This is a genomic window from Streptomyces sp. NPDC058525, assembly GCF_042719495.1.
Classification (GTDB): domain Bacteria; phylum Actinomycetota; class Actinomycetes; order Streptomycetales; family Streptomycetaceae; genus Streptomyces.
On sequence record NZ_JBHXNP010000055.1, the window covers coordinates 1 to 56040 of the forward strand.

61 protein-coding genes are annotated in these 56040 nt (G+C 68.0%); 3 read left to right on the forward strand and 58 right to left on the reverse strand.

Going from position 1 to position 56040, the window contains the following annotated elements; genetic code table 11:
* From ACFWP3_RS24275 to rfbB, 46 genes are all read right to left on the reverse strand, one after another.
* Positions 1–159: helix-turn-helix domain-containing protein (locus tag ACFWP3_RS24275; protein ID WP_384224791.1), on the reverse strand; the 159-nt coding region annotated here is incomplete at its 3' end.
* A gap of 130 nt (positions 160–289) precedes the next feature.
* A complete protein-coding gene (gene glmM / locus ACFWP3_RS24280) occupies positions 290–1648 on the reverse strand; it encodes a phosphoglucosamine mutase (RefSeq protein ID WP_384224705.1) in 1359 nt (452 codons plus the stop codon).
* Positions 1649–1784: 136 nt separating this feature from the next.
* Positions 1785–2306 (reverse strand): 30S ribosomal protein S9, encoded by a 522-nt coding sequence (rpsI, locus tag ACFWP3_RS24285; protein ID WP_361753958.1) that lies wholly within the window; start codon positions 2304–2306, stop codon positions 1785–1787.
* A gap of 42 nt (positions 2307–2348) precedes the next feature.
* Positions 2349–2792: a 50S ribosomal protein L13 gene (gene rplM / locus ACFWP3_RS24290; RefSeq protein WP_136213237.1), complete on the reverse strand. Its 444-nt coding sequence runs from the start codon at positions 2790–2792 to the stop codon at positions 2349–2351.
* A gap of 230 nt (positions 2793–3022) precedes the next feature.
* Positions 3023–4279 carry a glycosyltransferase family 87 protein gene (locus tag ACFWP3_RS24295; RefSeq protein ID WP_384224710.1) on the reverse strand — a complete coding sequence of 419 codons (1257 nt, stop codon included), beginning with the start codon at positions 4277–4279 and terminating at the stop codon, positions 3023–3025.
* Positions 4280–4346: 67 nt separating this feature from the next.
* Entirely contained in the window at positions 4347–5975 is a 1629-nt protein-coding gene (locus ACFWP3_RS24300; RefSeq protein ID WP_384224713.1) for an ABC-F family ATP-binding cassette domain-containing protein, read from the reverse strand.
* 33 nt (positions 5976–6008) lie between these two features.
* A complete protein-coding gene (gene truA / locus ACFWP3_RS24305) occupies positions 6009–6860 on the reverse strand; it encodes a tRNA pseudouridine(38-40) synthase TruA (RefSeq protein WP_384224716.1) in 852 nt (283 codons plus the stop codon).
* Between the two features lie 105 nt (positions 6861–6965).
* Positions 6966–7430: a 50S ribosomal protein L17 gene (gene rplQ, locus ACFWP3_RS24310; RefSeq protein ID WP_215023458.1), complete on the reverse strand. Its 465-nt coding sequence runs from the start codon at positions 7428–7430 to the stop codon at positions 6966–6968.
* Between the two features lie 106 nt (positions 7431–7536).
* Positions 7537–8559 (reverse strand): DNA-directed RNA polymerase subunit alpha, encoded by a 1023-nt coding sequence (locus tag ACFWP3_RS24315; RefSeq protein WP_008739666.1) that lies wholly within the window; start codon positions 8557–8559, stop codon positions 7537–7539.
* Between the two features lie 150 nt (positions 8560–8709).
* On the reverse strand, positions 8710–9114 hold the full coding sequence (gene rpsK / locus ACFWP3_RS24320; RefSeq protein WP_003956432.1) for a 30S ribosomal protein S11: 405 nt from the start codon (positions 9112–9114) through the stop codon (positions 8710–8712).
* Positions 9115–9168: 54 nt separating this feature from the next.
* A complete protein-coding gene (gene rpsM, locus ACFWP3_RS24325; protein WP_007265919.1) occupies positions 9169–9549 on the reverse strand; it encodes a 30S ribosomal protein S13 in 381 nt (126 codons plus the stop codon).
* Positions 9550–9747: 198 nt separating this feature from the next.
* Entirely contained in the window at positions 9748–9861 is a 114-nt protein-coding gene (gene rpmJ, locus ACFWP3_RS24330) for a 50S ribosomal protein L36 (RefSeq protein WP_003956441.1), read from the reverse strand.
* 73 nt (positions 9862–9934) lie between these two features.
* Positions 9935–10156: a translation initiation factor IF-1 gene (infA, locus tag ACFWP3_RS24335; protein ID WP_003956442.1), complete on the reverse strand. Its 222-nt coding sequence runs from the start codon at positions 10154–10156 to the stop codon at positions 9935–9937.
* 138 nt (positions 10157–10294) lie between these two features.
* Positions 10295–11146, reverse strand: coding sequence for a type I methionyl aminopeptidase (gene map / locus ACFWP3_RS24340; RefSeq protein WP_384224719.1), 852 nt, complete (start codon positions 11144–11146; stop codon positions 10295–10297).
* Between the two features lie 94 nt (positions 11147–11240).
* A complete protein-coding gene (locus tag ACFWP3_RS24345) occupies positions 11241–11888 on the reverse strand; it encodes an adenylate kinase (RefSeq protein WP_384224722.1) in 648 nt (215 codons plus the stop codon).
* The gene (gene secY, locus ACFWP3_RS24350; protein WP_384224725.1) at positions 11888–13201 is read right to left on the reverse strand and encodes a preprotein translocase subunit SecY; all 1314 of its coding nucleotides are present in this window, start codon (positions 13199–13201) and stop codon (positions 11888–11890) included. The genes ACFWP3_RS24345 and secY overlap by 1 nt, the downstream gene beginning before the upstream one ends.
* 187 nt (positions 13202–13388) lie before the next feature.
* Positions 13389–13844 carry a 50S ribosomal protein L15 gene (gene rplO / locus ACFWP3_RS24355; protein ID WP_069921525.1) on the reverse strand — a complete coding sequence of 152 codons (456 nt, stop codon included), beginning with the start codon at positions 13842–13844 and terminating at the stop codon, positions 13389–13391.
* A gap of 2 nt (positions 13845–13846) precedes the next feature.
* A complete protein-coding gene (rpmD, locus tag ACFWP3_RS24360; RefSeq protein WP_005313525.1) occupies positions 13847–14029 on the reverse strand; it encodes a 50S ribosomal protein L30 in 183 nt (60 codons plus the stop codon).
* A complete protein-coding gene (gene rpsE, locus ACFWP3_RS24365) occupies positions 14029–14631 on the reverse strand; it encodes a 30S ribosomal protein S5 (RefSeq protein WP_030864431.1) in 603 nt (200 codons plus the stop codon). Before rpsE ends, rpmD begins: the two co-directional genes overlap by 1 nt.
* A gap of 45 nt (positions 14632–14676) precedes the next feature.
* Entirely contained in the window at positions 14677–15060 is a 384-nt protein-coding gene (gene rplR / locus ACFWP3_RS24370; protein ID WP_030026334.1) for a 50S ribosomal protein L18, read from the reverse strand.
* A gap of 2 nt (positions 15061–15062) precedes the next feature.
* Positions 15063–15602 carry a 50S ribosomal protein L6 gene (rplF, locus tag ACFWP3_RS24375; protein ID WP_069921524.1) on the reverse strand — a complete coding sequence of 180 codons (540 nt, stop codon included), beginning with the start codon at positions 15600–15602 and terminating at the stop codon, positions 15063–15065.
* 20 nt (positions 15603–15622) lie between these two features.
* Positions 15623–16021, reverse strand: a complete 399-nt coding sequence (gene rpsH / locus ACFWP3_RS24380) for a 30S ribosomal protein S8 (RefSeq protein ID WP_007265911.1) — start codon at positions 16019–16021, stop codon at positions 15623–15625.
* Positions 16022–16241: 220 nt separating this feature from the next.
* Complete coding sequence (locus ACFWP3_RS24385) at positions 16242–16427, reverse strand: type Z 30S ribosomal protein S14 (protein WP_003956452.1); 186 nt, start codon at positions 16425–16427, stop codon at positions 16242–16244.
* 5 nt (positions 16428–16432) lie between these two features.
* Positions 16433–16984, reverse strand: coding sequence for a 50S ribosomal protein L5 (rplE, locus tag ACFWP3_RS24390; protein WP_030154702.1), 552 nt, complete (start codon positions 16982–16984; stop codon positions 16433–16435).
* Positions 16984–17295 carry a 50S ribosomal protein L24 gene (rplX, locus tag ACFWP3_RS24395; protein ID WP_150258782.1) on the reverse strand — a complete coding sequence of 104 codons (312 nt, stop codon included), beginning with the start codon at positions 17293–17295 and terminating at the stop codon, positions 16984–16986. Before rplX ends, rplE begins: the two co-directional genes overlap by 1 nt.
* Positions 17296–17297: 2 nt before the next feature.
* Entirely contained in the window at positions 17298–17666 is a 369-nt protein-coding gene (gene rplN / locus ACFWP3_RS24400) for a 50S ribosomal protein L14 (protein WP_003956455.1), read from the reverse strand.
* Between the two features lie 105 nt (positions 17667–17771).
* Positions 17772–18053: a 30S ribosomal protein S17 gene (gene rpsQ, locus ACFWP3_RS24405; RefSeq protein ID WP_030008467.1), complete on the reverse strand. Its 282-nt coding sequence runs from the start codon at positions 18051–18053 to the stop codon at positions 17772–17774.
* Entirely contained in the window at positions 18053–18277 is a 225-nt protein-coding gene (gene rpmC, locus ACFWP3_RS24410; RefSeq protein ID WP_008739703.1) for a 50S ribosomal protein L29, read from the reverse strand. Before rpmC ends, rpsQ begins: the two co-directional genes overlap by 1 nt.
* The gene (rplP, locus tag ACFWP3_RS24415) at positions 18277–18696 is read right to left on the reverse strand and encodes a 50S ribosomal protein L16 (protein ID WP_030026326.1); all 420 of its coding nucleotides are present in this window, start codon (positions 18694–18696) and stop codon (positions 18277–18279) included. The genes rpmC and rplP overlap by 1 nt, the downstream gene beginning before the upstream one ends.
* A 5-nt stretch (positions 18697–18701) precedes the next feature.
* A complete protein-coding gene (gene rpsC, locus ACFWP3_RS24420) occupies positions 18702–19541 on the reverse strand; it encodes a 30S ribosomal protein S3 (protein ID WP_007265905.1) in 840 nt (279 codons plus the stop codon).
* Entirely contained in the window at positions 19541–19888 is a 348-nt protein-coding gene (rplV, locus tag ACFWP3_RS24425) for a 50S ribosomal protein L22 (RefSeq protein WP_007265904.1), read from the reverse strand. Before rplV ends, rpsC begins: the two co-directional genes overlap by 1 nt.
* A 43-nt stretch (positions 19889–19931) precedes the next feature.
* Positions 19932–20213: a 30S ribosomal protein S19 gene (rpsS, locus tag ACFWP3_RS24430; protein ID WP_249767356.1), complete on the reverse strand. Its 282-nt coding sequence runs from the start codon at positions 20211–20213 to the stop codon at positions 19932–19934.
* A gap of 12 nt (positions 20214–20225) precedes the next feature.
* A complete protein-coding gene (gene rplB / locus ACFWP3_RS24435) occupies positions 20226–21062 on the reverse strand; it encodes a 50S ribosomal protein L2 (RefSeq protein WP_362583027.1) in 837 nt (278 codons plus the stop codon).
* Between the two features lie 39 nt (positions 21063–21101).
* On the reverse strand, positions 21102–21425 hold the full coding sequence (rplW, locus tag ACFWP3_RS24440; RefSeq protein ID WP_045945286.1) for a 50S ribosomal protein L23: 324 nt from the start codon (positions 21423–21425) through the stop codon (positions 21102–21104).
* On the reverse strand, positions 21425–22075 hold the full coding sequence (gene rplD / locus ACFWP3_RS24445) for a 50S ribosomal protein L4 (protein ID WP_030298210.1): 651 nt from the start codon (positions 22073–22075) through the stop codon (positions 21425–21427). The genes rplW and rplD overlap by 1 nt, the downstream gene beginning before the upstream one ends.
* A 4-nt stretch (positions 22076–22079) precedes the next feature.
* The gene (gene rplC / locus ACFWP3_RS24450) at positions 22080–22724 is read right to left on the reverse strand and encodes a 50S ribosomal protein L3 (protein ID WP_007265899.1); all 645 of its coding nucleotides are present in this window, start codon (positions 22722–22724) and stop codon (positions 22080–22082) included.
* A 14-nt stretch (positions 22725–22738) separates the two neighbouring features.
* Positions 22739–23047, reverse strand: coding sequence for a 30S ribosomal protein S10 (gene rpsJ / locus ACFWP3_RS24455; RefSeq protein WP_003948644.1), 309 nt, complete (start codon positions 23045–23047; stop codon positions 22739–22741).
* Positions 23048–23516: 469 nt separating this feature from the next.
* Complete coding sequence (locus tag ACFWP3_RS24460) at positions 23517–24644, reverse strand: hypothetical protein (RefSeq protein ID WP_384224735.1); 1128 nt, start codon at positions 24642–24644, stop codon at positions 23517–23519.
* A gap of 95 nt (positions 24645–24739) precedes the next feature.
* Positions 24740–27334, reverse strand: a complete 2595-nt coding sequence (locus ACFWP3_RS24465; protein WP_384224738.1) for an N-acetylmuramoyl-L-alanine amidase — start codon at positions 27332–27334, stop codon at positions 24740–24742.
* Between the two features lie 202 nt (positions 27335–27536).
* Positions 27537–29369, reverse strand: a complete 1833-nt coding sequence (locus tag ACFWP3_RS24470; protein ID WP_384224741.1) for a hypothetical protein — start codon at positions 29367–29369, stop codon at positions 27537–27539.
* 36 nt (positions 29370–29405) lie between these two features.
* A complete protein-coding gene (locus ACFWP3_RS24475) occupies positions 29406–30308 on the reverse strand; it encodes a glycosyltransferase family 2 protein (RefSeq protein WP_384224744.1) in 903 nt (300 codons plus the stop codon).
* A 6-nt stretch (positions 30309–30314) separates the two neighbouring features.
* The gene (locus tag ACFWP3_RS24480; protein ID WP_384224747.1) at positions 30315–30749 is read right to left on the reverse strand and encodes a DUF2304 domain-containing protein; all 435 of its coding nucleotides are present in this window, start codon (positions 30747–30749) and stop codon (positions 30315–30317) included.
* Positions 30746–31435, reverse strand: a complete 690-nt coding sequence (locus ACFWP3_RS24485) for a glycosyltransferase family 2 protein (protein WP_384224750.1) — start codon at positions 31433–31435, stop codon at positions 30746–30748. The genes ACFWP3_RS24480 and ACFWP3_RS24485 overlap by 4 nt, the downstream gene beginning before the upstream one ends.
* A gap of 68 nt (positions 31436–31503) precedes the next feature.
* Complete coding sequence (locus ACFWP3_RS24490; RefSeq protein ID WP_384224753.1) at positions 31504–32835, reverse strand: lipopolysaccharide biosynthesis protein; 1332 nt, start codon at positions 32833–32835, stop codon at positions 31504–31506.
* A complete protein-coding gene (gene rfbD, locus ACFWP3_RS24495; protein WP_384224794.1) occupies positions 32832–33701 on the reverse strand; it encodes a dTDP-4-dehydrorhamnose reductase in 870 nt (289 codons plus the stop codon). Before rfbD ends, ACFWP3_RS24490 begins: the two co-directional genes overlap by 4 nt.
* Positions 33702–33748: 47 nt before the next feature.
* Complete coding sequence (rfbB, locus tag ACFWP3_RS24500) at positions 33749–34726, reverse strand: dTDP-glucose 4,6-dehydratase (RefSeq protein WP_384224756.1); 978 nt, start codon at positions 34724–34726, stop codon at positions 33749–33751.
* Positions 34727–34808: 82 nt separating this feature from the next.
* On the opposite strand from rfbB, the gene rfbA reads away from it, so the two are divergent.
* Entirely contained in the window at positions 34809–35684 is an 876-nt protein-coding gene (gene rfbA / locus ACFWP3_RS24505; RefSeq protein WP_384224759.1) for a glucose-1-phosphate thymidylyltransferase RfbA, read from the forward strand.
* Positions 35681–36280 carry a dTDP-4-dehydrorhamnose 3,5-epimerase gene (rfbC, locus tag ACFWP3_RS24510; RefSeq protein ID WP_384224762.1) on the forward strand — a complete coding sequence of 200 codons (600 nt, stop codon included), beginning with the start codon at positions 35681–35683 and terminating at the stop codon, positions 36278–36280. Before rfbA ends, rfbC begins: the two co-directional genes overlap by 4 nt.
* Before the next feature lie 186 nt (positions 36281–36466).
* Here the strand turns inward: rfbC and tuf are convergent, their stop codons facing one another.
* From tuf to rpsL, 4 genes are all read right to left on the reverse strand, one after another.
* A complete protein-coding gene (gene tuf, locus ACFWP3_RS24515) occupies positions 36467–37660 on the reverse strand; it encodes an elongation factor Tu (RefSeq protein ID WP_384224765.1) in 1194 nt (397 codons plus the stop codon).
* A gap of 148 nt (positions 37661–37808) precedes the next feature.
* A complete protein-coding gene (fusA, locus tag ACFWP3_RS24520) occupies positions 37809–39941 on the reverse strand; it encodes an elongation factor G (RefSeq protein ID WP_384224767.1) in 2133 nt (710 codons plus the stop codon).
* 39 nt (positions 39942–39980) lie between these two features.
* Complete coding sequence (rpsG, locus tag ACFWP3_RS24525; protein WP_007265894.1) at positions 39981–40451, reverse strand: 30S ribosomal protein S7; 471 nt, start codon at positions 40449–40451, stop codon at positions 39981–39983.
* Positions 40452–40453: 2 nt separating this feature from the next.
* On the reverse strand, positions 40454–40825 hold the full coding sequence (gene rpsL / locus ACFWP3_RS24530) for a 30S ribosomal protein S12 (RefSeq protein WP_007265893.1): 372 nt from the start codon (positions 40823–40825) through the stop codon (positions 40454–40456).
* Positions 40826–41314: 489 nt separating this feature from the next.
* Between rpsL and ACFWP3_RS24535 the strand changes: the two genes are divergently transcribed.
* Positions 41315–43798, forward strand: coding sequence for a YfhO family protein (locus tag ACFWP3_RS24535; RefSeq protein ID WP_384224770.1), 2484 nt, complete (start codon positions 41315–41317; stop codon positions 43796–43798).
* 106 nt (positions 43799–43904) lie between these two features.
* On the opposite strand, the gene ACFWP3_RS24540 is transcribed toward ACFWP3_RS24535, so the two are convergent.
* From ACFWP3_RS24540 to rplA, 8 genes are all read right to left on the reverse strand, one after another.
* Positions 43905–47804 (reverse strand): DNA-directed RNA polymerase subunit beta', encoded by a 3900-nt coding sequence (locus tag ACFWP3_RS24540; protein ID WP_384224772.1) that lies wholly within the window; start codon positions 47802–47804, stop codon positions 43905–43907.
* Positions 47805–47901: 97 nt separating this feature from the next.
* Entirely contained in the window at positions 47902–51384 is a 3483-nt protein-coding gene (gene rpoB, locus ACFWP3_RS24545) for a DNA-directed RNA polymerase subunit beta (protein WP_384224774.1), read from the reverse strand.
* A 596-nt stretch (positions 51385–51980) separates the two neighbouring features.
* Positions 51981–52364 carry a 50S ribosomal protein L7/L12 gene (gene rplL, locus ACFWP3_RS24550; RefSeq protein WP_030154668.1) on the reverse strand — a complete coding sequence of 128 codons (384 nt, stop codon included), beginning with the start codon at positions 52362–52364 and terminating at the stop codon, positions 51981–51983.
* 110 nt (positions 52365–52474) lie between these two features.
* On the reverse strand, positions 52475–53005 hold the full coding sequence (gene rplJ / locus ACFWP3_RS24555) for a 50S ribosomal protein L10 (protein ID WP_215144029.1): 531 nt from the start codon (positions 53003–53005) through the stop codon (positions 52475–52477).
* A gap of 295 nt (positions 53006–53300) precedes the next feature.
* A complete protein-coding gene (locus ACFWP3_RS24560; RefSeq protein ID WP_384224778.1) occupies positions 53301–53423 on the reverse strand; it encodes a hypothetical protein in 123 nt (40 codons plus the stop codon).
* The gene (locus ACFWP3_RS24565) at positions 53399–54187 is read right to left on the reverse strand and encodes a hypothetical protein (RefSeq protein ID WP_384224780.1); all 789 of its coding nucleotides are present in this window, start codon (positions 54185–54187) and stop codon (positions 53399–53401) included. The genes ACFWP3_RS24560 and ACFWP3_RS24565 overlap by 25 nt, the downstream gene beginning before the upstream one ends.
* Positions 54188–54287: 100 nt before the next feature.
* Positions 54288–55145, reverse strand: coding sequence for an LppX_LprAFG lipoprotein (locus ACFWP3_RS24570; protein ID WP_384224783.1), 858 nt, complete (start codon positions 55143–55145; stop codon positions 54288–54290).
* Between the two features lie 156 nt (positions 55146–55301).
* A complete protein-coding gene (gene rplA / locus ACFWP3_RS24575) occupies positions 55302–56030 on the reverse strand; it encodes a 50S ribosomal protein L1 (RefSeq protein WP_030388881.1) in 729 nt (242 codons plus the stop codon).
* Positions 56031–56040: the final 10 nt, after the last annotated feature.

Below are 56040 nucleotides of genomic sequence, written 5' to 3' on the forward strand. Positions count from 1 at the left end.
TTCGCCATGAGCGCGATAGCGGTCGGCCCACCGCTGGGCCGTGGTCGGCGAGACCCGGAATCGCTCGGCGGCCCGCCGAAGCGGCCAGCCGTCCTCGACCACGCAGCGGGCCAGGCGCAGGCGGCCGGTCTCGGTCAGGGGTGCATTACGGTGGGGCATGAGGGCCTTCTGTCGTTCGGTGGTGATGTCGCAATCCACACCGAACCCGGAAGGCCCTCACCCGTTCAAGAAGCCTCAGCGGAGATCTCGGTCACCCGTCCACAACCTCCCGGGGCAATACATCTAGGCCCTAGCCGAGCGCCGACTTCACGGCGTCCGCGAGCCGGCCGGCGACCGAGCGGGCCTGCTCGATGTCGGCGGCCTCCACCATCACCCGTACGAGCGGCTCCGTACCCGACGGACGGAGCAGTACCCGTCCGGTGGCGCCCAGCTCGCGCTCGGCGTCGGCCACGGCCGCGGCCAGCTCGCCGGAGGTCGCGACGCGGGACTTGTCCACGTCGGGAACGTTGATCAGCACCTGCGGCAGCCGCTGCATGACTCCGGCCAGCTCGGCCAGGGACCGGCCGGTGGCCGCGACCCGCGCCGCCAGCAGCAGGCCGGTCAGCGTGCCGTCGCCGGTCGTCGCGTGGTCGAGGATGATCACGTGGCCGGACTGCTCGCCGCCCAGCGCGTAGCCGTGCTCCTTCATCGACTCCAGGACGTACCGGTCGCCGACGCCGGTCTGCACGACCTGGATGCCCTCGGCCTCCATGGCCAGCTTGAAGCCCAGGTTGGACATGACGGTGCCGACCACGGTGTTCCCGCGCAGCTGCCCGGCCTCGCGCATGGCCAGCGCCAGCACGGCGAGGATCTGGTCGCCGTCGACCTCCGCGCCGGTGCCGTCCACGGCCAGGCAGCGGTCGGCGTCACCGTCGTGCGCGATGCCGAAGTCGGCGCCGTGCTCGACGACGGCCGCCTTGAGCAGGCCGAGGTGGGTGGAGCCGCAGCCGTCGTTGATGTTCAGGCCGTCGGGCTCGGCGCCGATCGTGACGATCTCCGCGCCGGCCCGGGCGAAGGCCTCGGGCGATACGTACGCGGCCGCACCGTGCGCCTCGTCCAGGACGATCTTCAGGCCGTCGAGGCGGTTGGGGAGCACCCCGATCAGGTGGGCGACGTACTTCTCGAAGCCCTCGGTGTAGTCCGAGATGCGTCCGACGCCGGAGCCGGTGGGCCGGTCCCAGGGCGCGCCCGTGCGGTGCTCCTCGTAGACGGACTCGATGCGGTCCTCCAGCTCGTCGGCGAGCTTGTGGCCGCCGCGCGCGAAGAACTTGATGCCGTTGTCCGGCATGGCGTTGTGGCTGGCGGAGAGCATCACGCCGAGGTCGGCACCCAGCGCACCGGTGAGATACGCCACCGCCGGGGTGGGCAGCACACCGACGCGCAGGACGTCCACGCCCGCGCTCGCGAGGCCGGCCACGACGGCCGCCTCGAGGAATTCGCCCGAGGCCCGGGGATCCCGGCCGACCACGGCCGTCGGCCGGTGGCCCGCGAAGGTACCCGCCTCACCCAGTACGTGGGCAGCCGCCACGGAGAGGCCGAGCGCGAGCTCCGCCGTCAGATCCGCGTTGGCAACGCCGCGTACACCGTCCGTCCCGAAGAGTCGTCCCACTGTTGTCCTCCCGAGTTTCTGCATCGCTTTGTGACCGCATGTGACAGGTATTTGCCGCTTGTGGCGGTAAACGAACCGCCCCGACAGCACGGAGAGTGCTGCCGGGGCGGTTTCGTTGCAGAACAGCAGGCGCAGATTAACGCTTGCTGTACTGCGGAGCCTTACGGGCCTTCTTGAGACCGGCCTTCTTGCGCTCGACCGCACGGTCGTCGCGGGAAAGGAAGCCGGCCTTCTTCAGCGCCGGGCGGTTGTTGTCCACGTCCGCCTCGTTCAGCGCGCGGGCCACACCGAGGCGCAGGGCGCCGGCCTGGCCGGAGACGCCGCCACCCGCGATGCGGGCGATGATGTCGTAGCGGTTGTCCAGCTCGAGGAGCTTGAACGGCTCGTTGACTTCCTGCTGGTGCACCTTGTTGGGGAAGTAGTCCTCAAGGGTGCGACCGTTGATCTTCCACTTGCCGGTGCCCGGAACGATCCGGACGCGGGCGATGGCGTTCTTGCGACGGCCCAGGCCGGCGGCCGGCTGGGGGTCGCCGAAGCGACCGGCAAGGGACTCGGAGGTGTAGTCGCCCTCGACTACGGCCTCGGACTCGCTGGTGTACTCCTCGACGTTGCCCTCGAACTCGTCGACGGGGGTCGTCTCGGCGGTGGTCTCGGCCACGATGCTCCTCAGAATTTTCTACGTCTTAGGGGGTGGCCGGAACTACTGCGCGACCTGGGTGATCTCGAACGGCACCGGCTGCTGGGCAGCGTGGGGGTGCTGGTCGCCCGAGTAGACCTTCAGCTTCGAGAGCATCTGACGGCCCAGGGTGTTCTTGGGGAGCATGCCCTTGACGGCCTTCTCGACGGCCTTCTCCGGGTTGTTCGCCAGGAGGTCGTCGTAACGCACCGAACGCAGACCACCCGGGAAGCCGGAGTGGCGGTACGCCATCTTCTGGGACGCCTTGTTGCCGGACAGGTGAACCTTGTCGGCGTTGACGATGATGACGAAGTCGCCCATGTCCATGTGGGGGGCGTAGGTCGGCTTGTGCTTGCCCCGCAGGAGGGCAGCGGCCTGGGTCGCCAGACGGCCGAGGACAACGTCCTGGGCGTCGATGACGAGCCACTGGCGCGAGATGTCGCCGGGCTTGGGGCTGAACGTACGCACGCGTATGCCTTCGCTTCTTCAGTGGTGGTATCCCAAGGGCGCAAGCCCCACGGGAAGGTCCTGACAGGGTCACCACGGACGATCACGACAGCCCTCGTTCACAGCGGGGACGCACCCGCGTGAACTGCTGGTCATCGGTCCGGTGGACCGGCGTAAGGCCCTTTCACGTGAGAATGAGCAAGCCAATACGCATAACAAACCAGCAGGATACCCAAGCAGACCCGTACGGGTCAAAACGCGGTCCGCGATGCCGATTCTGCTGGCGTCGCGGCGCACTCCGGTTCGGTCCTGGGTGGGGACCCCGCAGTTGTTACAGGCCCCAGAGTAACCCGCCCGGAGCGCAGCGCACGACGCGCCAGCAGAATCGCGAGCCCGCACAGGGTGGCGCAGTCCTTGAAGGCGCGCCGCTTGGCGGCCAGCTCCGAGGGCCACGGGATGAGGGCCACCTGGGGCGTCAACGCCAGCCAGAACCAGGGCGAGCGGGGCATCGAGCCCGGCCGCACGGCCGACGCCAGCAGCAGCGGGAGCACCACCAGCAGGTAGTGGTCGAAGGACGGCCGGGAGACCAGGAATGCGGCGAGCATCACCATGCAGGCCGTCTCCACGAGCCGCAGCTCGCCCCCGTCCACCTCCTCCGCCGTGCGCCGCCACCGGGTCCAGGCCGCCCACAGCCCCGCACCGGCCCCCGCGAAGGCCACCAGCACCGCCACCGGCTCCGGCACCCCCAGCCGGGGCAGCACCGCGATCGGCGAGGCGTCCCACGGCAGGGCGTACGCGTCCTGCCCCTGGAGCAGGAACGGCAGGGTCTTGGTGAAGAACAGCGACGGGCTCGGCATCAGCAGCGCGCCCGCCAGCGAGAGCCCCAGCGGCACCAGCACGGCCACCGCCAGCCCCCGCCACCGCCGCGCGATCACGAACAGCAGCCCGACCGGCACCAGCATCGGCTTGCAGGCGATGGCCAGCCCGACCACCAGACCGGCCGCCCCCCAGTGCCGCCGGTGCGCGAGCAGCAGCGCCACCGGCAGCGCGGCCGCCGAGATCGCCGTCCAGTTCCCGATCAGCACGAGGTTCACGTACGGCTTGTAGGCCAGGGCCAGCACCGGGAAGCCGACGACCGCGAAGCGCGAGCGCAGCGGCACCGAGAACAGCCGCAGCGCCGCCAGCCAGCCGATGCCCAGCAGCCCGGACATCGCGACCGGCAGGCTCCACCGCAGCACCGTCGTCGGCAGCAGCGCCTCCGGAACGGCCATCAGGACCGCGCTGGGCAGGTACAGGAAGCGCTTGTCCTCGTACGGGGACCCGCCGGCCAGCAGCGTCTGCGCGGCCTTGACCACGAAGGCGTTGTCCGAGCCCCAGTTCTCCCGCAGGCTCGTGGAGACGCATATCCCCAGCACCACCGCGAGGGACAGGAGCTGCCAGGGCCGGGAGGCGGGCCGCAGCAGCCAGTCGAGCAGCCGGTTCCCGGAGCTGTGGTTCTCCCACTTCATGAGCCAGATGCCAGGCCGCAGGCCCACAACGCCTCCCCCTCACTCCGACCGAGGGGGCGGTCTCCCCCTAGCGCTTGCGTTCGACTCTACGTTCGTCCCAGACGGGTTCCTGAGTCTCCCGCACCACACCGTCCGAACCGAACACCAGGTACCGGTCGAATGTGCGGGCGAACCAGCGGTCGTGCGTGACGCACAGCACAGTGCCGTCGTAGGACTCCAGGCCGTCCTGCAGCGCCTCCGCGGACTCCAGGTCCAGGTTGTCCGTGGGCTCGTCCAGCAGCAGCGCCGTGGTGCCCGCCAGCTCCAGCAGCAGGATCTGGAAACGCGCCTGCTGGCCGCCCGAGAGCTTCTCGAAGGGCTGCTCGCCCTGCCGCTCCAGCTCGTAGCGGCGCAGGGCCCCCATCGCCTGGCCCAGCGGCTTGGCCGCCTCCGTCCACAGGATGTCGACGAGGGTGCGGCCGAAGAGCTCCGGGTGCGCGTGCGTCTGCGCGAAGTGGCCGGGAACCACCCGTGCGCCCAGCTTCCAGTCGCCCGTGTGCTTGACGTCCTCGCCGGCCAGCAGCCGCAGGAAGTGCGACTTGCCCGAGCCGTTCGAGCCGAGCACCGCGACCCGCTCCCCGTAGAAGACCTCCAGGGAGAAGGGCTTCATCAGCCCCGTGAGCTCCAGGTTCTCCACGGTCAGCGCCCGCACGCCGGTCCGGCCGCCCTTGAGCCGCATCTTGATGTCCTGCTCGCGCGGCGGCTCCGGCGGCGGGCCGGCCTCCTCGAACTTCTGGAAGCGGGTCTGCATCGCCCGGTAGCGCGAGGCCATGTCGGGGCTGGAGGCGGCCTGGTTGCGCAGCCGCAGCACCAGGGCCTTCAGCCGGGCGTGCTCCTCGTCCCAGCGCCGCTTGAGCTCCTCGAAGCGCGCGAAGCGCTCCTTGCGGGCCTCGTGGTACGTCGCGAAGCCGGAGCCGTGCACCCACACGTCGCTGCCCGTGGGGCTGGCCTCCAGGCTGATGATCCGCTCCGCGGCCTGGGTGAGCAGCTCCCGGTCGTGGCTGACGAACAGCACGGTCTTGCGGGTGGCCCGCAGCTGCTCCTCCAGCCACCGCTTGCCCGGGACGTCGAGGTAGTTGTCCGGCTCGTCGAGCAGCAGCACCTCGTCGGGCCCGCGCAGCAGCGCCTCCAGCACGAGCCGCTTCTGCTCACCGCCCGAGAGCGTGCGCACCTCGCGGAACTGCGCGGAGTCGTACGGGATGGCCAGCGCGGCCATGGTGCAGACGTCCCACAGGGTCTCCGCCTCGTAGCCCTGCACGTCGGCCCAGTCGCTGAGCGCCTGCGCGTACGCCATCTGCGCGGCCTCGTCGTCGACCGTGAGGATCAGCTGCTCGGCCCGGTCCACGGCCTTGGCGGCCTCACGGATCCGCGGCTGGGCCACGGAGACCAGCAGGTCCCGGACGGTCGTCTCGTCCCGTACGGAGCCCACGAACTGCGACATCACCCCGAGCCCGCCGCTGATGGTGACCCCGCCGCCGTGCGGCTGGAGCTCGCCGGAGATCAGCTTGAGCAGGGTGGTCTTGCCGGCGCCGTTCGCTCCCACCAGAGCCGCCACCGACCCCTCCCCCACCCGGAAGGAGACGTCGGGGAGCAGGACCCGCCCGTCGGGAAGGTAGTACTCCAGGTGGCTGGCTTCGAGATGTCCCATGCCGCGCATTGTCCCGGTCCGGCCGCGATCCGCCCAAACGGATTAGCAGCAGCCGGCGCCCGGCAGGGTCCGCATGTTCCGGGCCTCCTTGCTGCGGGCGGCCAGCAGCTCGTCGGCCGGATAGCCGACCTCCTCCAGGGTGAGCCCGTGCGGCTTGACCACGTGCACCGAGGAGTCCCGTACGGCCGCGGCGAGCACCTTGCCGGGCCAGTCGGTGGGCCGGTGCCCGTCGCCGACGTGCAGCAGGGCGCCCACCAGCGAGCGGACCATGTTGTGGCAGAAGGCGTCGGCGCGCACGGTCGCGGTGACGATGCCGTCCTCGCCCCGCTCCCAGCTGAGCTGCTGGAGCGTACGGATGGTCGTGGCGCCCTCGCGCTTCTTGCAGTACGCGGCGAAGTCGTGCTCGCCGAGCAGCGGGGCCGCGGCCTCGTTCATGGCGTCGACGTCGAGGGGCCACTGGTGCCACAGCACGTGCCCGCGGCGCAGCGGGTCGACCCCGCCCTGGTGGTCGCCCACCCGGTAGGCGTAGCGGCGCCAGATGGCCGAGAAGCGCGCGTTGAAGCCCTCGGGGGCCTCGGCGACCTTCCACACCCGTACGTCGTGCGGCAGCCGCCCGGCGAGGCGGCGCAGCAGCTTGTCGTGGTGCTCGGCCCACACCTCTTCGGCCAGGTCGAACTGCGCGACCTGCCCCCGGGCGTGCACACCGGCGTCGGTGCGCCCGGCGACGGTCAGCTCGACGGGCTCCTTCAGCCGCATCACGGTCTGCAGCGCGCTCTCCAGCTCGCCCTGCACGGTCCGCAGCACGCGCTGCTTCGCCCAGCCGGAGAAGTCCTTGCCGTCGTACGACAGGTCCAGCCGCACCCGGACCTGCCCGGGCTCCACCTCGTCACTCACGTGACCGATCCTCTCAGAAGCTCTCGTACGTCGAAAAAAGCAGAACGGGCCCGCCCCGGAGGGGGCGGGCCCGTTCAGAGCCGTTCAGCGTGATCCCGGAGGGGATCAGGCCTCCTTGGTCTCCTCGGCGGCGGGAGCCTCGGCGGCCTCCGCCTCCTTCACCGCGCGCTTGGTGGCGGCCTCGGCCTCACCAGTGGCCTGCTGGGCGACCGTCAGGGCCTCGACCAGCTCGATGACCGCCATCGGGGCGTTGTCGCCACGACGGTTGCCGATCTTGGTGATGCGCGTGTAACCACCGGGGCGGTTCTCGTAGCGCGGGGCGATCTCGGTGAACAGCGTGTGCACGATGCTCTTGTCCGTGATCGTCTGCAGCACCAGGCGACGGTTGTGGATGTCGCCCTTCTTGGCCTTGGTGACCAGACGCTCGGCGTAGGGACGCAGGCGACGGGCCTTGGCCTCGGTGGTGGTGATGCGGCCGTGCTCGAAGAGCGCCTTCGCGAGGTTCGCGAGGAGGTGCTTCTCGTGCGCGGCCGAGCCGCCCAGGCGGGCACCCTTTGCGGGACGCGGCATGGTGTTACTCCTTCATATCTGCACCGGCCGTGTCAGGTACCGGTGTCAGTTCCCTCAGGCGGTCGCGAGAGGGGGTGTGGGGGGCGCGAGCCCCCCACAAGCTTTCTCAGTACTGCTCGGTCTCGACGAAACCGGCGTCCGCGTCGTCGTCGGCGCCGAAGGCGTCGGCGGCGGCGGTCGGGTCGAATCCGGGCGGGCTGTCCTTGAGGGCCAGGCCCATGCCGGCCAGCTTCGCCTTGACCTCGTCGATCGACTTCGCACCGAAGTTGCGGATGTCGAGCAGGTCGGCCTCGGAGCGGGCGACGAGCTCACCCACGGAGTGGATGCCCTCGCGCTTGAGGCAGTTGTACGACCGAACGGTGAGCTCGAGCTCCTCGATCGGCAGCGCCAGGTCGGCGGCCAGGGCGGCGTCCGTCGGGGACGGGCCCATGTCGATGCCCTCGGCGTCGATGTTGAGCTCGCGCGCCAGACCGAACAGCTCGACCAGGGTCTTGCCGGCGGACGCCATGGCGTCGCGCGGGCGCATGGCCTGCTTGGTCTCGACGTCGACGATCAGCTTGTCGAAGTCGGTGCGCTGCTCGACTCGGGTCGCCTCGACCTTGTAGGTGACCTTGAGGACCGGGCTGTAGATGGAGTCGATCGGGATGCGGCCGATCTCCTGGCCCAGCTGCTTGTTCTGGACGGCGGAGACGTAGCCGCGGCCGCGCTCGACGGTCAGCTCCATCTCCAGCTTGCCCTTGCCGTTGAGCGTGGCGAGGACCAGGTCCGGGTTGTGCACCTCGACACCGGCCGGGGGCGCGATGTCAGCGGCGGTGACCAGGCCGGGGCCCTGCTTGCGCAGGTACATCACGACCGGCTCGTCGTGCTCCGAGGAGACGACCAGCTGCTTGATGTTGAGGATGATGTCGGTGACGTCTTCCTTGACGCCCGGCACGGTGGTGAACTCGTGCAGGACGCCGTCCACGCGGATGCTGGTGACAGCGGCACCCGGGATCGAGGACAGGAGCGTACGGCGCAGGGAGTTGCCGAGGGTGTAGCCGAAGCCCGGCTCCAGCGGCTCGATCACGAACCGCGAGCGGTACTCGTCGACGACCTCTTCGGTCAGCGAAGGACGCTGAGCGATAAGCATGTCTGTGTTCCTTCATTCGTGGACGCCCACTATTTGACGCCCGACGGGACGCCGTACCGGGGTACGGCTACTGCAAGGGTACGGGCGGCACGGCCCCCGAAGGGGTCGTACCGCCCGGACACTCAAGAACGCACAGGTGCGTCCGCTGCGTCAGACGCGGCGGCGCTTCGGCGGGCGGCAGCCGTTGTGCGGGGTGGGGGTGACGTCCTGGATCGAGCCGACCTCGAGGCCGGTGGCCTGGAGGGAGCGGATCGCGGTCTCACGGCCGGAGCCGGGACCCTTGACGAAGACGTCGACCTTGCGCATGCCGTGCTCCTGCGCGCGGCGGGCGGCCGACTCGGCGGCCATCTGCGCGGCGAAGGGGGTGGACTTGCGCGAGCCCTTGAAGCCGACGTGGCCGGCGGAGGCCCAGGAGATCACGTTGCCCGAGGGGTCCGTGATCGAGACGATGGTGTTGTTGAACGTGCTCTTGATGTGGGCGTGCCCGTGAGCGACGTTCTTCTTTTCCTTGCGGCGCACCTTCTTGGCAGCGCCCTGACGACCCTTGGGGGGCATCTAAATCTCCTACGGGAGGTGGTCGGTCCTACAGCGCAAGACCGCTGAACAGGACTACTTCTTGCCCGGCTTCTTCTTACCGGCGATCGCGCGACGCGGGCCCTTGCGGGTACGCGCGTTCGTGCTGGTGCGCTGACCGTGCACCGGCAGGCCACGACGGTGGCGGATGCCCTGGTAGCACTGGATCTCGATCTTGCGGCGAATGTCGCCCTGGATCTCGCGGCGGAGGTCACCCTCGGTACGGAGGTTGGCGTCCACGTACTCGCGGATCTTGACGAGGTCCTCTTCGGCCAGGTCACGAACGCGGGTGTTCGGGTTCACGCCGGTGGAGGCGAGGATCTCCTTGGACCGGGTGCGCCCGATACCGAAGACGTAGGTGAGTGCGATCTCCACACGCTTTTCGCGCGGGATGTCAACACCGGAAACGCGTGCCACAAATGGCTCCTGTGTGTTCGGGGGTCTTCCGCAGAACCACTCCCGACCGCCGACCACCCGAAATGGGTGATGGTACGTCCGGGTCCCCGGCCCCCGCCGGAGGTACCGCCGGCCCCTCTCAGGGCTGGGCGGGTTCTGCGTATGTACGTTTTCTTACGTCGCGCGAAGAACTGCGGAAGGCAGGTCGGTCGGCGTGCGTCAGCCCTGGCGCTGCTTGTGGCGCAGGTTGTCGCAGATGACCATGACCCGACCGTGACGGCGGATCACCTTGCACTTGTCGCAGATCTTCTTGACGCTCGGCTTGACCTTCATGTTGGTGAGGTTCTCCGGGTCAGTGCCACCACCCGCACCGGGACGGATGCCCAGGCAGGAGTGAGGACAAGATCTACTTGTATCGGTAGACGATCCGGCCACGCGTCAGGTCGTACGGAGACAGCTCCACGACGACCCGGTCATCCGGGAGGATGCGGATGTAGTGCATGCGCATCTTGCCGCTGATGTGCGCGAGGACCTTGTGACCGTTCTGCAGTTCCACCTTGAACATCGCGTTCGGGAGGGACTCGATCACGGTGCCCTCGATTTCGATGGCACCTTGCTTCTTGGCCACGCTTCGCCCTTCGAATCGGCTACCTTGATCAGCTCCGCGCGCCATGCAGGCATGGATATGCACGAGAGCCGACGAGTCAGTCTACGTCAGGGCTCCCAGAAAGACGAATCCGGAAAGTTTGCCCCAGAGTGTAGATCATTAACCGAGGGGGTCCGGGGCCGTGGTGACCCCGTACTCCGCCAGCTTGGCCTTGCCGCAGTCCGGGCTGGTCAGCACGATGGGGCCGGCCTCGGTCAGCGCGATGGAGTGCTCCCAGTGGGAGGACCACGTGCCGTCCGTGGTGATGACCGTCCAGTCGTCCGCCAGGACCTCGGTCTGGGCAGTGCCCAGGGAGACCATGGGCTCGATGGCCAGGCAGAGGCCCGGTACGAGCTTGATCCCCTTGCCCCGCTTGCGCGAGACGTAGTTCAGCAGGTGGGGGTCCATGTGCATCTCGGACCCGATGCCGTGGCCGCCGTAGTCCTCGATGATCCCGAACTTGCCGAGGCTGTGCTCACCGGTGGACGGACGCGGCTGGCGCTTGATGTAGGTCTCGATCGCCTTCGAGATGTCCACGAGCCTGTTGCCGAGCTTCATGGCGGCGATACCGGCCCACATGGACTCCTCGGTCACCCGGGAGAGCTCCACGAGCTCAGGGGCGTGCCCCGTGCCCACGAAGGCGGTGTACGCCGCGTCCCCGTGCCAGCCGTCGACGATCGCGCCGGCGTCGATCGAGATGATGTCCCCGTCCTTGAGGACCGTCTTGTCGTCCGGGATGCCGTGGACCACGACCTCGTTCACCGAGGTGCAGATGGTCGCGGGGAAGCCGCCGTAGCCGAGGAAGTTCGACTTGGCACCGGCATCCGCGATCACCTTGCGGGCCACCATGTCCAGATCCCGCGTCGTGGCGCCCGGCACGGCCGCCTCACGGGTCGCCGCATGGATCGCGGCGACGACCAGCCCTGCCTCGCGCATCTTCGCGATCTGCTCGGGGGTCTTGATCTGGACCATGAAAAACGCCTTCCAGCCTCGGTACGAGTCTTCTCAACAGTACGGCCGCGATGCCCAGGGGACACCGCGGCCGTACCCGCACAGCAAAGGGTGACTACTTGTTCAGTGCGTCCATCGCGCGCTTCGTCACGTCCGCGACCTCACCGAGGGCCGGGATGGTCACGAGCAGGCCCTGGCCCTTGTAGTAGTCGATGATCGGCTCGGTCTGCGTGTGGTAGACCTCCAGCCGGTTGCGGACCGTGGCCTCGGAGTCGTCCCCGCGCTGGTACAGCTCGCCGCCGCACTTGTCGCAGACGCCCTCGGTCTTCGGCTGGGCGTACGCCACGTGGAAGACGTGCGCCGAGTCGTTGCGGCAGATCCGGCGGCCGGCGATCCGCTTGACCACCTCGTCCTCCTCGACCTCCAGGTCGAGGACGGCGTCCAGCTTCATCCCGGCGGCCGTGAGCATCGTGTCGAGGGCCTCGGCCTGCGACACGTTGCGCGGGAATCCGTCGAGCAGGAAGCCGTTCAGCGCGTCCGGCTGCTCCATGCGGTCCTTGGCCATGGCGATGGTGACCTCGTCGGGCACCAGGTCGCCGGCGTCCATGAACGCCTTGGCCTGCTTGCCCAGCGCGGTGCCCTGGCTGATGTTGGCCCGGAACAGGTCGCCCGTGGAGATGTGCGGGATCGACAGGTTCTTGGCAAGGAACGCGGCCTGCGTTCCCTTGCCCGCACCGGGCGGTCCGACGAGGACGATACGCATCAGCGGAGGAACCCTTCGTAATTACGCTGCTGGAGCTGGCTCTCGATCTGCTTCACGGTTTCCAGACCCACACCCACGATGATCAGGATGCTCGTCCCGCCGAACGGGAAGTTCTGGTTCGCTCCGAAGCCCGCCAACGCCATCGTCGGCACAAGAGCGATGAGACCCAGGTACAGCGACCCCGGCCAAGTGATCCGGTTGAGCACGTAGCTCAGGTACTCGGCGGTGGGTCGACCGGCACGGATACCCGGGATGAACCCACCATACTTCTTCATGTTGTCTGCAACTTCCTCGGGGTTGAACGAGATCGCCACGTAGAAGAACGCGAAGAAGACGATCAGGAGGAAGTAGACGGCGATGTAGTACGGGTGGTCGCCCTTGACGAAGTGCTTCTGGATCCACGTCGCCCAGCCGGCGGTGGAACCGCTGAACTGCACGACCAGTGCCGGGATGTACAGCAGCGACGAGGCGAAGATGACGGGGATGATGCCCGCCTGGTTCACCTTGAGCGGGATGTAGGTCGAGGTACCGCCGTAGGCACGGCGGCCGATCATGCGCTTCGCGTACTGGACGGGGATCCGGCGCTGCGCCTGCTCGACGAAGACCACCAGGCCCACCATCGCGAGGCCGACCAGCATGACCACGCCGAACTCGACCCAGCCGTCGGCGATCTTGCCCTGGAGCTTGATCTGCCAGAGGGCGCCGATGAAGCCGGCGGCGATGGAGATGAACATCAGGATCGACATGCCGTTGCCGATGCCGCGGTCCGTGATGAGCTCACCGAGCCACATGACGACACAGGTACCGGCCGTCATGGTGACGACCATGACGACGGTGGTGAAGATCGAACGGTTGGGGACGATCTGGCTGGCGACCTGGCAGCCCTGGAAGAGGGCACCGGTGCGGGCGGTGGCGACGAGGCCCGTGCCCTGCAGGATCGCGAGCGCGACCGTCAGATAGCGCGTGTACTGAGTGATCTTCGCCGTGCCGGACTGGCCCTCTTTCTTGAGGGTCTCCAGCTTCGGGATGACCACGGTCAGCAGCTGCAGAATGATGCTCGCCGTGATGTACGGCATGATGCCGAGCGCAAAGATCGTGATCTGCAGCAGCGCACCGCCGCTGAACATGTTGACGAGACCGAACAGCCCGTTGCTGCTGCCTGCCTGGTCGACACAGATCTGAACGTTCTTGTAGCTCACGCCGGGTACCGGGATGTGGGACCCGAGCCGGAACAGCACGATGATGCCGAGCGTGAAGAGCAGCTTCTTGCGCAGGTCGGGCGTCTTGAACGCCCGGGCGAACGCGGTGAGCACGGTGCCTCCTGCGACCCCCGCGCTACTGCGTCAGAGGTGACGGTCTGAGGGATCGACGTATACGACAAAGCAAAGGTGCACGCCACCTTACCGGCGAGTGCGCCTCCCGTGGAACGACCAACCGGGGATGCCCCATATGTGAGGCATCCCCGGTCGGGTTTCGAGCTATTTAGCCACTGAATTCGTCTTAGACGAGCTCGGTGACAGTGCCACCGGCGGCGGCAATCTTCTCCTTGGCGGAGCCGGAGACGGCGTCAACCGAAACCTGCAGCGCCACGGAGATCTCGCCCTGGCCCAGGACCTTGACGAGGCTGTTCTTGCGCACCGCGCCCTTGGCGACCAGGTCGGCCACCGTGACCTCTCCACCCTCGGGGTAGAGAGCGCCGAGCTTGTCCAGGTTCACGACCTGGTACTCGGTGCGGAACGGGTTCTTGAAGCCCTTGAGCTTCGGGAGACGCATGTGGAGGGGCATCTGCCCACCCTCGAAGCGCTCCGGGATCTGGTAACGGGCCTTCTGGCCCTTCGTACCACGACCGGCCGTCTTACCCTTCGACGCCTCACCACGACCGACACGGGTCTTCGCGGTCTTGGCGCCGGGGGCGGGACGGAGGTTGTGGGCCTTCAGCGGGCTGTTCTCAGCCATGATTAGTCAACCTCCTCAACCGTCACGAGGTGGCGGACGGTGTGAACCATTCCGCGGAACTCGGGGCGGTCCTCCTTGACGACCACGTCGTTCAGGCGCTTGAGCCCGAGCGAACGCAGCGTGTCGCGGTGGTTCTGCTTGCTGCCGATGTACGACTTCGTCTGCGTGATCTTGAGGCGGGCCATTAGACACCCGCCCCAGCACGCGCACGAAGCAGGGCCGCGGGGGCGACGTCCTCGAGGGGCAGACCACGGCGAGCCGCGATCTCCTCGGGACGCTGCAGGCCCTTGAGGGCCGCCACGGTCGCGTGCACGATGTTGATCGCGTTGTCGGAGCCGAGCGACTTCGACAGGATGTCGTGAACGCCGGCGCACTCCAGAACGGCGCGCACCGGGCCACCGGCGATAACACCGGTACCGGGGGAAGCAGGCTTCAGCAGGACGACGCCCGCAGCCTTCTCGCCCTGGATCGGGTGAGGGATGGTGCCCTGGATGCGCGGAACCTTGAAGAAGTTCTTCTTGGCTTCCTCGACACCCTTGGCGATGGCCGCGGGAACTTCCTTGGCCTTGCCGTAACCGACACCTACAGTGCCGTCACCGTCGCCCACCACGACCAGCGCGGTGAAGCTGAAGCGGCGACCACCCTTGACAACCTTGGCGACGCGGTTGATCGCGACAACGCGCTCAACGTAAGCGGTCTTCTCGGCGGCAGGGCCACCGTCGCGACCCTTCCGGTCCCGCCGCTCGCCGCCACCGGCACCGCTTCCGCGGCGCTGGGGTCCAGCCATTGGATTACCTCTCTCTGTTACGTCCGTGAGTCCCGGAACCGGGGCTTAGAACTTCAGCCCGGCTTCGCGGGCGGCGTCAGCCAGAGCGGCAATGCGCCCGGCGTATCGGTTGCCACCGCGGTCGAACACGACGGTCTCGACACCCGCAGCCTTGGCACGCTCGGCGACGAGCGCGCCGACAGCCTGGGCCTGGGCGCTCTTGTCGCCTTCGCCACCGCGGATCGAAGCGTCCAGGGTCGACGCCGACGCCAGGGTGTGACCCTGGAGGTCGTCGATGACCTGAGCAACGATGTTGCGGTTGGAACGCGTCACGACGAGGCGCGGACGCTCCGCCGTACCCGAGACGTTCTTGCGGATGCGGATGTGGCGGCGAGCCTTGGCAGCGCGCTTGTACGCGTCGCCCTTGGCGATCTTCACACCGTATGCCATGGCTACTTACCAGCCTTTCCGACCTTGCGGCGGATGACTTCGCCGGCGTACTTGACACCCTTGGCCTTGTACGGGTCGGGCTTCCGCAGCTTGCGGATGTTGGCGGCGACCTCGCCGACCTTCTGCTTGTCGATGCCCTCGACCGAGAACTTGGTCGGCGACTCGACCTTGAAGGAGATGCCCTCGGGCGCCTCCACCAGGATCGGGTGGCTGTAGCCGAGCTGGAACTCCAGGTTGGAGCCCTTCGCGGCCACGCGGTAACCGACACCGCTGATCTCGAGAGCCTTGACGTACCCCGTGGTCACACCGGTGATCATGTTCGCCACCAGCGTGCGGGACAGGCCGTGCAGGGCCTTGTTCTGACGCTCGTCGTTCGGACGGGTGACGTTCAGAACGCCAGCCTCGTCCTTGACGACTGCGATGGGCGCCTTAACGGTGTGCGCGAGGGAACCCTTGGGGCCCTTCACGTTGACCGTCTGGCCATCGATGGTGACGTCCACACCGGCGGGAACCTGGATGGGGAGCTTGCCGATTCGCGACATTGCTTTTCCTCCGTTCCCGACTACCAGACGTAGGCGAGGACTTCCCCACCTACGCCCTTCTTGCCTGCCTGCTGGCCGGTCAGGAGACCGTGGGACGTGGAGATGATCGCCACGCCCAGGCCGCCGAGGACCTTCGGCAGGTTGGTGGACTTCGCGTACACGCGCAGACCGGGCTTCGAGATCCGCTTGATGCCCGCGATGGAGCGCTCACGGTTCGGCCCGAACTTCAGCTCGAGGACGAGGTTCTTGCCGACCTCGGCGTCCTCGACCTTCCAGCCGGTGATGAAACCCTCCTGCTTGAGGATCTCTGCGATGTGCGACTTGATCTTGCTGTGCGGCATCACGACGGTGTCGTGGTACGCCGAGTTAGCGTTACGCAGACGCGTGAGCATGTCTGCGATCGGGTCAGTCATGGTCATGAAGTGGCCTTCGGCCTCTCTCGCCGGGGTTTCCTGTATGCGCCATCCCTCTCCCCACTCAGTGGCGGGACGGGTGCGGTGCGGGGACCTACGGCGTAGTAAGTCGATAGGGCGGCGGACGCCCAACCCCACAAGCCTACGGCATGCGGGCAGGGCGGTCCGCCGACCTGATGCTTACCGAGAGCGTCTGGAAAACCTCAACACCCAAAGGGTGGGAGGGTTACCAGGAGCTCTTGGTCACGCCCGGCAGCTCGCCACGGTGAGCCATCTCACGAAGGCACACGCGGCACAGGCCGAACTTGCGGTACACGGAGTGGGGACGACCGCAGCGCTGGCAGCGGGTGTACGCACGCACACCGAACTTGGGCTTGCGGGCAGCCTTCGCGATGAGAGCCTTCTTCGCCATCTCGCTTACGCCTCCTTGAAGGGGAAGCCGAGGTGACGAAGGAGCGCGCGGCCCTCAGCGTCGTTGGTCGCCGTGGTGACCACGGTGATGTCCATACCCCGGGTACGGTCGATCTTGTCCTGGTCGATCTCGTGGAACATGACCTGCTCCGTGAGACCGAAGGTGTAGTTGCCACGGCCGTCGAACTGCTTCGGCGACAGACCACGGAAGTCACGGATACGCGGCAGCGCGAGCGACAGCGTACGGTCCAGGAACTCCCACATGCGGTCACCACGGAGGGTGACGTGGCAGCCGATCGGCTGACCCTCACGCAGCTTGAACTGCGCGATGGACTTGCGAGCCTTCGTGACGGCCGGCTTCTGACCGGTGATCGTCGTCAGGTCGCGGATGGCGCCGTCGATCAGCTTGGAGTCGCGGGCGGCGTCGCCCACACCCATGTTGACCACGATCTTCACGAGGCCGGGGATCTGCATGACGTTCTCGTACGAGAACTCCTCACGCAGCTTGCCCGCGATGTCCTCGCGGTACTTCGTCTTGAGACGCGGAGTGGTAGCCATCAGATGTCCTCACCCGTCCGCTTGGCAACGCGGATCTTGTTGCCCTCGTCGTCGAAGCGGTAGCCGACGCGGGTGACGACCTTCTTGCCGTCCTTCTCCACAACCAGCTGAACGTTGCTCACGTGGACCGGGGCCTCGGTGATCACGATGCCACCGGCCTGGTTCTGCGCGGCCTTGGTGTGCTTCTTGACCCGGTTGACACCCTCGACGAGGACACGGTTCTCAGCGGGGAAGGCAACAATGACCTTGCCCTGCTTGCCCTTGTCCTTACCGGTGATGACCTGGACCAGGTCGCCCTTCTTGATCTTCATGCTTACAGCACCTCCGGCGCGAGCGAGATGATCTTCATGAACTTCTTCTCGCGCAGCTCACGGCCGACGGGGCCGAAGATACGGGTGCCGCGAGGGTCGCCGTCGTTCTTCAGAATGACGGCGGCGTTCTCGTCGAAGCGGATGTACGAGCCGTCCTGGCGGCGGCGCTCCTTGACGGTGCGAACGATGACCGCCTTGACGACGTCACCCTTCTTCACGTTGCCACCGGGGATCGCGTCCTTGACGGTGGCGACGATGACGTCACCGATGCCCGCGTAGCGGCGACCGGAGCCACCGAGAACACGGATGCAAAGGATCTCCTTGGCACCAGTGTTGTCGGCGACACGCAGTCGCGACTCCTGCTGGATCACGTCTATCTCCTGTTTGTCTGCCGGTTCCCGGCGGGGGCTTCACTCCGAGGAGCTGGGCCCCCACCGAGCCTGGCGGAACGAATCCGAGGGAAACCCCTCAGATACTTACTTGGCCTTCTCGAGGATCTCGACGATGCGCCAGCGCTTGCTCGCCGACAGCGGACGCGTCTCCATGATGAGGACGCGGTCGCCGACGCCGGCAGCGTTCTGCTCGTCGTGCGCCTTGAGCTTGTTCGTACGGCGGATGACCTTGCCGTACAGGGCGTGCTTCACGCGGTCCTCGACGGCGACGACGACGGTCTTGTCCATCTTGTCGCTGACGACCAGACCCTCACGGGTCTTGCGGAAACCGCGCTCGGTCTTCTCAGTCACGTTGTTCTCGCTCATCAGGCGCTCTCCACCGTCTCGATACCGAGCTCACGCTCGTGCATCAGGGTGTAGATGCGAGCGATGTCCTTACGGACGGACTTGAGCCGGCCGTTGTTCTCCAGCTGACCCGTGGCCGCCTGGAAGCGGAGCTTGAACAGCTCCTCCTTGGCCTCGCGCAGCTTGCCAACGAGCTCCTCGTTGCCGAGCTCACGCAGCTCGGACGCCTTGGTTCCCGTCGCCATCACGACTCACCTGCCTCGCGCCGAACAATCCGGCACTTCATCGGAAGCTTGTGAGCAGCGCGGGTGAGCGCCTCACGAGCAATCTTCTCGTTCGGGTAGGACAGCTCGAACATGACCCGACCCGGGTGCACGTTGGCGATCCACCACTCGGGAGAACCCTTACCGGAACCCATGCGGGTCTCGGCAGGCTTCTTCGTGAGCGGACGGTCCGGGTAGATGTTGATCCAGACCTTGCCGCCACGCTTGATGTGGCGGGTCATCGCGATACGAGCCGCCTCGATCTGGCGGTTCGTGACGTAGGCGGGGGTGAGCGCCTGGATGCCGTACTCGCCGAACGAGACCTCAGTACCGCCCTTGGCCATACCGCGGCGCTTCGGGTGGTGCTGCTTACGGTGCTTGACCCTACGAGGGATCAGCATGTTGGTCAGGCCTCCGTTCCGGTGCTCTCAGCCGGAGCGGCGGCGGGGGCGTCGGCCTTGGGGGCCTCGGCACCAGCAGCCTGCTGCGGCTTGCGGCCACCACGGCCGCCGCGCTCGCCACCACGGCCACCACGGCCGGCGGGACGGTCGCCAGCGCCGGCACCACGGGCCGGGCGGTTACCCGCACGGGCCGCAGCGTTCTCGGCGCGAACCTCGGCGATGTTCTTGACGTCGCCCTTGTAGATCCAGACCTTCACGCCGATACGGCCGAAGGTGGTCTTGGCCTCGAAGAAGCCGTAGTCCACGTTCGCGCGCAGCGTGTGCAGCGGCACACGACCCTCGCGGTAGAACTCGGAGCGGGACATCTCGGCGCCGCCGAGGCGGCCACCGCACTGGATCTTGATGCCCTTGGCGCCGGCCTTCATCGTGCCCTGCATGCTCTTGCGCATGGCACGACGGAAGGAGACGCGGGAGGAGAGCTGCTCGGCAACGGCCTGGGCAACCAGCTGAGCGTCGAGCTCGGGGTTCTTGACCTCGAGGATGTTCAGCTGGACCTGCTTGCCCGTGAGCTTCTCGAGGTCACCGCGGATGCGGTCGGCCTCGGCGCCACGGCGGCCGATGACGATGCCCGGACGAGCGGTGTGGATGTCCACACGCACGCGGTCACGGGTGCGCTCGATCTCAACCTTCGAGATGCCGGCGCGCTCCATGCCGGACGTCATCATCCGACGGATGGCGACGTCTTCCTTGACGTAGTCCTTGTACAGCTTGTCGGCGTACCAACGCGACTTGAAGTCGGTGGTGATGCCGAGCCGGAACCCGTGCGGGTTTACCTTCTGGCCCATTACCGGGAACCTTCCTTGCTGCTGACGACCACGGTGATGTGGCTGGTCCGCTTGCGGATCCGGTAGGCACGGCCCTGGGCACGCGGACGGAACCGCTTCAGGGTCGGGCCCTCGTCCACGTACGCCTCGCTGATGACCAGCGTGGAGGCGTCCGGGTGGTTGTAGTTGTGTGCGGCGTTGGCAATGGCGCTGTCCAGCACCTTGCCGACCGGCACGCTCGCGGCCTGCGGGGCGAAACGCAGGACCGCCTGAGCCTCCGTGGCATCCATGCCACGGATAAGGTCCACCACGCGGCGGGCCTTCATGGGCGTGACGCGGATGTACCGCGCCTGGGCCCTGGCTTCCATGGTTGTCCCTTCGGTGTAAGTCATAGTCGTAACCACCCCGCGTTTAGCGGCGCTTCGACTTCCGGTCGTCCTTGACGTGGCCGCGGAAGGTGCGAGTCGGCGAGAACTCGCCGAGCTTGTGGCCGACCATCGACTCGGTGACGAACACCGGGACGTGGGTCTTGCCGTTGTGCACCGCGATGGTGTGACCCAGCATGGCCGGGATGATCATCGAGCGACGGGACCAGGTCTTGATGACGTTCTTGGTACCAGCTTCGTTCTGAGCGTCCACCTTCTTCACGAGGTGGTCGTCGACGAAGGGTCCCTTCTTGAGACTGCGCGGCATCTAAACCCGCTCCTAGCGCTTCTTGTTCGTCTTGCGGCGGCGGACGATGTACTTGCTCGAAGCCTTCTTCGGCGAGCGAGTACGACCCTCCTTCTGACCCCACGGGGAGACCGGGTGGCGACCACCACTGGTCTTGCCCTCACCACCACCGTGCGGGTGGTCAACCGGGTTCATCGCGACACCGCGGACGGACGGGCGAACGCCCTTCCAGCGCATGCGGCCGGCCTTGCCCCAGTTGATGTTCGACTGCTCGGCGTTGCCGACCTCGCCGACCGTGGCGCGGCAGCGCGCGTCGACGAGACGGATCTCGCCGGACGGCATGCGGAGGTGGGCCATGACGCCCTCCTTCGCGAGCAGCTGCACGGAGGCACCAGCGGAGCGCGCGAACTTGGCGCCGCCACCGGGGCGGAGCTCGATCGCGTGGATCGTGGTACCAACCGGGATGTTGCGGAGCGCCAGGTTGTTGCCGGGCTTGATGTCGGCCGTCGGGCCGTTCTCAATCCGGTCACCCTGCTGCAGACCGCGCGGCGCGATGATGTAGCGCTTCTCGCCGTCGGCGTAGTGCAGCAGCGCGATGCGCGCGGTGCGGTTGGGGTCGTACTCGATGTGCGCGACCTTGGCCGGCACGCCGTCCTTGTCGTGACGACGGAAGTCGATCACGCGGTAGGCGCGCTTGTGGCCACCGCCCTGGTGGCGAACGGTCACACGACCGGTGTTGTTACGGCCGCCCTTGCTGTGCAGGGGGCGGACCAGCGACTTCTCCGGCGTGGACCGCGTGATCTCGACAAAGTCGGCGACGCTGGAGCCACGACGGCCCGGGGTCGTCGGCTTGTACTTGCGGATACCCATTTCTCAGTCCTCGTCCGATTCCGGACGACTAGACCTCCGTTAGGAGGCCTGGCCGCCGAAGATGTCGATACGGTTGCCCTCGGCAAGGGTCACGATGGCGCGCTTGGTGTTGGCGCGCTTGCCGAAACCGGTCTTGGTGCGCTTGCGCTTACCCTGACGGTTGATCGTGTTGACCCCGGTGACCTTGACCGAGAAGACCGCTTCCACGGCCTGCTTGATCTGGGTCTTGTTGGCGCCGGGCGCGACGATGAACGTGTACTTGTTCTCGTCCAGCAGCGCGTAGCTCTTCTCCGAGACGACCGGCTTGATCAGCAGGTCGCGCGGGTCGGAGAAGGTCTTGCTGGTAACGGTCGCCTCAGACATCAGGCGTCGCTCCCTTCGGTCTCATCGGCCTTGGGGCCAGACACGAAGGACTCGAGCGCGGCCTGGGTGAAGACCACGTCGTCAGAGACGATCACGTCGTACGTGTTCAGCTGGCCCGGCTCCAGGATGTGAACCTGGGGCAGGTTGCGGGCGGACAGCCACGCGGCCTCGTCGGCGCGCTCGACGACCAGGAGCAGGTTCTTGCGCTCCGAGATCTTGCCGAACAGCGTCTTGGCGGCCTTCGTGGAGACGGCACCCTCGACCACGCCGGTGACGACGTGGATGCGGGAGTGACGCGCACGGTCCGAGAGGGCACCGCGGAGGGCGGCGACCTTCATCTTCTTGGGGGTCCGCTGCGAGTAGTCACGCGGCTGCGGGCCGTGGACGACGCCACCGCCTGCGAACTGCGGAGCGCGGGTCGAACCCTGACGGGCGCGGCCGGTGCCCTTCTGGCGGTACGGCTTGCGGCCACCACCACGGACTTCGCCACGGGTCTTGGTCTTGTGCGTGCCCTGACGGGCAGCAGCCAGCTGCGCGACAACGACCTGGTGGATCAGCGGAACGCTGGTCTTCGCGTCGAAGATCTCCGCGGGGAGCTCGACGGTACCGGCCTTGTCGCCTGCCGGCGAAAGGATGTCAATGGTGCTCATTACCTCAAGCCCCCTTGGCCGCGGTACGGACCAGGACGAGGCCGCCGTTCGGACCGGGGACCGCGCCCTTGATGAGGAGCAGACCCTTCTCCGCGTCAACCGCGTGGATGGTCAGGTTCTGGGTGGTGACGCGCTCGTTACCCATGCGACCGGCCATGCGCATGCCCTTGAAGACACGCCCAGGGGTGGCACAGCCACCGATCGAACCGGGGGAGCGGTGCTTGCGCTGCACACCGTGACCGGCGCCGAGGCCCCGGAAGTTGTGCCGCTTCATGACACCGGCGAAGCCCTTGCCCTTGCTGTTGCCCGTGACGTCAACCTTGACGCCGGACTCGAACACCTCAGCAGTGATCTCCTGGCCGAGCGTGTACTCGCTGGCGTCGGAGGTGCGGAGCTCCACCAGGTGGCGGCGGGGGGTCACGTCGGCCTTGGCGAAGTGGCCCTTGAGGGGCTTGTTCACCTTGCGCGGGTCGATCTCGCCGAAGGCGATCTGGACCGACTCGTAGCCGTCGATGTCGTTCGTACGGACCTGGGTAACGACGCAGGGCCCGGCCTTGACGACGGTCACCGGGACGACACGGTTGTTCTCGTCCCAGACCTGGGTCATGCCGAGCTTCTCGCCCAGGACGCCCTTGATCTGCTTTGCCATCTTCTCGACGCCTCTCAGAGCTTGATCTCGATGTCAACGCCGGCCGGAAGGTCCAGGCGCATCAGCGAGTCAACGGTCTTGGGCGTCGGGTCGAGGATGTCGATCAGGCGCTTGTGCGTGCGCATCTCGAAGTGCTCGCGCGAGTCCTTGTACTTGTGCGGCGACTTGATGACGCAGTACACGTTCTTCTCAGTGGGCAGCGGCACCGGGCCCGCGACCGACGCACCAGTGCGGGTCACCGTCTCGACGATCTTCTTCGCCGAGGAGTCGATGACCTCGTGGTCGTAGGCCTTGAGCCGGATGCGGATCTTCTGTCCCGCCATGGCTACTCCGTAGTCCTGTCTCTATGTGGAAACGCTCTGGCTCTCGGTCGGCTGCGGGACGGATCCTGCGGCTTCTCTCCGACCCACGCGGTCGGGCGTGTCGCACTCCCTCTACAGAAAATTCCCATACGGAAATTCCCTCGTCCAAGGGGGTGCGGTCCCTGTGACCGCGTTTCGGGGGAGAAACACCCACCGAGCGCCTGGTGTGCACCGTGCTGACACTTCCCAGAAGATTCCCGTACGTCCGTCCCCATTGCTGCCCCGGAAGGCAGATTAAGGACGACGAGTACTGTGGGACTCGCTTCCGGTCCTCCCGGCGGGAGGCGCGCAGCATCGGCACTCAGCCGAGCAACTTGAGTAGTCTGCCATACGAGGCACGTACCTGGCCAATCGGGCGGAAGAGAATACCCCGCGACGCTGCGTGGTCAAACCGCCGCACCCATCGCCGCGCGCGGGGCATCTCCCCCGGTCAGGACCTCGACACGGTGCCGCAGCCCTCCTGGCCGGTCTGGTCGATGCCCTTGCTCCGGTCGTACGGGTCCTGGGGCGTCCCGGAGGGGGTCACTCCGGCCACCGGGTCCGCGTCGAAGGCCGGGTGCACATAGCCGTCGTACACCTCGCAGGCGCTGTTCGCGAGGTCGACGCGGTAGCTCTCCAGCCAGAGGCGGCCGGGCGTGGACTCCCACTTGCGCCGGTCGGCGATCGAGAAGGTGATCTCGCGGCGCACGATGGTCCGCTCGACCTGCTCCGAGCCGGCGGCGGCCTTCACGAGCGGGTAGACGAAGGTGTAGTCGGCCAGCACCCGGGCCTGGCCGGGCTGCCCGCCGGGCTCGACCCACATCCGCCCGCGCACCTTGACCACCTCGCCCACCAGCGCCAGCTCGGCCGGGTTGTACCGGGTGAACAGGTTCAGCGGGTCCTGGTCCCGGCCCGGCTTCGCGAGGGAGCGGTCCAGGAGCGCCGTCGTCTCGCCGTCCTTCGGGTCCAGCAGGCCCAGCGCGGCCTTGGGCCGCTCCCCCCGCAGGGTCGCCGGGTCGAGGTTGGCCGCGATCAGGAACTGCTTGCCCTTCTCCAGCGCGTCCGCGACCTGCTCCTTGGTCATCCCGCCGACGGCCTCGGCCGCGGGCAGCTCGATGCCGGCGGCGCCGTCCGCCCACTGGAGGGCCGGGGAGCCGCGGAAAGGTTCCTGCAAGGTCGGGCGGTCCGGGTCCACCGTCGGCGGCGCGGCCGTCGGGGCCGCGGTCTCCGGAGCCGGCGGGGGCGCGTTCCGCGCGTCCTCGCGGGCCTGCGACGTGCCCGTGATGCGGTCGATGAGCAGCTCGGGCCGTACGGCGACCAGCGCGACCCCCGCGATGACGGCGACGGCCAGCACGGCCCCCAGCCGCCGCCCCCGCCTCCCCCGGCCCTCCCTCTCCTGCCAGGCCGGGCCGGTGCGCCACCCCGGCGGGTCCTGCTCGTGGCGCAGCCGCTCGGTCACCATCCGCTGCCGCGCCGAAGGCTCCCTGGGCGCGTCCTGCGCCCCCTCTGCGGCCTGCTGCGCGAACCGGTCCCACTCCGCGTCGGAGACGCCCGGTCTGTCGTCGTCGTTCTTCCCCATGCCCCTGTTCCCTGTTCCCCTGCCCCGGAATGCGGGAGAGGCCCCGCACCCTCTGGTGCGGAGCCTCTCACGTGCGGAATGACCAGTTCAGGCCACTAGCTGAAATAGCCCGTGATGTCCGCGATGAGATCCACGGACCCCGCGTTGTTGTAGAAGCTGACCTTCCCGTCGACGACCGGGACGACCACCAGGTTGGGGATCGTGAGACCGGCCGTGAAGTTCAGGTTCGAGGCGCTCGTACGGGTCGTGCCGCTGGGGAAGACCGACACGAAGCTCGCCTCGGTCGGGTTCGTGGCCGTCACGTTCAGCACCACGGCCTTGACGCCGGTGGCCGGGATGCCGCGCACGCCCGCCACCGGCAGGGTGACGACGCTGCCGCCGGCCACCGGGCCCTGCCGCACGCCGAGGCCCGCACGGGTGTCCATCAGGCGCTTCGGACCGAAGTTCGCCTGCATGGCGCCCGCGTCGCTGTCGGAGAAGTAGCCCGTGATGTCGGCGATCAGGTCGACGGTGCCCTGGTTGTTGTAGAAGCTGACCTTCCCGTCCACGACCGGCACGACCACCAGGTTGGGGATCGTCTGGCCCGGGGTGAAGTTCAGGTTCGAGGCGCTGGAGCGGGTCGTACCGCTCGGGTACACGGACACGAAGCTCGGCTGCGTCGGGTTCGTGGCCGTCACGTTCAGCACCACGGCCTTGACGCCGGTGGCCGGGACGCCGTCGACGCCCGCCACGGGCAGGGTGACCACGCCGCCGGTGCCGACCGGGCCCTTGGCGACGCCGAGGCCCTCACGGGTGTCCATCAGGCGCTTGGGACCGAAGTTGGTCTGCGTCGCGCCCTCACCGCTCGAGGTGAAGTAGCCGGTGATGTCGGCGATCAGGTCGACGTTGCCCTGGTTGTTGTAGAAGCTGACGGTCCCGTTGACGACCGGCACGACGACCAGGTTGGGGATGGTCTTGCCCGGGGTGAAGTTCAGGTTCGACGCGCTGGAGCGGGTCGTACCGCCCGGGTACACCGACACGAAGCTCGGCTCCGTCGGGTTCGTCGCCGTCACGTTCAGCACCACCGCGGTGGGCGTGCCACCGGTCGCGGCGGCCACCGGCAGGGTGACCACGCCGCCCGAGCCGACCGGGCCCTTGCGGACACCGAGACCCTCACGGGTGTCCATCAGGCGCTTCGGGGACAGCGGGACGAACTTGGCGCCCTTGACGTCGGCGTCGACGTTGACCGCGAGGCTCGTGGAGACCTTGCCGTTCGCGGCGGTCGCCTTGACCCGGACCTCGTGGCGGCCGTTGGTGACCGCCACCATCGCCTTGCGCTCGGACGCGCCGACGGTCGCCACGGACTCGCCGTCGACCAGCACGTCGAAGGTGCTCAGCTGGCCGCTCGCCGTGCTGGTGGTCCAGTCGACCGTGAGGGCCGCGCCGCTCGGGAAGGTGGCGCCGGGCGTGGCCGCCGCGCCGTTCACCGAGGCGATCTGCAACTGGGCCGCGGGGCCCGACTTCCGGAGCGAATCCAGCTGCGGGTAGAGCTGGTTGCCCGGGCACTGGGTGTTGAAGCCGTCGCGGTGGCCCGAGACGGTCTTGAAGGTGTACTGCTGCCCGGCGGTGAACTTGGTGCCGAAGAAGTTGGGCTGGGTGGCGCCGGCGGTCAGCGTCGTGGTGCCGTTCATGTCGCCGTCGTACTGGCCCAGCTTGTACGCCGCGACCTTGGAGATGCCTTCGAGCGCCGCGGCCGAGGCCCCGGCGTTCGTGTAGTCACCGAGGACGGCGACGCTCGTCGACTCCTGGTTCCAGCCGAAGGTGTGCGCGCCCATGACGGGCTGGTCCACACCGCCCTGACGGCCCTCGAAGAGGTTGCCGCACTTGTCGACGAGGAAGTTGTAGCCGAGGTCCCGCCAGCCGTTGGTCTTCACGTGGTAGACGTGCAGGCTGCGCACGATGGCCGCGGACTCGGAGCACTCGTACGACGCGTTGGACGCGGTGTGGTGGACGAAGAGCGCCTTGACCTTCGCTCCGGGGAGGTAGACCGGGCCCTCGTTGTTCAGGGACTCGTCGGCGCCCCACTGCACGCGCGAGGCCAGGTCCGGCCGCGGGGAGGTCGACTCCGGTCCCGGCGTCGTGGGGGCCGGGTCGGCGGCGGGAAGCGCGAAGGAGGCCGTCCCCATGCCGAGGGAGCCCTTCTTCTTGGCCTTCGCGGCCTTCGCCACGCCCGTGCCCGGGTCCACCATGTTCAGTTCCATGCCGGCGGGCAGCTCGGCGGCGCCGCCGCCCACCCGTACCTCGGCACCGTCCGAAGGACCGACCCAGACGGGCTCGGTCGCGCCGCGCAGGCCGGGGCGCTTGCCGTCGAGGCCGGACTCGGCCTGCTCCAGTTCCTTCCACTTCGACCACTTGCCGCTGGCGGCGTCCCGGGTGCGGGCCTCGATCTTGCCCTTCACCTCGGCCTCGGGGTCGGTCCAGGAGACACCGAGGAGCCCGAAGGGCGCGGTGTCCCGCTGGGAGAGGACGGCCTCGCCCTTGCCCTTGGGCTGCAGCGCGAGCTTGTGCAGCTCCCCCTCGACCGGGCCCTTCTCGCGGGCGGCCGCGCTGTACGGCGACACCTCACCCTCGCCGTCGACGCCGTTGGCGACTCCCTGGATGCCGAAGACGGCGACGACACCGAGCGCGGCGGCGAGAGCCGTACCGCGCACACGACCTAGTTTCAAGTTGTCCCCAACCCCTGTTGTGAGTCCGCCAGAAGACATGCCTGACCGGCCGGATGCTACTGGCAGCAGGTGACGGCTCGAACAGGGGGGTGGGCATAAGCGGAACGGACGCGCCCGGACGCACGAGGACCCCCGGTCCGCGGCGAACTGCGGTCCGGGGGTCCTCGGTTGGTACGGAGGGGGGAGGCTACTGCTTCGCCTTCTGCTCCTGCTCTTCCTTCTTCAGCTCCGAGGCCGGCGCCTTGCGCCCGCACACGGCCTTCCAGTTCAGCGGCCCGATGCCGCCGCACCACAGGGCGCCGTCGTCGGGGTTCTGCCGCCAGTCGTTGGTGACGATGTCCGCGCAGTTCTTCCTGTCCGGCGCGTAGCGCGGGCAGGTGCCGTCCGCCGTCTTGATGGTGTGGGCCCGCCAGGCGTCGATGCCCATCGACATGTTGTCGGACTGCGGCATGTACCGGTTGACCGACCAGGACGCGCCCATCGCGGCGAACAGCGCGATCGCGCACACCATGCCGGCCGCGAGCTGTGCGACCACCCGCCGCGGAACGACCCGGGCCGCCGGGGCGGCGCCGCTCGGCCGCAGGGTCCGCTCGGCCCAGCCCGAGCCCCGGTTGACCACGGCCATCATGCCGAGGACCGCCAGGATCAGCATGCAGTACATGATGATCCAGGTGGTGCGCGGGTAGAGCTGCACGGCCTTGTCCTGCGCCATGTTCCCGGCGAACCAGAAACGGGCCAGCCAGGCGCCGGCCAGCGTGGCCGCGGCGGTCAGGACCATGGTGTTGCGCAGCGCCAGGCCGATGCCCAGGCCCACGGCGAACAGCAGCAGCAGGGCGAATCCGCTCTGGCCCGCCATCTCGCCGGCCACCGGCCAGGTCTGGTACTCCAGCTTCCCGGACCGGTCGGACACCCAGCCCAGCACGTACGTCGGGTCGACGTACACGGCCAGGAAGGCGTAGCGGTCCGGGGTCTGGGAACCGAGCCGGGCCATCTGGTAGATCAGCGGAGCGCCGACGACACCGGCCGTCAGCAGGGTGACGCCGACGAACGCGCCGGCCCGCTTGACCGCCGTCTTCCCGGCGCGCCAGGGGAAGAGGAACAGCGCGAGCACGAACACCCCGGGCGCGGCCCAGACGTACCAGCCGGAATACCAGAGGAAGACCACGCCGAAGGCCAGGCCGAGGACCGCGCCGCGCAGCAGCGACCGGCGCAGCGGCCGCTCGGCGGAGCGGCGCATCTCGCGCAGGCAGTAGCCGAGCAGCGGCAGCAGGACGAGCATGCTGGCGTGGCTGTACGGGCGGATCGGGTCCATGAAGAGGATGGCCGAGGGCACGGCGATGAGCAGCGCCCAGAACGGCCGGAGCAGCAGCCGCCAGGCCAGGTACGCCATCGGGCCCGCGATCGCGGTGAAGAAGATCTGGAAGTCCTTCAGCGCGAACCCGGTGCCGCCGGGCATGTCGTAGCGGATCTTCGCCCAGACGGCCATCAGGCCGGGGAACAGCGGCGGGTAGATGCCCGACATGCTCTCGCCGTGAAGGAACGAGTTCGCCATGGCGATCAGCGCGCTCGGGTCGCCCTCCTGGCCGCCGAGGCCCCAGGGCGTACCGCGCAGGGCGACGACCACGCCGCCGGCCAGTACGCCGGTGGCGAGTCCGGCCAGCGCGGCGCAGACCAGGCGCTTGAGCGTCTGGTGGCGGCGCAGGTGCCCGCGGTACGCGGTGTACAGCAGGACGGCGAGCAGCGGCAGGGCGAGGACGGCCGCGTACTGCTGGAGCTTGGCGAGACCGCTGACCTGGCCGACCCGGATGAGCGGGTTCACGCTGATGTACGTGCTGAGCAGCGTGAACCCGAGGGCCGCCAGGAGGCTGACGACGGCCTCGGCCACCGGGAGCACCCAGCGCCGGGAGAGCCACGCCGGGCCCCGCGAGGAGGACAGGCGGTTCTTTCCTTCCGCTGTCGGGGCGGGGCGGGGCGCCGGAGCGCCGGCCTCACCGACCTCCTCGGGAGCCAGGTGCGTCATCTCAGTCCGTTTCGTGGTGTGCGGCGGCGTGCCGGCTCAGTTCTGGCCGGAGGTGAAGGCGTGTTTCGCCAGGGTGCGGGCGCCCTCCCGGTGCCCGCGGCGCAGGGCGCCGGGGAGCATGGTGAGCGCGTGCAGGCGGGAGGCGCTGTGGAAGCGGGCGGCGCGGGCGGCCTTGGGCCAGCCGCGGGCGTCCATGCGCGCGGCGACCGCGGTGAAGTACCGCTCGGCCTCGGCGAAGCGGGTCCCGGAGAAGGCCTGCACCGAGGACTCGCTGACCGCGTGGCGGCGGTACTGGAAGACGGTGGTCGAGTTGTCGATCACCATCTCCTCACCGGCCTCCAGCAGGTCGACGACCAGCGCGAGGTCCTGGATCACGGAGTAGTCGTCGCGGAAGTTGATCTTGCGCAGCGCCTCGCCGCGCCAGGAGATCGACGGGAAGTACAGCCAGTTGCCGCGCAGCACGCTGGCGGCCAGCTCCTCCCCGCCCATCAGGCGGCGGCCCTTCACCTGCGGCGCGTACAGCCGCTTCTTGGTGTTGTCGGCCAGGCCGCCCTGCATGACCCGGCCCGAGCCGTCGATGACCTCGACGCCCGGCTGGACCATGCCGACGCCCGGGTGGGCGCCGATGATCCCGCGAACGGTCTCCAGGTAGTGCGGGTGCAGGATGTCGTCGCAGCCCATGATGACGACGTAGTCGGCCTCGGAGAGCTCCACGCACTTCTGGAAGTTCTTGGTGATGCCGAGGTTCTGCTCGTTGCGGGTGTAGTGGACCCGCTCGTCGCCGAGCCGCTCGAACCAGCCGGGTACGTCCGGCTCCTTGCCGTCGTCGATGACGACGAGCCGGAAGTCCCGGTCGGTCTGCGCCAGGACGCTGCGGACGGCGTCCTGCATCAGCTGCACGTCCCCGTAGTAGGGGAGCATGAAGTCGAAGGTCACCATGGAGCGTCAGGCCTTCACGGAGTCGGAGTCGACGTCGGCACCCGCGGCCGCGCCGGAGCCCTCGACGGAGCCCGTGACCGGGTCCTGCCCGAGGCGCTCGTCGTTGTGCCGGACGCCCTCGTTGATGGCCACGGTCCGCGCCAGGTCGGTGATCTTCTTCTCCAGCGACCGGAAGCGCAGGAAGGTGTTGAGCGTGAGGAAGCCCATCGCGAGCACCATCACGTAGAGCACCAGGTCGGTGCCTCGGCCGACGCCGAGCTGCTGGGCGAGCCAGGTGACGTCCGTCGGGCGGAGCACCGCGTAGACGTTGACCACCACGAACACCGAGAACGCTATGCGCTTCCACGCCCGGTTCTTCGCCTGGCTCCAGGTCCGGATGAACATGAGTGCCATGGACACCGAGCCGAGGATCAGCAGCAGCTGGATCCAGAAGTACTTCATCGACGCCCACGCTCCCGCAGCGAAATGTCAAAAAGGATGTTGACGCCGTTGATCAGGGACTGACCCTTGGCGCGTGAGTAATCGGTGTAGAGGATGTCCACCGGGACCTCGGTGACCCGCAGGTCGGAGCCGGCCAGGAAGCCGACGAGCTCGGACGCGTGCGCCATGCCGTTCATGGTGATGTTCAGCTGCTCGGCGGCCACACGGCCCAGGACGCGCAGACCGTTGTGCGCGTCGGTGAGCTTGAGCTTGCGGGCGGTGGGGCTGACCGCGGCGGCCGTACGCAGCACCACCTGCTTGATCCACGGCACCTGGCCGTTCTGCTCGATGAAGCGGGAGCCGAGGACGACGTCCGCCTCGTCGCGGCGCAGCACCGCGACCATCGTCTCGACGTCCTTGGTCTGGTGCTGGCCGTCCGCGTCGAAGGTGGCGAAGTAGCGGGCGCCGGGCTGGGCGAGCGCGTAGGTGAGGCCGGTCTGCAGGGCCGCGCCCTGGCCGAGGTTGACGGGGTGGCGCACCAGGTGCGCACCGGTGGTGGCGATGTGCCGGGCCGAGTCGTCCGTGCTGCCGTCGTCGACGACGACGATGTTGGGGAACGTCTTGCGGGCCCCCTCGACCACGTCGGCGATCACCTGGCCCTCGTTATAGGCCGGTATGACCAGCCAGACATCGTCGTAATCGGACACGGTAGCTCCAGCGGAATGTGGCACAAACGAGTGCTCGGTGATCGGTGTGACGTCGTGGGCAGGCAGGGTCATTTTCCGACCGCGCCCACGCCCAGGCGGCCTGTGTCGGACATCTGCCCGGGCGCTTCGGTGGCTGCCGCAGCCGCTCCGGGGAAGCTCAGCCTCAGCGCTGCCAGCATAGCGAGCACGGTGGCGAGGGAGCCGACTGCGTAGGCAACGATCACGCGCACGGCCACGTCCCCCGGAATCAGCGTGATGCCCACCAGGACCGCGGTTCCGAGGGCCCAGCACAGCAGTTGCAGGTTGTGCCGCTTGAATACCATGAGCGCCTGTCCGAGGACCATCGCGAACATGTACGCCACGGTGCCCGCGGACATCAGGAAGAAGTCGAAGCAGCCCAGCCGCGGCTTGGCGCCGAAGAGCACCTCGATCAGCCACGGGCCGAGCGCGGTGGCGGGCACCCCGCCGAGCAGGCCGAGCCCGCCGACGACCAGCGCGATCCGGCGCAGCATCGCCCAGAACGCGGCCCGGTCCCCGGCGGTGAAGGCCGCGGTGAGGCCGCTCAGCAGCGAGGCCTGGAGCGAGCCGAAGACGAAGAGCGGCACCCGCGCCAGGACCAGCGCGCTCAGCAGCGCCGCGATCAGCACGCTGTCGGTCGGGGCCAGCAGTTTGGTGCTCAGGACCGCCGCGTTGACGACGGCCTGCGACAGCAGGGTCGCGCAGATCAGCAGGCCCAGGCCGTTGCACAGCTCGCGCCAGGCGATCGGCTCGCCGGGGCCGATGGCGCGCAGCAGCGCCGGCAGGGTGGCCAGCGTCGCGATGACCGGCGCGATGGCCAGGACCAGGCTGAAGGCGAGCGCGGAGTGCAGCCCGGCCAGCGCGCAGCCGAAGGCCAGCACGATCCGCAGGCCGCCGTCGATCGCGAGCTGCGTGCCGTACGCGGCGAAGCGGCCGAGGCCGGCCAGGACGCCGCGGGTCAGGTAGCAGACGGCCATGCCGGCGAAGGCACCGCCGAGCGCCGCCACCAGGGAGCGGTCGCCCTGGAAGAGCAGGTCGGCGATCGGGCCCGCGCCCAGGCCCAGGACGAGCAGGGTCGCGCCGAGCATCCCCGCGGTCAGCAGGGTGGCCCGGCGCAGCACCGGGGTGGTGCCCTGGCCGAGGACCACGCGGGCGGAGACGATCCGGGTGAGCTCCTGCTCGATGGGGAAGAACACGCCGATGCCGATGGACATCACGATCGTCCACAGCACCGAGACGTTCGCCATGTCCTGTGCGGACAGGCTGTGGCCGGCCACGCCCAGGTGGACGTAGGAGGCCGCGCCGAGCACGACGGTGCCGCCGGCCACCGCGACGGTGCCCGGCGGCAGCGCCGCGGTCAGCTTGTTCAGCAGGGTTCTCATCCCGCCCGGCCGTCCCGGGCCTGCGTGGCCAGTGCGGCGAAGACCGGGGTGCCGAGGGCTTCGGCGAGCTGCTCCCGCCAGTCGGCGAGGGGCGCCAGGCCCGCTTCGGCCCAGCGGTCGTGTCCGAGCACGCTGAAGGAGGGCCGGACGGCGGGGCGCACGAACGCGGCCGAGGTGGTCGGGCGGATCCGCTCCGGGTCCAGGCCGCCCAGCCGGTAGGCCTCGCGGGCCAGGCCGAGCCAGGTCGTGCGGCCGCTCGCGGTGCCGTGGTAGACGCCGCCGGGGGCACGGCCCGCCAGCGCGGCCTGCCCCAGCTCGACCAGCCGGCGGGCCAGCGCGTACGACCAGGTGGGCTGGCCGTGCTGGTCGTCGACGACGTCCAGGGTGTCCCGCTGGGCGGCCAGCTTCAGCATGGTGGCGACGAAGTTCGGCCCGTGCTCGCCGTACAGCCAGGCGGTGCGGACGACGTAGCCGTCCTGCGGCAGCAGCTCGGCGACGGCCTGCTCGCCGACCAGCTTGGTCCGCCCGTAGGCGTTGACCGGGCCGGTCTCGGCGTCCTCGGCGTACGGCTGCGAGGCGTCGCCGGGCAGCACGTAGTCGGTGGAGACGTGCAGCAGGCGGGCACCGGCCGCGGCGCAGGCCCCGGCGAGGACCCGTACGCCGGTGCCGTTGACGGCGGTGGCGGCCTCCTCGGCCGTCTCCGCTCCGTCCACGTCGGTCCAGGCGGCACAGTTGACGACCACGGCGACGCCCTCGACGGCGGCCCGGACGGCCGCCGGGTCGGTGATGTCGAGGTCGGCCCGGCCGAGGCCGACGGCCTCGATGCCGGAGTCCTTCAGGACGGCCAGGAGGTCCTGGCCGAGCATCCCGGCGGCGCCGGTGACGAGCCAGCGCGTGGCCGTGGTTCGGGAGGTCACTTCTGCAGCGCTGCCTTCACCTTGAGGGGCTCCCACCAGGCACGGTTCTCGCGGTACCACTCGATCGTGGCCTTGATGCCGTCCTCGAAGGTGACCTGCGGGGCGTAGCCGAGCTCGGCGCCGATCTTGCTGATGTCGATGGAGTAGCGGAGGTCGTGGCCCTTGCGGTCCTCGACCTGCTCGACCATCTCCCAGCCGAGGCCCGCGGCCTCGAGCAGCACGCCGGTGAGCTCCTTGTTGGTGAGCTCGGTGCCGCCGCCGATGTTGTAGACCTCGCCGGCCCGGCCCTTGCGCATGGCCAGGTCGATGCCGCGGCAGTGGTCGGAGACGTGCAGCCAGTCGCGGACGTTGCCGCCGTTGCCGTACAGCGGGACCTTCTTGCCGTCCATCAGGTTGGAGACGAACAGCGGGATGACCTTCTCCGGGAACTGGTAGTGCCCGTAGTTGTTGGAGCAGCGGGTGACCACCACGTCCATGCCGTGCGTGCGGTGGTAGGCCAGCGCCAGCAGGTCGGACGACGCCTTGGAGGCGGAGTAAGGGGAGTTCGGCACCAGCGGCCACTCCTCCGTCCAGGAGCCCTCGCTGATCGAGCCGTAGACCTCGTCCGTGGAGATGTGGACGAAGCGGCCGACGCCGTGCTTGCGGGCCGAGTCCAGCAGGACCTGGGTACCCACCACGTTGGTCATCACGAAGGGGCCCGCGCCCGCGATGGAGCGGTCCACGTGGGACTCGGCGGCGAAGTGCACGACGACGTCGTGACCGGGCATGACCTGGTCGACGGCTTCCGCGTCGCAGATGTCGCCCTTGACGAAGGTGTATCCGGGGTGGTCCGCGACCGGCGCCAGATTCTCTTCGACTCCGGAGTAGGTCAGCTTGTCGAAGACCGTGATCCGGGCCGAGGCATCTGCACCGAGCTGCTGGCGGACGAATTCTGAACCGATGAAGCCGGCGCCGCCGGTCACGAGGATGCGCATAATACGAAGAGTCTAGCCGCCCGCCGAACGTCACACGCCCTGGGCTCGGCTCCCCCACGCCCTCTCGCATAGGGTTCTCCCCATGCGTGGAATCCTCTTGGCCGGTGGTACCGGATCCCGACTCTGGCCGCTGACCCGGGCAGTCTCGAAGCAGTTGCTGCCCGTCTTCGACAAGCCGATGATCTACTACCCCCTCTCCACCCTGGTGATGGCGGGGATCAGCGAGATCCTGATCATCACCACTCCGGAAGACCGCGACCAGTTCGAGCGCCTGCTCGGCGATGGTTCGCAGTTCGGCCTGCGGCTGGAGTACGCGGTCCAGGAGCGTCCGGAGGGCATCGCCCAGGCCTTCGTCCTCGGCGCCGACTTCATCGGTGACGAGTCCGTCGCGCTCATCCTCGGCGACAACATCTTCCACGGCAGCGGCCTCGGCACGCGCCTGGCCCAGCACACCGACGCCAAGGGCGGCCGGGTGTTCGCGTACCCGGTGGCGGACCCGACGGCGTACGGCGTCGTGGAGTTCGACGAGAAGGGCCAGGCCATCTCCATCGAGGAGAAGCCGGTCAAGCCCAAGTCCCGCTACGCGGTGCCGGGCCTGTACTTCTACGACAACCAGGTCGTCGAGATCGCCCGCGGCCTGAAGCCCAGCGCCCGCGGCGAGCTGGAGATCACCGCCGTCAACGACGCGTACCTCCAGGCCGGTGAGCTGAACGTCACCATCCTCGACCGCGGTACCGCCTGGCTGGACACCGGCACGTTCGTCTCGATGGTCCAGGCCTCCGAGTTCGTCCGCGTCATCGAGGAGCGCCAGGGCTTCAAGATCGGCTGCATCGAGGAGGCGGCCTGGCGGGCCGGCCTGATCGATTCCGCGCAGCTGCGCGCGCTCGCCGAGCCCCTCACCAAGAGCGGTTACGGCAACTACCTGCTGACCCTGCTCGACGAGGAGGCCGCGCGATGAAGTTCCGCGAGCTCTCCATCGAGGGCGCCTTCGAGGTCACCCCGCAGCTGCACGGCGACCCCCGCGGCCTGTTCACCGAGTGGTACCGCTTCGACCGGCTCGCCGAGGTCGTCGGCCACCCGCTGAACCTGGCGCAGGCGAACCTCTCGGTCTCCTCCGCCGGCGTGGTCCGCGGCATCCACTTCGCCGACGTGCCGCGCGGCCAGGCCAAGTACGTGACCTGCGTGCGCGGCGCCGTGCTCGACGTCATCGTCGACCTCCGGGTGGGCTCCCCCACCTTCGGCCGGTGGGAGGGCGTCCGCCTCGACGACGTGGACCGCCGCGCGGTCTACATCCCCGAGGGCCTGGGCCACGGCTTCTGCGCGCTGAGCGACGACGCGACGCTTTCGTACCTCTGCTCGGAGACGTACAACCCGACCGGCGAGCACTCGGTTCACCCGCTCGACGCCGATCTCGGCATCGAGTGGCCGGCCGACGTCCCGCAGCTGTCCGCCCGCGACGAGGCCGCGCCGTCGCTGGCCGAGGCCATCGCGTCCGGGCTGCTGCCCGACTATGCGGCCTGCAAGGAGTTCACCGAGTCGCTCCGCGTGAGCTGACCGGCCTACGCCGTACGAGAGAGGGCCGCACCCCGAGGAGGGGGTGCGGCCCTCTTCCGTATCCGGGTCACGTCGTGCGGGCCGCCGGGAACGCCGAAGGGCCCCGTCCCTCCGCCGGAGCGGTGGGACGGGGCCCTTCAGTGCAACTTGGTGCCCGGTGACCGGGCTACCAGGTCAGAGCACGAATTACTTCGTGATCTTGGTGACCTGGCCGGCGCCCACGGTACGACCACCCTCACGGATGGCGAACTTCAGGCCCTCCTCCATGGCGACCGGCTGGATCAGCGCGACCGTCATCTCGGTGTTGTCGCCCGGCATGACCATCTCCGTGCCCTGCGGCAGGGTGACGACACCCGTGACGTCGGTGGTACGGAAGTAGAACTGCGGGCGGTAGTTGTTGAAGAAGGGGGTGTGACGACCACCCTCGTCCTTCGACAGGATGTAGGCCTGGGCCTCGAACTCGGTGTGCGGGGTGACCGAACCGGGCTTGATGATGACCTGGCCGCGCTCGACGTCCTCGCGCTTGATGCCACGGAGGAGCAGACCGACGTTCTCGCCCGCCTGGCCCTCGTCGAGGAGCTTGCGGAACATCTCGATACCGGTGACCGTGGTGGTGGTCTTCTCTTCCTTGATACCGATGATGTCGACGGTCTCGTTGACCTTCAGGACACCACGCTCGATACGGCCGGTGACGACCGTACCGCGACCGGTGATCGTGAAGACGTCCTCGACGGGCATGAGGAACGGCATCTCGGTGTCACGCGGCGGGGTCGGGATGGCCTCGTCGACAGCGTCCATGAGGCCGATGAGCTTCTCGCCCCACTCGGCGTCGCCCTCGAGGGCCTTCAGCGCGGAGACGCGGACGACCGGCAGGTCGTCGCCCGGGAAGTCGTACTCGGAGAGCAGCTCACGGACCTCGAGCTCGACGAGCTCCAGGATCTCCTCGTCGTCCACCATGTCGGCCTTGTTCAGGGCGACAACGATGTACGGAACGCCGACCTGGCGGGCCAGGAGCACGTGCTCCTTGGTCTGCGGCATCGGGCCGTCGGTGGCGGCGACCACGAGGATCGCGCCGTCCATCTGCGCGGCACCGGTGATCATGTTCTTGATGTAGTCAGCGTGACCCGGGCAGTCGACGTGGGCGTAGTGACGCGCCTCGGTCTGGTACTCGACGTGCGCGATGGAGATGGTGATACCGCGCTGGCGCTCCTCAGGAGCCTTGTCGATCTGGTCGAACGCCGAGGCCGCGTTCAGGTCCGGGTACTTGTCGTGCAGCACCTTGGTAATGGCGGCCGTGAGGGTCGTCTTACCGTGGTCAATGTGACCGATGGTGCCGATGTTGACGTGCGGCTTAGTCCGCTCGAACTTCGCCTTCGCCACGGGGTCCTCCTGAGAGTGGTTCTGTACGCCTTAACTCGTCGGCGCCAGGTGATCTTTGCTGGATAGCCGGTTCCCCCGGGGCAACGGGAGATTACTCCTGTTGCCCCAGAGGCTCCGGTGGCAAGCCTAAAACGTGAACTCGGAAGAGTTACTCGCCCTTGGCCTTCGCGATGATCTCCTCGGCGACGTTCCGGGGAACCTCGGCGTAGGAGTCGAACTGCATCGAGTAGCTGGCGCGACCCGAGGTCTTGCTGCGGAGGTCGCCGACGTAGCCGAACATCTCCGAAAGCGGCACGAGGCCCTTGACGACGCGAGCGCCGTGACGCTCCTCCATGGCCTGGATCTGGCCACGGCGGGAGTTGATGTCGCCGATGACGTCACCCATGTAGTCCTCGGGCGTGGTGACCTCGACGGCCATCATCGGCTCAAGGAGCACGGGAGAAGCCTTGCGCGCGGCCTCCTTGAAGGCCTGCGAACCGGCGATCTTGAACGCGAGCTCGGAGGAGTCGACCTCGTGGTAGCCACCGTCGAGAAGCGTGACGCGAACGCCCGTCATCTCGTAGCCGGCCAGGATGCCGAACTGCATGGCCTCCTGCGCACCGGCGTCGACCGAAGGGATGTACTCCTTCGGGACGCGTCCACCGGTGACCTTGTTCACGAACTCGTACGCCGGACCGTCGGTCTCGGTGATGGGCTCGATCGCGATCTGCACCTTGGCGAACTGACCGGTACCACCGGTCTGCTTCTTGTGGGTGTAGTCGTGACGCTCGACGGCCTTGCGGATCGTCTCGCGGTACGCGACCTGCGGCTTGCCGACGTTGGCCTCGACCTTGAACTCGCGCTTCATACGGTCGACCAGCACCTCGAGGTGCAGCTCGCCCATACCGCCGAGGATGGTCTGGCCCGTCTCCTCGTCCGAGTGAACGTGGAAGGAGGGGTCCTCCTCCGCGAGACGCTGGATGGCGACACCCAGCTTCTCCTGGTCACCCTTGGACTTGGGCTCGATGGCGACCTGGATGACCGGAGCCGGGAAGTCCATGGACTCCAGGATCACGGGCTGCTTGTCGTCGCACAGCGTCTCACCGGTGGTGGTCTGCTTCAGGCCCATGACGGCGACGATGTCGCCGGCGCCCACCGAGTCGATCTCCTCACGCTTGTTCGCGTGCATGCGGTAGATCTTGCCGATGCGCTCCTTCTTGCCCTTGACGGAGTTCAGCACCGCAGTGCCGGCCTCCAGGCGGCCCGAGTAAACCCGGACGAAGGTGAGCTTGCCGAGGTGCGGGTCGCTCATGATCTTGAACGCGAGCGCGGCGAGGGGCTCCTCGTCGGACGGCTTGCGCTTCACGACCACCTCGGCGTCGCGGACGTCGTGGCCCTCGATGGCCTCGATGTCCAGCGGCGACGGCAGGTAGCGGACGACGGCGTCGAGCAGGGGCTGAACGCCCTTGTTCTTGAACGCCGTGCCACAGAACACCGCGGTGATCGTGGGCTCGCCCTTGCCCTTGCCGGAGTTCAGGATGATGCGACGCACGGCGGCGTGCAGCTGCTCGACGGAGGGCTCGTTGCCCTCGAGGAACAGCTCCATGATCTCGTCGTCGTTCTCGGCGACGGTCTCGACCAGCTTGCCGCGCCACTCTTCAGCGGCCTCGGTGTGCGTGGCCGGGATGTCGACGATGTCGTACATCTCGCCCTTGGTCGCCTCGGCGGACCAGACGAACGCCTTCATCGTGACGAGGTCGACGACACCCTGGAAGTCGGCCTCGGCACCGATGGGGAGCTGCATGACGATCGGAACCGCGCCAAGGCGGTCCTTGATCATGTCGACGCAGCGGTGGAACTCGGCGCCGGTGCGGTCGAGCTTGTTGACGAAGCAGATGCGCGGGACGCCGTAGCGGTCCGCCTGACGCCAAACGGTCTCGGACTGCGGCTCCACACCCGCGACACCGTCGAACACGGTGACGGCACCGTCGAGGACGCGGAGCGAACGCTCCACCTCGACCGTGAAGTCAACGTGACCCGGGGTGTCGATGATGTTGATGGTGTGGTCGACGTCCTCGAGCGGCCAGTGGCAGGTCGTCGCGGCGGACGTGATCGTGATGCCGCGCTCCTGCTCCTGCTCCATCCAGTCCATCGTGGCAGCGCCGTCGTGGACTTCACCGATCTTGTAAGACACACCGGTGTAGAACAGGATGCGCTCGGTGGTGGTCGTCTTGCCCGCGTCGATGTGAGCCATGATGCCGATGTTGCGCACCTTGGCCAGGTCAAGCGAAGTGGTAGCCATATCGGCTCAGTCTTCTCTCGGTCTCGATGTGGGTTGGGACTACCAGCGGTAGTGCGCGAAGGCCTTGTTGGACTCGGCCATCTTGTGCGTGTCCTCGCGCTTCTTGACGGCAGCGCCAAGACCGTTGGAGGCGTCGAGCAGCTCGTTCATGAGGCGCTCGGTCATGGTCTTCTCACGACGGGCGCGGGAGTAACCCACGAGCCAGCGGAGGGCCAGGGTCGACTGGCGACCCGGCTTGACCTCGACGGGGACCTGGTAGGTCGCGCCACCGACACGGCGGGACTTGACCTCGAGGGACGGCTTGACGTTCTCCAGCGCGCGCTTCAGCGTGATGACCGGGTCGTTGCCGGTCTTCTCGCGGAGGCCTTCCATGGCGCCGTAGACGATGCGCTCGGCGGTGGAGCGCTTGCCGTTCAGGAGGATCTTGTTGATGAGCGACGTCACCAGAGGAGATGCGTAGACCGGGTCGATGATGACCGGGCGCTTCGGGGCGGGGCCCTTACGAGGCATTCTTACTTCTCCTTCTTGGCGCCGTAGCGGCTGCGGGCCTGCTTGCGGTTCTTGACAGCCTGGGTGTCAAGCGCACCGCGGATGATCTTGTAACGAACACCCGGCAGGTCCTTCACACGGCCACCACGCACGAGCACGATCGAGTGCTCCTGCAGGTTGTGTCCCTCACCCGGAATGTAAGCGGTGACCTCGATGCCAGAGGTCAGACGCACACGCGCGACCTTACGCAGCGCCGAGTTCGGCTTCTTCGGGGTGGTCGTGAACACACGCGTGCAGACGCCGCGACGCTGGGGCGAAGCCTCAAGCGCGGGAGTCTTTGTCTTCTCGACCTTGTCCTGCCGGCCCTTACGGACCAGCTGCTGGATCGTAGGCACTACTTCTCCGGTTTCTGTGTGCCGTGTAGTGAAGCTAACCTGGAACTTTGCCGACCCACGCGGTCGGGTGTGTCGGATCCGGCGGACCTCCGCGCAAGCACGGAAACGCATGGATCGCGGTGGCCGATACGGGCTCTCCTGCGGTTGATGGACACGCACGGGAGCCCAGGCACACCCCAGGCACAAGGTCTGAGCGTACCTACCGCATCCACTCCGGTCAAAACAAAAGCCCGGGCGTGCGGGCCCGCGGACCCCCACGACCCGTGCGCCGCACGGGCGACACCCCCGCGCGACCCTGCCGACTCGCGGATGTGGTAGTGGCGTGATACGGACGGCCAGGTCAGCACCCGTACGAGCGTACGCGCGGACCCCGGCACCCCACCCGGCCCGGCCCCGCGCCAGGGGGCGGGCAGAGATCACGCCCCCGCCCGGCGAACTAAACTGCCGAGCGATTCAGCCCAAACGGCACGACCACCAGGGAGCGGGACATTGGGGACGGTCACCTCGGAGCCGGCGACGGCGGACAGCCCGCCCCCCGAAGGCGGCCGGGACCCCTCCGCGCCGCGCCGCCGCAGGCACCCGCGCCTCGTACGCCTGTACGGACCGCTGCTCGCCTTCCTGATCACCTCGGGAGCCTTCTGCGCCGCCTGGGCGGCCCGCGGCACCTTCCCCTTCGGCAACACCGGCCGGGCCATCAACGACCAGGCCAACCAGTACGTGCCCTTCCACCGCGCCCTGTGGGACCTGGCCCACGGACAGGCCGCCGGCGACCTGCTCTTCACCTGGCGCGGCGGCTTCGGACAGCAGTTCCTGTCCGACTACCACACCTACCTCGGCAACCCCTTCTCGTGGCTGGCCGTCCTGGTCTCGCGCGCCCACGTCGACCTCGCCGTCTTCGCGATCACCCCGATCACGATGGGCACCGCCGCCGCCCTGATGACGGTGTACCTCGGCAAGCTGCAACCCGGCCCCTGGTGGCAGCGCGGCGTCCTCGGCGCCTGCTACGGCCTGTGCGGCTGGGCCCTCAGCGACGCCTCGTACATCCCCATGTGGCTGTGGGGCCTGGTCGCCCTCCCGATGCTCGGCATCGCCGTGGAGTGGTGCCTGGAGGGGCGCCGCTGGCCGGGCGCGGCCCTGCTGGTCGCGCTCGCCTGGTACGGGAACTTCTACACGGCGATGATGGCCACGATGGCCGCCTGCGTACTGCTCGCCATCCGCCTGGTCACCCGCGACATGACCGGCGCCGAACGGCTGCGCGCGCTGTGGCGCGCCGCGACGGCCGCCGCGACCGGGATCCTGCTGACCCTCCCCCTGCTCCTGCCGTCCTTCCTGTCCAGCGGCTCGGCGCAGCCCACCCAGGCGGCCGCCTTCGACCCGGTCCGGATCGAGATCTTCCTGGCCGGCATGCTCCCGGCCACCCACCTGTGGGGCGGCCGGCCGCGCCTCTACGTGGCCTCGCTGGGCCTGATCCTCGCCGCCACCTTCCTGTTCAACACCGCCATCGCGAAGAAGACCCGGCTGGTGTGGGCGGCCGCGACCCTGCTCGTCGTCGTCTCGTTCCAGTTCCCGCCCACGCAGTACGTGTGGCACGGGCTCGCGGTGCCGAACGGCAACCCGTACCGCGAGGCCTTCGTGTTCAGCGGGATGGTGGTCGTCCTGGCCTGGCTGGCACTGGCCCACCGGCCGCGCCCGCTGCACCTGGCCCTCGCGGCCGCGCTGCTGGTCGCGGCAACCTTCGTGCTCCGGCACACCAACGACTTCGGCGGCTGGACCTGGCCGGCCGTGCTCGGCGGCGGGGCCGTGTCGCTGCTGGCCCTGGTCCTGCTCGCGCTGAGCGGGAAGCGCCGCGCACTGCTCCCCGTGGCGGCCGCGCTGATGGTCGGCGTCGTCCTCGCCGAGTCCACGGCGGCCGCGGCCAACGCGGACGCCCGCCGGGCCCGCGAACGCTGGGCGAAGCCGACCGCGACCTCCAGCAAGTCGATCAACGAGCACTTCGACGCCGTCCGGGACGTGGACGGCTGGCCCGCCTGGCGGACCGACTCCGGCGCGCCGCAGACCTCGTACAACGACGCCCTCGCGCTCCGCTCGGAGGGCCCGCAGTACTACAGCAGCTACCTCCCGGAGGCGACGTACCGGGCACTGGAGCCGCTCGGCTACGGCTACAAGAACGACGGCCGGACCTTCTTCGGCGCCGACAACCCGGTGCTCGACGCGATCTTCTCCATCGGCGCGCGGGTCCGCCCGGGCGCCGCCCCGGGCGGCTGGACCGGCTCGACGTTCCCGGCGCCGCCCCTCGTCACCGTGCGCAGCGCCCCGTACACCTCCCCCAACCCGGCGGACAGCGTCTACTCCCGCCAGGAGAACGTCCTGGGCGCCACCGTCTACCAGGTCCCCCCGGTCACCCGCGGGGGCAGCGCCACCGAGCAGACGTACGCGGCCACCTGCACGCCCGGCTCCGAGGCCTACTGGTTCTCCCCCGCCCTCTACGGCACCCTCGCCTCCGGCGGCACGCAGAGGCCCCTCGAGGACCTGATGACGGGTGTCGTCCCCCTCGGCGAGGTGCCCGCCTCCGGCCGGGTCGACGTCACGGTCGACACCCGCACCCAGGGCGCGACGGCCGGCGAGCACCCCCTCGGCTGCCTGGACCGCGCGGCCCTGGACCGGCAGGTCGCCCACCTGAAGGCCACCGGCGCCACCGAGGTGACCACGGGCGGCCACACCATCGAGGCCACCCTCCCCCAGGGCGCCACCGGCACCGCGGTCCTCGCGATGACGGCCGTCCCCGGCTGGCAGTGCTCGGCCCCGGTCCAGAACTTCCACGGCCTGGTCGCCCTGCCCCTCACCCCCGGCAAGAACAAGCTCTCCTGCACCTTCACCCCCAAGGGCCTCACCCCGGGCCTCGCAGGCGCCACCCTGGCCCTACTGCTCCTGGCAGCCACCACGGCCACCTCCCTGCGCCGCCGCCGCACCTGAGACCCCGACCGCGTCCCGGTCCCCCGGGAGCCGCCGGGACCCCCCGGGAACGAGGAAACCCCCCGCCGCTCCTCTCGGAGCTGCGGGGGGTTTCCCTTACGAACCTTTAGCCGTTGTACGGGCCGTAGTCGTAGTCCTCCAGCGGGACAGCCTGGCCGGAGCCGGTGCCGAAGGGCGAGTAGTCGATGTCGTCGTAGCCGACGGCCGAGTACATCGCTGCCTTGGCCTCTTCGGTGGGCTCGACCCGGATGTTGCGGTAGCGGGCGAGGCCCGTACCGGCCGGGATGAGCTTACCGATGATGACGTTCTCCTTGAGGCCGATGAGGCTGTCGGACTTGGCGTTGATCGCCGCATCCGTCAGGACTCGGGTCGTCTCCTGGAAGGAGGCGGCCGACAGCCAGGATTCCGTCGCCAGCGAGGCCTTGGTGATACCCATCAGCTGCGGACGGCCGGAGGCGGGGTGACCGCCCTCGGTGACCACACGACGGTTCTCGGTCTCGAACTTCGACCGCTCGACCAGCTCGCCCGGCAGGAGCTCCGCGTCGCCGGACTCGATGATCGTCACGCGGCGCAGCATCTGCCGGATGATGATCTCGATGTGCTTGTCGTGGATCGACACGCCCTGCGAGTTGTAGACCTTCTGGACTTCGCCGACCAGGTGGACCTGGACGGCACGCTGACCGAGGATGCGCAGCACGTCGTGCGGGTTGGTGGCACCCATGGTGAGCTTCTGGCCCACCTCGACGTGCTCGCCCTCGCTCACGATGACCTTGGCGCGCTTCGAGATCGGGAACGCCGTCTCGTCGCTGCCGTCGTCCGGCGTGATGACGATCTTCTTCGTCTTCTCGGTCTCCTCGATCCGCACGCGGCCGGCGGCCTCGGAGATCGGGGCGACACCCTTCGGCGTACGGGCCTCGAAGAGCTCGACGACACGCGGCAGACCCTGCGTGATGTCGTCACCGGCCACACCACCGGTGTGGAAGGTACGCATCGTCAGCTGGGTACCGGGCTCACCGATGGACTGGGCGGCGATGATGCCGACCGCCTCACCGATGTCGACCAGCTTGCCGGTGGCGAGCGAGCGTCCGTAGCAGAAGGCACAGGTGCCGACCGCGGACTCACAGGTCAGGACCGAGCGGGTCTTGACCTCCTCGACGCCGTTGGCGACCAGGGCGTCGATGAGGACGTCACCGAGGTCGACGTTGGCCGGCGCGATGACCTTGCCGTCGATGACGACGTCCTCGGCCAGCATGCGGGCGTAGATCGAGGTCTCGACGTCGTCGGCCTTGCGCAGCACGCCGTCCTCGCCGCGGACGGCGATCTTCAGCTTCAGGCCGCGCTCGGTGCCGCAGTCCTCCTCGCGGATGATCACGTCCTGCGAGACGTCCACCAGACGACGGGTCAGGTAACCCGAGTCGGCGGTACGCAGGGCGGTGTCCGCCAGACCCTTACGGGCACCGTGCGTGGAGATGAAGTACTCCAGAACGGTGAGGCCCTCACGGAAGGACGCCTTGATCGGACGCGGGATGGTCTCGTTCTTCGCGTTCGACACCAGACCACGCATACCGGCGATCTGTCGCATCTGCATCATGTTTCCTCGGGCACCCGAGTCAACCATCATGAAGATGGGGTTCGTCTTGGGGAAGTTCGCGTTCATCGCCTCGGCAACCTCGTTGGTCGCCTTGGTCCAGATCGCGATGAGCTCCTGCGTGCGCTCGTCCTTGGTGATCAGACCGCGCTCGTACTGCTTCTGGACCTTCTCGTCCATCGCCTCGTAGCCCGCGACGATGGCCTTCTTGGCCTCGGGCACGACGACGTCGGAGATGGCCACGGTGACGCCCGAACGGGTCGCCCAGTGGAAGCCGGCCGCCTTCAGGTTGTCGAGCGTCGCCGCCACGATGACCTTGGGGTAGCGCTCCGCCAGGTCGTTGACGATCTCGGAGAGCTGCTTCTTGCCCACCGAGTAGTCGACGAACGGGTAGTCCTCGGGCAGCAGCTCGTTGAAGAGCGCGCGGCCCAGCGAGGTGCGCAGACGGAAGCTGTCGCCCGGCTGGAACTCCTGCTCGCCCTCTTCGGCAACCGGCGCCACCCAGCCGCGCGGCGGGATGGTGCCCACCGGGAAGCGGATGTCGACGGAGGACTGCAGCGCGAGCTCGCCGGCGTCGAACGCCATGATCGCCTCGGCCGTGGAGCCGAACGCGCGGCCCTCGCCCTTGGTGTCACGGAGCTCACCGTCGGTGGTCAGGAAGAACAGACCGAGGACCATGTCCTGGGTCGGCATCGTGACCGGACGGCCGTCGGCCGGCTTGAGGATGTTGTTCGAGGACAGCATCAGGATGCGGGCCTCGGCCTGCGCCTCCGCGGAGAGCGGCAGGTGCACGGCCATCTGGTCACCGTCGAAGTCCGCGTTGAACGCGGTGCAGACGAGCGGGTGGATCTGGATGGCCTTGCCTTCGACCAGCTGGGGCTCGAAGGCCTGGATGCCGAGGCGGTGCAGCGTGGGCGCACGGTTCAGGAGGACCGGGTGCTCGGCGATGACCTCTTCGAGGACGTCGTACACGACCGTGCGGCCGCGCTCGACCATCCGCTTGGCGCTCTTGATGTTCTGCGCGTGGTTCAGGTCGACCAGGCGCTTCATCACGAACGGCTTGAAGAGCTCCAGCGCCATGGCCTTGGGCAGGCCGCACTGGTGCAGCTTCAGCTGCGGACCGACGACGATCACGGAACGCGCGGAGTAGTCCACGCGCTTGCCGAGGAGGTTCTGGCGGAATCGACCCTGCTTGCCCTTCAGCATGTCGCTGAGGGACTTCAGGGGACGGTTGCCGGGACCGGTCACCGGACGACCACGACGACCGTTGTCGAAGAGGGCGTCCACGGCCTCCTGGAGCATGCGCTTCTCGTTGTTCACGATGATCTCGGGGGCACCGAGGTCGAGAAGGCGCTTCAGGCGGTTGTTGCGGTTGATCACGCGGCGGTACAGGTCGTTCAGGTCGGAGGTCGCGAAGCGGCCACCGTCCAGCTGCACCATCGGACGCAGGTCCGGCGGGATCACCGGCACGCAGTCCAGAACCATGCCCTTGGGGCTGTTGCTGGTCTGCAGGAACGCGGAGACGACCTTGAGGCGCTTGAGCGCACGGGTCTTCTTCTGGCCCTTGCCGGTACGGATGATCTCGCGGAGGCGCTCGGCCTCCTCCTCGAGGTCGAAGGACTCCAGACGCTTCTGCAGCGCCGCGGCACCCATCGAACCGTCGAAGTACGTGCCGAAGCGGTCGCGCAGCTCGCGGTAGAGCAGCTCGTCGCCCTCGAGGTCCTGGACCTTGAGGTTCTTGAAGCGGGTCCACACCTCGTCGAGGCGGTCGATCTCGCGCTGGGCGCGGTCACGGAGCTGCTTCATCTCGCGCTCGGCGCCTTCGCGCACCTTGCGGCGCACGTCGGCCTTGGCGCCCTCGGCCTCGAGCTCGGCCAGGTCGGTCTCGAGCTTCTTGGCACGGCCTTCGAGGTCCGCGTCACGGCGGTTCTCGATCTGCTGGCGCTCGACGGAGACGTGGGCCTCCAGCGACGGGAGGTCGCGGGTGCGGCGCTCGTCGTCCACGAACGTGATCATGTACGCGGCGAAGTAGATGACCTTCTCGAGGTCCTTCGGCGCGAGGTCCAGCAGGTAGCCCAGGCGCGACGGGACGCCCTTGAAGTACCAGATGTGGGTGACGGGAGCGGCAAGCTCGATGTGGCCCATCCGCTCACGGCGCACCTTGGCGCGCGTGACCTCGACGCCACAGCGCTCACAGATGATGCCCTTGAAGCGGACACGCTTGTACTTGCCGCAGTAGCACTCCCAGTCCCGGGTAGGACCGAAGATCTTCTCGCAGAAGAGTCCGTCCTTCTCGGGCTTGAGGGTGCGGTAGTTGATGGTCTCCGGCTTCTTGACCTCGCCGTGCGACCAGGTTCGGATGTCGTCCGCGGTGGCAAGGCCGATCCGCAGCTCGTCGAAGAAGTTGACGTCGAGCACTGTGCGTCAATCCCTCTTTCGGGGTCGAGTCTCAATCATGGTCTGAACGGTCCCGGGGATGACGGGGGGCTCTTGAGCGAGCCCCCCGTCAGGCCCGTCAGACCTCTTCGACGCTGCTCGGCTCGCGCCGGGACAGGTCGATACCGAGCTCCTCCGCCGCGCGGAAGACGTCCTCGTCGGTGTCGCGCATCTCGATGGACATGCCGTCCGAGGACAGCACCTCCACGTTGAGGCAGAGCGACTGCATTTCCTTGATGAGCACCTTGAAGGACTCGGGAATGCCCGGCTCGGGGATGTTCTCGCCCTTGACGATGGCCTCGTAGACCTTCACGCGGCCGGTGACGTCGTCGGACTTGATGGTCAGCAGCTCCTGGAGGGCGTAAGCGGCGCCATAAGCCTCGAGCGCCCACACCTCCATCTCACCGAAGCGCTGGCCACCGAACTGCGCCTTACCACCCAGCGGCTGCTGCGTGATCATCGAGTACGGACCGGTCGACCGGGCGTGGAGCTTGTCGTCGACCAGGTGGTGGAGCTTGAGGATGTACATGTACCCGACCGAGATCGGGTCCGGGAACGGCTCGCCGGAGCGGCCGTCGAACAGACGCGCCTTACCGGTCGGGAGCACCATGCGCTCGCCGTCGCGGTTCGGGATGGTGTGCTGGAGCAGGCCGGCCAGCTCGTCCTCGCGGGCACCGTCGAACACCGGGGTGGCGACGTTGGTACCGGGAGCGACCTGGTCGGCGCCGATCGCCTGGAGGCGCTGCGCCCACTCGTCCGCCAGACCGGAGACGTCCCAGCCGCGGCTGGCGAGCCAGCCGAGGTGGATCTCCAGGACCTGTCCCGGGTTCATTCGGGACGGGACACCCAGCGGGTTCAGGATGATGTCGACCGGGGTGCCGTCCTCGAGGAAGGGCATGTCCTCGATCGGAAGGATCTTGGAGATGACACCCTTGTTGCCGTGGCGGCCGGCGAGCTTGTCACCGTCGGTGATCTTGCGCTTCTGGGCGACGTAGACGCGGACCAGCTGGTTCACGCCCGGAGGAAGCTCGTCGCCCTCCTCGCGGTCGAAGACGCGGACACCGATGACCTTGCCGATCTCACCGTGAGGGACCTTGAGCGAGGTGTCGCGCACCTCGCGGGCCTTCTCACCGAAGATCGCGCGGAGCAGGCGCTCCTCCGGCGTCAGCTCGGTCTCACCCTTGGGCGTGACCTTGCCGACCAGGATGTCGCCGGCGACGACGTCCGCACCGATGCGGATGATGCCGCGCTCGTCGAGGTCCGCGAGGACCTCCTCGGAGACGTTCGGGATGTCCCGGGTGATCTCCTCGGGGCCCAGCTTGGTGTCACGGGCGTCGACCTCGTGCTCCTCGATGTGGATCGAGGAGAGGACGTCGTCCTGCACGAGGCGCTGCGACAGGATGATCGCGTCCTCGTAGTTGTGACCTTCCCACGGCATGAACGCGACGAGCAGGTTCTTGCCGAGGGCCATTTCGCCCTCTTCGGTCGCAGGACCGTCGGCGAGGACCTGGGCCTCGATGATCCGGTCACCCTCGTTGACGATGACCTTCTGGTTGACCGAGGTGCCCTGGTTCGAGCGGGAGAACTTGGAGACGCGGTACGTGGTGTACGTGCCGTCGTCGTTGGCGACGGTGATGTAGTCGGCCGAGACCTCCTGGACGACACCGTCCTTCTCCGCCTTGATCGAGTCGCCGGCGTCGACCGCACAGCGGTACTCCATGCCGGTACCGACGAGCGGCGCCTCCGCCTTGATGAGCGGAACGGCCTGGCGCATCATGTTCGCGCCCATGAGGGCGCGGTTGGCGTCGTCGTGCTCGAGGAACGGGATCATCGCGGTCGCGACGGACACCATCTGGCGCGGCGAGACGTCCATGTAGTCGACGTCGTCACCGGCGATGTAGTCGATCTCGCCACCACGACGGCGGACCAGTACGCGGTTCTCGGTGAAGCGCATCTCGTCGTTCAGGCGGGCGTTCGCCTGGGCGATGACGAAGCGGTCTTCCTCGTCGGCCGTGAGGTAGTCGACCTCGTCGGTGACGACACCCTCGACGACCTTGCGGTACGGGGTCTCGATGAAACCGAACGGGTTGATCCGGCCGTAGGAGGCGAGCGAGCCGATCAGACCGATGTTCGGGCCTTCAGGGGTCTCGATCGGGCACATGCGGCCGTAGTGCGACGGGTGAACGTCACGGACCTCGAAGCCGGCCCGCTCACGGGACAGACCACCCGGGCCGAGGGCGTTGAGACGACGCTTGTGCGTCAGGCCCGACAGCGGGTTGTTCTGGTCCATGAACTGCGACAGCTGGCTGGTGCCGAAGAACTCCTTGATGGAGGCGACGACCGGCCGGATGTTGATCAGGGTCTGCGGCGTGATCGCCTCGACGTCCTGGGTCGTCATGCGCTCGCGCACGACGCGCTCCATACGGGCGAGACCCGTACGGACCTGGTTCTGGATGAGCTCGCCGACGTTGCGGATACGACGGTTGCCGAAGTGGTCGATGTCGTCGGTCTCGACGACGATCTCCCGGCCCGACTCGCCGACCGTCTCGGTCTCCCCGGCGTGCAGCTTCACCAGGTACTTGATCGTCGCGATGACGTCGTCGGTGGTGAGCACACCGGCGTCGAGCGGCTCGTCGGCGCCGAGCTTCTTGTTCACCTTGTAGCGGCCGACCTTGGCGAGGTCGTAGCGCTTCGGGTTGAAGTAGAGGTTCTCGAGCAGCGTCTGAGCGGCCTCGCGGGTCGGCGGTTCGCCCGGGCGCAGCTTGCGGTAGATGTCGAGCAGCGCGTCGTCCTGACCCTGGGTGTGGTCCTTCTCCAGGGTGGCGCGCATGGACTCGTACTCGCCGAACTCCTCGAGGATCTGCTCGGTGGTCCAGCCGAGAGCCTTCAGGAGGACGGTGACGGACTGCTTGCGCTTGCGGTCGATGCGGACACCGACCATGTCGCGCTTGTCGACCTCCATCTCCAGCCAGGCACCCCGGGACGGGATGATCTTGGCGGAGAAGATGTCCTTGTCGGACGTCTTGTCGATGGAGGAGTCGAAGTAGACACCGGGGGAGCGGACAAGCTGCGACACGACGACACGCTCGGTGCCGTTGATGACGAAGGTGCCCTTGTTGGTCATGAGCGGGAAGTCGCCCATGAAGACCGTCTGAGACTTGATCTCTCCGGTCTCGTTGTTCGTGAACTCGGCAGTGACGAACAGCGGAGCCGCGTACGTGAAGTCGCGCTCCTTGCACTCGTCGACAGAGTTCTTCGCCGGCTCGAAACGGTGGTCGCGGAAGGTCAGCGACATCGACCCGGAGAAGTCCTCGATCGGCGAGATCTCCTCGAAGATCTCTTCCAGACCGGACTTGGTGGGGACGTCCTGTCCACTCTCAAGCGCCGACTCGACGCGAGCCTTCCAGGCAGCGTTGCCGAGCAGCCAGTCAAAGCTCTCGGTCTGCAGCGCCAGGAGGTTCGGAACCTCGAGGGGCTCCTTGATCTTTGCAAAGGAGATGCGCAGCGGGGCGGTGCTGGCACCGTTGTTCGTATTGGTCGAGGCGTTGCGCGAGGCGGCCAAGAGGGGGTCCTTCCGAGGGCTCGGACTCACTACGCGCGTACCGGTCCCAGCCGACACAGAAGACAGACCCCTCCCGAACTGGCCGAAAGACCAGGTCAGGGCGTATCAATCAAGTGTGCTCGAGCGTGGGCATGCCCCTGGCGACGGGCAGGGGGCAGCTAACAGGCAGCGCAAAGGGTCAGTGTAGCCACTTGGCTCACTGATGTCCAGACCAGGTTTCCGGAAACCGGCAACAGGCCTTCCCCACGTCTCTTCACATCAACAACACTGCGTCCAACTCCACGGCTCTCGCACACAGAGCGCGTATGAGTACTGCCCTCTTCGTAGCCGATCCATACCTCGGATCTCGGATCGGGTCGGATCGCATGGGATCGAGCCGATTCGAGCTGGCGACGGGACTGAGAATTGCGCGCCGCGTCCCGTTCGTCAAGGCCCCCTGCTCCGAGCGGATCATCTCCGGACCCAGCTTCGAGGCAACGATGATCACCCTACTCCCCAACGAGACCAGGGCAAGTCAGGCACTGCCGGTACGCCAAAGGGCGACCACCCTTACGGGTGATCGCCCTTGGTTGGGGCCCTGGAGGGCCCCAGAGGTGTTACTTGACCTCGACAGCCGCGCCGGCGCCCTTGAGGGCCTCGGCGGCCTTCTCGGCAGCGTCCTTGGCGACCTTCTCGAGGACCGGCTTCGGGGCGCCGTCCACGAGGTCCTTGGCCTCCTTCAGACCCAGGGAGGTCAGCTCACGCACGACCTTGATGACCTGGATCTTCTTGTCGCCGGCACCGGTGAGGATGACGTCGAACTCGTCCTTCTCCTCCTCGGCCTCGGCAACGGCGCCCGGGCCGGCCGGACCGGCAACGGCGACGGCCGCGGCGGCGGTGACGTCGAACTTCTCCTCGAAGGCCTTCACGAACTCGGAGAGCTCGATGAGGGTCATCTCCTCGAACTGGGCGAGGAGGTCGTCCTGAGAGAGCTTCGCCATGATGGGCGATCCTTCCACTAATTCGGCAGGTGCCGGATGTATAGAGAGGCGGGCGTAACGGCCCGCTACGACCCGCGCGCTAGGCGGCGCGGATCAGTGCGCGAGCCGAATTACTCGGCACCGCCCTGCTCGGCGAGCTTGACGCGAAGCGCTTCCGCGGTGCGGACGAACTTCGACGGCAGCGCCTGGAAGAGCGAGGCAGCCTGAGACTGCTTGCCCTTGAACGCGCCGGCCAGCTTGCTGAGCAGAACCTCGCGGGACTCGAGGTCCGCAAGCTTCTTGATCTCATCGGCGGTGAGCGCCTTGCCATCAAGGACACCCGCCTTGATGATGAGATTCGGGTTTTCCTTGGCGAAGTCACGCAGGCTCTTCGCCGACTCCACCGGGTCACCGGTGATGAAGGCGACCGCGGTCGGACCAGCGAAGTGCTCGTCCAGCGCGGTGATCCCGGCCTGGTTGGCCGCAATCTTGGTCAGCGTGTTCTTCACCACGGCGTACTGGGCGTTCTCACCGAGCGAACGACGCAGCGTCTTGAGCTGCGCGACGGTGAGACCCCGGTACTCGGTCAGCACGGCGGCGTTCGAGCTCTGGAACTGGTCCGTGAGCTCGGCTACCGCGGCAGCCTTGTCGGGCCTTGCCATAGAGCGTCGGCCTCCTTCCGGGTGATGAGGACCGCTCAGAAGGGGCTGAACAAAACGAAACGCCCCGGCGCAAGCGCACGGGGCGTAAGCTCGACCGAATCACTCCGGGAGCTTCTCCACGAACACCTGCGCAGGACGTCCGCGTCAGCGGATCCTTCGGCCACCGCCCCCTTGCGGGCACGGCAACGACCAGCGGTCTTTGGCTTCTGGGGAAGCGTACGTGAAGCGGTCGACCCAAGGCAAATCGCCCCTGAGGGGCGCCCCGGGAGGGCTTGGAATCGCTTCGGGCAGCGGGTCAGGAACGCTTCAGGCCGCCGAGGCCGGCGTCCTTGAGCGTCTGGTCGGCCTCGTCCAGCTTGCGCTGGCTGTCCTTGAGGCTCTCGTCGATGCCCTTCATGACCTCGTCGAAGTCGGCCACCTGGTCCGCGGGCGGTGCGACGACCGGCTGGGCCGTGCCGTAGCCGGAGAACTTCGCCGACACCTTCGTGGTGCCGTTGTCGATCGTCCGTACCGTGTCGACGCGGACGGGGTAGCCGTCGTGCCGATCCACAGGTCCACTTCGAGGCTCGTGACGTCCTTCACCGCCTCGCGGAGGTACTGGCGGTTCGCCTCCTCCATCACCTTGGTGGTCTCGTCCGCCTTGAGGAGGTCCGCGTTGGTGAAGCTGCCCTTGAAGTGCCGGGCCTCGACGCCGTCGGGCTGCTCCGCGCCGACGAGCGTGAGCTTGTCCTGGCCCAGGAGCAGCGCGAGGTACTCGGCCGGGTCGTCGTTGAGGCGGTAGCGGGGCTTGCCGTCCTTGTTCAGGTTCATCTTCATCCAGGACTTGCCCTGCACGGGCTTGTCGCTGTGGGTGTAGATGTCGTCGCCGATCAGGATCTGATCGCCGCCGCCCCCGGTCTGGTCCTTGATGCCCGTGGCGGCCGGGTACCAGCCCTTCGTCCCCGTGATCTGCTCCGTCTTGCCGTCGCTGCCGGTGATGGACATGTCCATCGTGGCGAACTTGGCCGGGACGGTCTTCAGGTACGAGGCCTTCACCACCTCCACGGGCGTCGGCGCCTTGGCCCCCGTGGCCTTGCCGTCACCCGCGCCGGCCTTGTCGCCCCCGCAGGCCGTGAGGCCGCCCGCGAGCAGTGCGGCCCCCGCCGCTGCGACGCCGGCCCGGGTCAGGACAGCCGTGTTCATTCGTTTCCCCCATGTGCGTGTATCCGTACTGCGGTGTTGCGGTACTGCGGTGCTGCGGTGCTGCGGCGCCGGTCAGGCGGTCAGGGCGCCGGTCAGGCGGTCAGGCGGTGCCCTCGCCCGTTTCCTTCATCATCTCGGCCAGGTCGATGACCTGGTCGGCCGGCGGGGCGGTGATCTCGACCGGCTTGTTGACGTCCAGGAACTTGATGGTGATGTCCATCGGGCCGGAGTTGCCGGCGCCCCGGGTGCGGATCTGCTTGGCCTGGCCGGACTCGTCGATCCAGATGTCCATGGTCAGGCTCTTGATGCCCTCGGCCTCGAGCGCCTTGACGTTCTTCTCCTGGCGCTCCTTGGCCTCGGGGGCCGAGGAGGCGCTGGCGGCGCGGAGCTCGTCGAGGGTGACCGTGCCGGCGAGGTGCGTCGTCTTCTGGCCGTCGAGGGTCTCCTCGCCGACCGTCTTGAGGTCCTTCGAGGTGCTCAGGCTGTCGGCCGCGTCGCCCGGGTTCTGGCCCTGCTGGGCCGTGCCGAGCGAGTCCAGCTGCTTGGCCTGGTCCGGGGCCAGGGTCTTGAGGTCGAACTTCAGGTACTTGCCCTCGGCACCCATGTACATGGCACCGTCGATCAGGCGGATCTCGACCTTCTCCCCCGGCTTCTCGGGCGAGTCCATCGTCATCGCCATGGCCACGGTCGGCTTGAGCCGCATGGAGACCTCGCCGGTGACCTTCTGCCCCGCGGCGTCACCGGACATGGCGTAGCGGAGCGAGCTGATCTCCTGCGACTTCTGCTTCGTCTTCTGCAGGAAGGCGGCCGGCTGGACCTCCGCCGGCTTCTCCGCGGCCTTGGACGGGGTCGATGCCGCCCCGGTGTCCTTCTTGCCGTCCTCGCAGGCCGTGGCGCCGCCGGCGAGCAGGACGGCGGCCAGGACGGCCCCTACGGCTTTCTTGCGGTACACGTTCATTCGTTCCCCCTGGGTACGGCTGTGTTGTCAGTAGCGACAGTACGTCGGACGACTGACAGTAATCGCACAGGGTTCGCACAGCACACGAAAAACGGGCCCCCGCCCACCCGTGAAGGGAGGCGAGGGCCCGTTCAGCCACTCAGCGAGCCGTCAGGCTCAGACAGCAGCCGGGTCTTCCTCGACGAGGAGGTTCCGGGTGCGGTTCGGGTCCAGCTGGATGCCGGGGCCCATGGTGGTGCTCAGGGCGGCCTTCTTGATGTAGCGGCCCTTCGCGGCGGACGGCTTCAGACGCAGGATCTCGTCCAGAGCGGCGCCGTAGTTCTCGACCAGCTTGTCATCGGAGAAGGAGACCTTGCCGATGATGAAGTGCAGGTTCGAGTGCTTGTCGACGCGGAACTCGATCTTGCCACCCTTGATCTCGGTGACAGCCTTGGCGACGTCCATGGTGACGGTGCCGGTCTTCGGGTTCGGCATCAGGCCACGGGGACCGAGCACGCGGCCGAGGCGGCCGACCTTGCCCATGAGGTCCGGGGTGGCGACAACCGCGTCGAACTCGTTCAGGCGGTTGCCCTTGGCGATCTCGTTGATCAGCTCGTCGTCGCCGACGATGTCGGCGCCGGCGGCTTCCGCGGCCGCAGCACGGTCACCGGTCGCGAAGACCAGGACCCGGGCGGTCTTACCGGTGCCGTGCGGGAGGTTCACGGTGCCGCGGACCATCTGGTCGGCCTTGCGCGGGTCGACGCCCAGGCGGAAGGCGACCTCGACGGTACCGTCGAACTTGGTCGTGGAGGTCTCCTTGGCGAGACGGACGGCCTCGAGCGGGGCGTACAGCTTCTCCCGGTCGACCTTGGCGTCCGCAGCGCGGAGAGTCTTGCTGCGCTTCACTTCTGCTCCT

Bases quoted from the DNA above. Each gene is read 5' to 3' on its own strand.
- ACFWP3_RS24295 (WP_384224710.1), bottom strand. From the start codon at position 4,279: ATGAAGTGGGAGAACCACAGCTCCGGGAACCGGCTGCTCGACTGGCTG.
- ACFWP3_RS24300 (WP_384224713.1), bottom strand. From the start codon at position 5,975: ATGCGCGGCATGGGACATCTCGAAGCCAGCCACCTGGAGTACTACCTT.
- rplQ (WP_215023458.1), bottom strand. From the start codon at position 7,430: ATGCCGCGTCCCGCAAAGGGTGCCCGCCTGGGCGGCTCGGCCGCGCAC.
- ACFWP3_RS24315 (WP_008739666.1), bottom strand. From the start codon at position 8,559: ATGCTTATCGCTCAGCGTCCTTCGCTGACCGAAGAGGTCGTCGACGAG.
- rpsK (WP_003956432.1), bottom strand. From the start codon at position 9,114: ATGCCCCCCAAGGGTCGTCAGGGCGCTGCCAAGAAGGTGCGCCGCAAG.
- rpmJ (WP_003956441.1), bottom strand. From the start codon at position 9,861: ATGAAGGTCAAGCCGAGCGTCAAGAAGATCTGCGACAAGTGCAAGGTG.
- map (WP_384224719.1), bottom strand. From the start codon at position 11,146: ATGGTCCAGATCAAGACCCCCGAGCAGATCGCGAAGATGCGCGAGGCA.
- ACFWP3_RS24345 (WP_384224722.1), bottom strand. From the start codon at position 11,888: ATGCGTATCGTCCTCGTCGGACCGCCCGGTGCGGGCAAGGGAACGCAG.
- rplO (WP_069921525.1), bottom strand. From the start codon at position 13,844: ATGGCTGAGAACAGCCCGCTGAAGGCCCACAACCTCCGTCCCGCCCCC.
- rpmD (WP_005313525.1), bottom strand. From the start codon at position 14,029: ATGGCCCGCCTCAAGATCACGCAGACGAAGTCGTACATCGGCAGCAAG.
- rpsE (WP_030864431.1), bottom strand. From the start codon at position 14,631: ATGGCTGGACCCCAGCGCCGCGGAAGCGGTGCCGGTGGCGGCGAGCGG.
- rplR (WP_030026334.1), bottom strand. From the start codon at position 15,060: ATGGCATACGGTGTGAAGATCGCCAAGGGCGACGCGTACAAGCGCGCT.
- rplF (WP_069921524.1), bottom strand. From the start codon at position 15,602: ATGTCGCGAATCGGCAAGCTCCCCATCCAGGTTCCCGCCGGTGTGGAC.
- rpsH (WP_007265911.1), bottom strand. From the start codon at position 16,021: ATGACCATGACTGACCCGATCGCAGACATGCTCACGCGTCTGCGTAAC.
- ACFWP3_RS24385 (WP_003956452.1), bottom strand. From the start codon at position 16,427: ATGGCGAAGAAGGCTCTCATCGCGAAGGCTGCCCGCAAGCCCAAGTTC.
- rplE (WP_030154702.1), bottom strand. From the start codon at position 16,984: ATGGCTACCACTCCGCGTCTCAAGACGAAGTACCGCGAGGACATCGCG.
- rplX (WP_150258782.1), bottom strand. From the start codon at position 17,295: ATGAAGATCAAGAAGGGCGACCTGGTCCAGGTCATCACCGGTAAGGAC.
- rpsQ (WP_030008467.1), bottom strand. From the start codon at position 18,053: ATGAGCGAGAACAACGTGACTGAGAAGACCGAGCGCGGTTTCCGCAAG.
- rpmC (WP_008739703.1), bottom strand. From the start codon at position 18,277: ATGGCGACGGGAACCAAGGCGTCCGAGCTGCGTGAGCTCGGCAACGAG.
- rplP (WP_030026326.1), bottom strand. From the start codon at position 18,696: ATGCTGATCCCTCGTAGGGTCAAGCACCGTAAGCAGCACCACCCGAAG.
- rpsC (WP_007265905.1), bottom strand. From the start codon at position 19,541: ATGGGCCAGAAGGTAAACCCGCACGGGTTCCGGCTCGGCATCACCACC.
- rplV (WP_007265904.1), bottom strand. From the start codon at position 19,888: ATGGAAGCCAGGGCCCAGGCGCGGTACATCCGCGTCACGCCCATGAAG.
- rpsS (WP_249767356.1), bottom strand. From the start codon at position 20,213: ATGCCGCGCAGTCTCAAGAAGGGACCCTTCGTCGACGACCACCTCGTG.
- rplB (WP_362583027.1), bottom strand. From the start codon at position 21,062: ATGGGTATCCGCAAGTACAAGCCGACGACCCCGGGCCGTCGTGGCTCC.
- rplW (WP_045945286.1), bottom strand. From the start codon at position 21,425: ATGTCTGAGGCGACCGTTACCAGCAAGACCTTCTCCGACCCGCGCGAC.
- rplD (WP_030298210.1), bottom strand. From the start codon at position 22,075: ATGAGCACCATTGACATCCTTTCGCCGGCAGGCGACAAGGCCGGTACC.
- rplC (WP_007265899.1), bottom strand. From the start codon at position 22,724: ATGGCAAAGCAGATCAAGGGCGTCCTGGGCGAGAAGCTCGGCATGACC.
- rpsJ (WP_003948644.1), bottom strand. From the start codon at position 23,047: ATGGCGGGACAGAAGATCCGCATCCGGCTCAAGGCCTACGACCACGAG.
- ACFWP3_RS24460 (WP_384224735.1), bottom strand. From the start codon at position 24,644: ATGGGGAAGAACGACGACGACAGACCGGGCGTCTCCGACGCGGAGTGG.
- ACFWP3_RS24470 (WP_384224741.1), bottom strand. From the start codon at position 29,369: ATGACGCACCTGGCTCCCGAGGAGGTCGGTGAGGCCGGCGCTCCGGCG.
- ACFWP3_RS24475 (WP_384224744.1), bottom strand. From the start codon at position 30,308: ATGGTGACCTTCGACTTCATGCTCCCCTACTACGGGGACGTGCAGCTG.
- ACFWP3_RS24480 (WP_384224747.1), bottom strand. From the start codon at position 30,749: ATGAAGTACTTCTGGATCCAGCTGCTGCTGATCCTCGGCTCGGTGTCC.
- ACFWP3_RS24490 (WP_384224753.1), bottom strand. From the start codon at position 32,835: ATGAGAACCCTGCTGAACAAGCTGACCGCGGCGCTGCCGCCGGGCACC.
- rfbD (WP_384224794.1), bottom strand. From the start codon at position 33,701: ATGCTCGGCCAGGACCTCCTGGCCGTCCTGAAGGACTCCGGCATCGAG.
- rfbB (WP_384224756.1), bottom strand. From the start codon at position 34,726: ATGCGCATCCTCGTGACCGGCGGCGCCGGCTTCATCGGTTCAGAATTC.
- rfbA (WP_384224759.1), top strand. From the start codon at position 34,809: ATGCGTGGAATCCTCTTGGCCGGTGGTACCGGATCCCGACTCTGGCCG.
- rfbC (WP_384224762.1), top strand. From the start codon at position 35,681: ATGAAGTTCCGCGAGCTCTCCATCGAGGGCGCCTTCGAGGTCACCCCG.
- fusA (WP_384224767.1), bottom strand. From the start codon at position 39,941: ATGGCTACCACTTCGCTTGACCTGGCCAAGGTGCGCAACATCGGCATC.
- rpsG (WP_007265894.1), bottom strand. From the start codon at position 40,451: ATGCCTCGTAAGGGCCCCGCCCCGAAGCGCCCGGTCATCATCGACCCG.
- rplL (WP_030154668.1), bottom strand. From the start codon at position 52,364: ATGGCGAAGCTCTCTCAGGACGACCTCCTCGCCCAGTTCGAGGAGATG.
- rplJ (WP_215144029.1), bottom strand. From the start codon at position 53,005: ATGGCAAGGCCCGACAAGGCTGCCGCGGTAGCCGAGCTCACGGACCAG.
- ACFWP3_RS24565 (WP_384224780.1), bottom strand. From the start codon at position 54,187: ATGAACACGGCTGTCCTGACCCGGGCCGGCGTCGCAGCGGCGGGGGCC.
- ACFWP3_RS24570 (WP_384224783.1), bottom strand. From the start codon at position 55,145: ATGAACGTGTACCGCAAGAAAGCCGTAGGGGCCGTCCTGGCCGCCGTC.